The sequence below is a fragment of the Sphingobacterium bovisgrunnientis genome, assembly GCF_009829085.1.
Classification (GTDB): domain Bacteria; phylum Bacteroidota; class Bacteroidia; order Sphingobacteriales; family Sphingobacteriaceae; genus Sphingobacterium; species Sphingobacterium bovisgrunnientis.
The window spans coordinates 1-45,977 of sequence record NZ_WUQY01000032.1; the positions used below are offsets into that span (position 1 = coordinate 1).

Annotated in this window: 39 protein-coding genes; 19 read left to right on the forward strand and 20 right to left on the reverse strand. The window is 36.0% G+C overall.

Features of this window, described 5'->3' with window-relative positions; translation table 11 throughout:
* Positions 1-128: 128 nt before the first annotated feature.
* Both GOQ16_RS13840 and GOQ16_RS13845 read right to left on the reverse strand, forming a co-directional pair.
* Positions 129-917, reverse strand: a complete 789-nt coding sequence (locus tag GOQ16_RS13840) for a GLPGLI family protein (protein ID WP_160069827.1) — start codon at positions 915-917, stop codon at positions 129-131.
* Positions 918-930: 13 nt separating this feature from the next.
* Positions 931-3,651 (reverse strand): outer membrane beta-barrel protein, encoded by a 2,721-nt coding sequence (locus GOQ16_RS13845; RefSeq protein WP_160069828.1) that lies wholly within the window; start codon positions 3,649-3,651, stop codon positions 931-933.
* A gap of 239 nt (positions 3,652-3,890) precedes the next feature.
* On the opposite strand from GOQ16_RS13845, the gene GOQ16_RS13850 reads away from it, so the two are divergent.
* From GOQ16_RS13850 to trpA, 9 genes are all read left to right on the forward strand, one after another.
* Positions 3,891-5,261, forward strand: a complete 1,371-nt coding sequence (locus GOQ16_RS13850; RefSeq protein WP_160069829.1) for a dipeptidase — start codon at positions 3,891-3,893, stop codon at positions 5,259-5,261.
* Between the two features lie 98 nt (positions 5,262-5,359).
* Positions 5,360-6,103 (forward strand): lysophospholipid acyltransferase family protein, encoded by a 744-nt coding sequence (locus GOQ16_RS13855; protein WP_160069830.1) that lies wholly within the window; start codon positions 5,360-5,362, stop codon positions 6,101-6,103.
* A 111-nt stretch (positions 6,104-6,214) separates the two neighbouring features.
* Positions 6,215-6,436 carry a DUF2795 domain-containing protein gene (locus GOQ16_RS13860; protein WP_002996718.1) on the forward strand — a complete coding sequence of 74 codons (222 nt, stop codon included), beginning with the start codon at positions 6,215-6,217 and terminating at the stop codon, positions 6,434-6,436.
* 121 nt (positions 6,437-6,557) lie between these two features.
* Positions 6,558-7,499, forward strand: coding sequence for a hypothetical protein (locus tag GOQ16_RS13865; RefSeq protein WP_160069831.1), 942 nt, complete (start codon positions 6,558-6,560; stop codon positions 7,497-7,499).
* A gap of 55 nt (positions 7,500-7,554) precedes the next feature.
* Positions 7,555-8,013, forward strand: coding sequence for a hypothetical protein (locus GOQ16_RS13870; RefSeq protein WP_160069832.1), 459 nt, complete (start codon positions 7,555-7,557; stop codon positions 8,011-8,013).
* 238 nt (positions 8,014-8,251) lie between these two features.
* Entirely contained in the window at positions 8,252-9,238 is a 987-nt protein-coding gene (trpD, locus tag GOQ16_RS13875; protein ID WP_160069833.1) for an anthranilate phosphoribosyltransferase, read from the forward strand.
* Between the two features lie 37 nt (positions 9,239-9,275).
* Positions 9,276-9,896: a phosphoribosylanthranilate isomerase gene (locus GOQ16_RS13880; protein ID WP_160069834.1), complete on the forward strand. Its 621-nt coding sequence runs from the start codon at positions 9,276-9,278 to the stop codon at positions 9,894-9,896.
* A complete protein-coding gene (trpB, locus tag GOQ16_RS13885) occupies positions 9,893-11,077 on the forward strand; it encodes a tryptophan synthase subunit beta (protein WP_160069835.1) in 1,185 nt (394 codons plus the stop codon). Before GOQ16_RS13880 ends, trpB begins: the two co-directional genes overlap by 4 nt.
* Positions 11,078-11,148: 71 nt before the next feature.
* On the forward strand, positions 11,149-11,904 hold the full coding sequence (gene trpA, locus GOQ16_RS13890; RefSeq protein ID WP_160069836.1) for a tryptophan synthase subunit alpha: 756 nt from the start codon (positions 11,149-11,151) through the stop codon (positions 11,902-11,904).
* A gap of 30 nt (positions 11,905-11,934) precedes the next feature.
* Here trpA and GOQ16_RS13895 read toward each other — a convergent pair whose 3' ends face one another.
* On the reverse strand, positions 11,935-12,468 hold the full coding sequence (locus tag GOQ16_RS13895; protein ID WP_160069837.1) for an energy transducer TonB: 534 nt from the start codon (positions 12,466-12,468) through the stop codon (positions 11,935-11,937).
* A 184-nt stretch (positions 12,469-12,652) separates the two neighbouring features.
* Here GOQ16_RS13895 and GOQ16_RS13900 point away from each other — a divergent pair, with 184 nt between their 5' ends.
* A complete protein-coding gene (locus tag GOQ16_RS13900; protein WP_160069838.1) occupies positions 12,653-13,393 on the forward strand; it encodes an SDR family NAD(P)-dependent oxidoreductase in 741 nt (246 codons plus the stop codon).
* A gap of 88 nt (positions 13,394-13,481) precedes the next feature.
* Here GOQ16_RS13900 and GOQ16_RS13905 read toward each other — a convergent pair whose 3' ends face one another.
* Together GOQ16_RS13905 and GOQ16_RS13910 are read right to left on the reverse strand one after the other, a co-directional pair.
* A complete protein-coding gene (locus GOQ16_RS13905; protein ID WP_160069839.1) occupies positions 13,482-14,558 on the reverse strand; it encodes an endonuclease/exonuclease/phosphatase family protein in 1,077 nt (358 codons plus the stop codon).
* An 80-nt stretch (positions 14,559-14,638) separates the two neighbouring features.
* A complete protein-coding gene (locus GOQ16_RS13910; protein ID WP_160069840.1) occupies positions 14,639-15,139 on the reverse strand; it encodes a GNAT family N-acetyltransferase in 501 nt (166 codons plus the stop codon).
* A 156-nt stretch (positions 15,140-15,295) separates the two neighbouring features.
* Here GOQ16_RS13910 and asnS point away from each other — a divergent pair, with 156 nt between their 5' ends.
* Both asnS and GOQ16_RS13920 read left to right on the forward strand, forming a co-directional pair.
* On the forward strand, positions 15,296-16,741 hold the full coding sequence (gene asnS / locus GOQ16_RS13915; protein ID WP_160069841.1) for an asparagine--tRNA ligase: 1,446 nt from the start codon (positions 15,296-15,298) through the stop codon (positions 16,739-16,741).
* Positions 16,742-16,848: 107 nt separating this feature from the next.
* Complete coding sequence (locus GOQ16_RS13920; RefSeq protein ID WP_160069842.1) at positions 16,849-17,469, forward strand: L-threonylcarbamoyladenylate synthase; 621 nt, start codon at positions 16,849-16,851, stop codon at positions 17,467-17,469.
* 36 nt (positions 17,470-17,505) lie between these two features.
* Here GOQ16_RS13920 and GOQ16_RS13925 read toward each other — a convergent pair whose 3' ends face one another.
* The 7 genes from GOQ16_RS13925 to tilS form a co-directional block, all read right to left on the reverse strand.
* The gene (locus GOQ16_RS13925) at positions 17,506-18,627 is read right to left on the reverse strand and encodes a lipid II:glycine glycyltransferase FemX (RefSeq protein ID WP_160069843.1); all 1,122 of its coding nucleotides are present in this window, start codon (positions 18,625-18,627) and stop codon (positions 17,506-17,508) included.
* A gap of 146 nt (positions 18,628-18,773) precedes the next feature.
* Entirely contained in the window at positions 18,774-19,664 is an 891-nt protein-coding gene (locus tag GOQ16_RS13930; RefSeq protein WP_160069844.1) for an EamA family transporter, read from the reverse strand.
* Between the two features lie 21 nt (positions 19,665-19,685).
* A complete protein-coding gene (locus GOQ16_RS13935) occupies positions 19,686-20,003 on the reverse strand; it encodes a DciA family protein (RefSeq protein ID WP_160069845.1) in 318 nt (105 codons plus the stop codon).
* Positions 19,993-21,099 carry a DNA replication/repair protein RecF gene (recF, locus tag GOQ16_RS13940; RefSeq protein WP_160069846.1) on the reverse strand — a complete coding sequence of 369 codons (1,107 nt, stop codon included), beginning with the start codon at positions 21,097-21,099 and terminating at the stop codon, positions 19,993-19,995. The genes GOQ16_RS13935 and recF overlap by 11 nt, the downstream gene beginning before the upstream one ends.
* A gap of 93 nt (positions 21,100-21,192) precedes the next feature.
* Entirely contained in the window at positions 21,193-21,510 is a 318-nt protein-coding gene (locus tag GOQ16_RS13945) for a DUF4834 family protein (protein ID WP_149913172.1), read from the reverse strand.
* Between the two features lie 84 nt (positions 21,511-21,594).
* Entirely contained in the window at positions 21,595-22,074 is a 480-nt protein-coding gene (locus GOQ16_RS13950) for a hypothetical protein (RefSeq protein WP_149913173.1), read from the reverse strand.
* Complete coding sequence (tilS, locus tag GOQ16_RS13955) at positions 22,071-23,408, reverse strand: tRNA lysidine(34) synthetase TilS (protein WP_160069847.1); 1,338 nt, start codon at positions 23,406-23,408, stop codon at positions 22,071-22,073. The genes GOQ16_RS13950 and tilS overlap by 4 nt, the downstream gene beginning before the upstream one ends.
* A gap of 93 nt (positions 23,409-23,501) precedes the next feature.
* On the opposite strand from tilS, the gene GOQ16_RS13960 reads away from it, so the two are divergent.
* A complete protein-coding gene (locus tag GOQ16_RS13960) occupies positions 23,502-25,784 on the forward strand; it encodes an OstA-like protein (protein WP_240141049.1) in 2,283 nt (760 codons plus the stop codon).
* A gap of 110 nt (positions 25,785-25,894) precedes the next feature.
* Here GOQ16_RS13960 and GOQ16_RS13965 read toward each other — a convergent pair whose 3' ends face one another.
* Positions 25,895-26,470, reverse strand: coding sequence for a non-canonical purine NTP diphosphatase (locus tag GOQ16_RS13965; RefSeq protein ID WP_160069848.1), 576 nt, complete (start codon positions 26,468-26,470; stop codon positions 25,895-25,897).
* 111 nt (positions 26,471-26,581) lie between these two features.
* Between GOQ16_RS13965 and GOQ16_RS13970 the strand changes: the two genes are divergently transcribed.
* The gene (locus tag GOQ16_RS13970) at positions 26,582-27,073 is read left to right on the forward strand and encodes a hypothetical protein (protein ID WP_160069849.1); all 492 of its coding nucleotides are present in this window, start codon (positions 26,582-26,584) and stop codon (positions 27,071-27,073) included.
* 179 nt (positions 27,074-27,252) lie between these two features.
* On the opposite strand, the gene GOQ16_RS13975 is transcribed toward GOQ16_RS13970, so the two are convergent.
* Both GOQ16_RS13975 and GOQ16_RS13980 read right to left on the reverse strand, forming a co-directional pair.
* On the reverse strand, positions 27,253-27,786 hold the full coding sequence (locus tag GOQ16_RS13975) for a hypothetical protein (protein WP_160069850.1): 534 nt from the start codon (positions 27,784-27,786) through the stop codon (positions 27,253-27,255).
* A gap of 142 nt (positions 27,787-27,928) precedes the next feature.
* Positions 27,929-28,909 (reverse strand): deoxyhypusine synthase family protein, encoded by a 981-nt coding sequence (locus GOQ16_RS13980; protein ID WP_160069851.1) that lies wholly within the window; start codon positions 28,907-28,909, stop codon positions 27,929-27,931.
* A gap of 180 nt (positions 28,910-29,089) precedes the next feature.
* Here GOQ16_RS13980 and GOQ16_RS13985 point away from each other — a divergent pair, with 180 nt between their 5' ends.
* Positions 29,090-29,584, forward strand: coding sequence for a hypothetical protein (locus GOQ16_RS13985; RefSeq protein ID WP_160069852.1), 495 nt, complete (start codon positions 29,090-29,092; stop codon positions 29,582-29,584).
* Between the two features lie 161 nt (positions 29,585-29,745).
* On the forward strand, positions 29,746-30,120 hold the full coding sequence (locus GOQ16_RS13990; protein WP_160069853.1) for a hypothetical protein: 375 nt from the start codon (positions 29,746-29,748) through the stop codon (positions 30,118-30,120).
* Positions 30,121-30,288: 168 nt separating this feature from the next.
* Here the strand turns inward: GOQ16_RS13990 and GOQ16_RS13995 are convergent, their stop codons facing one another.
* Genes GOQ16_RS13995 through GOQ16_RS14005 form a run of 3 tightly spaced genes read right to left on the reverse strand, consistent with a single transcriptional unit; the run spans position 30,289 to position 35,843 of the window.
* Positions 30,289-31,257 (reverse strand): cadherin repeat domain-containing protein, encoded by a 969-nt coding sequence (locus tag GOQ16_RS13995; protein ID WP_160069854.1) that lies wholly within the window; start codon positions 31,255-31,257, stop codon positions 30,289-30,291.
* 11 nt (positions 31,258-31,268) lie between these two features.
* The gene (locus GOQ16_RS14000) at positions 31,269-32,825 is read right to left on the reverse strand and encodes a RagB/SusD family nutrient uptake outer membrane protein (RefSeq protein WP_160069855.1); all 1,557 of its coding nucleotides are present in this window, start codon (positions 32,823-32,825) and stop codon (positions 31,269-31,271) included.
* A gap of 12 nt (positions 32,826-32,837) precedes the next feature.
* A complete protein-coding gene (locus GOQ16_RS14005; protein ID WP_160069856.1) occupies positions 32,838-35,843 on the reverse strand; it encodes a SusC/RagA family TonB-linked outer membrane protein in 3,006 nt (1,001 codons plus the stop codon).
* Between the two features lie 233 nt (positions 35,844-36,076).
* Here GOQ16_RS14005 and GOQ16_RS14010 point away from each other — a divergent pair, with 233 nt between their 5' ends.
* A complete protein-coding gene (locus GOQ16_RS14010; RefSeq protein WP_160069857.1) occupies positions 36,077-37,378 on the forward strand; it encodes an MFS transporter in 1,302 nt (433 codons plus the stop codon).
* Here the strand turns inward: GOQ16_RS14010 and GOQ16_RS14015 are convergent.
* Together GOQ16_RS14015 and GOQ16_RS14020 are read right to left on the reverse strand one after the other, a co-directional pair.
* Positions 37,367-38,377, reverse strand: a complete 1,011-nt coding sequence (locus GOQ16_RS14015) for a LacI family DNA-binding transcriptional regulator (protein WP_160069858.1) — start codon at positions 38,375-38,377, stop codon at positions 37,367-37,369. The two genes, GOQ16_RS14010 and GOQ16_RS14015, sit on opposite strands and share 12 nt — an antisense overlap.
* Positions 38,378-38,428: 51 nt before the next feature.
* Positions 38,429-39,526, reverse strand: coding sequence for a mandelate racemase/muconate lactonizing enzyme family protein (locus tag GOQ16_RS14020; RefSeq protein WP_160069859.1), 1,098 nt, complete (start codon positions 39,524-39,526; stop codon positions 38,429-38,431).
* A gap of 205 nt (positions 39,527-39,731) precedes the next feature.
* Between GOQ16_RS14020 and gltB the strand changes: the two genes are divergently transcribed.
* A complete protein-coding gene (gene gltB, locus GOQ16_RS14025; protein WP_192922536.1) occupies positions 39,732-44,231 on the forward strand; it encodes a glutamate synthase large subunit in 4,500 nt (1,499 codons plus the stop codon).
* Positions 44,232-44,250: 19 nt separating this feature from the next.
* Positions 44,251-45,717 carry a glutamate synthase subunit beta gene (locus GOQ16_RS14030; RefSeq protein ID WP_160069860.1) on the forward strand — a complete coding sequence of 489 codons (1,467 nt, stop codon included), beginning with the start codon at positions 44,251-44,253 and terminating at the stop codon, positions 45,715-45,717.
* The last annotated feature ends 260 nt before the right edge of the window (positions 45,718-45,977 follow it).

Sequence of the window (45,977 nt, forward strand, 5' to 3'; positions counted from 1 at the left end):
TAAGTTATAAAAAAAATGCGATAAATCAAAAATCATCGCATTTTTTTTAAAATATCTAGTAAACAGCCAAAGTCAAGGAAAAGGCTCACCGAAAGTGAGCCTTTTTAATTATAAGGAATACTTTTATTTTACATTAATGCTAATCGAATTACATAATCAACAGTAGATTTATTTAAGTAATTACTAAAAGCATCTGACATCATTTTAGCAATATCTCCACGACTCATCGTTTTCACTTTCGTATTTTCAACAGCTTTCTTATCCAGAATAACATTATTCGTAATTTCAACTTTAGAAGCAAAGTATGATACGTGTTGACTCGGAACTACCAAACCTAAAATCAATCCTGGCAAACCATTAATTGATTCAGGTCCCCCATCTATTGGTATTTCATTTGCATAAAAGCCAATGACATATGTTGAATCTTCAGTTATTCCATTCGCACGTCTACAGTTGTATCCCGCAATTTCACGATACTCGTCAGTTATTGTCCATTTCACTTTCTTTAAAGTATCTTGAATTATAACTTTTTGTCCAATCAGATCATTATATCTTTTATACTCATTATTGGATAAATTTGAATAGGTCGTTGCTTCAAAATCTAAAGCTAACATCATGATTATTTGTTTCATCATAGGATCTAACTCCTGTTTTTGAGATTCAAATAGCGTTTCGTTACCCTTGAATTTAAGCGATTTTTTCAACACAATATTTTCAGGTACGCGCGGTAACATAGCGGTCATCTGATTTTTTTGTGCTTCATCCGCTTTTTCTATAAATTGTTTGCGAAGTATATTTTTGGTATACATAGTCTTATCATAAAACACCGTTCCTTCTTCAGCAAACATCGCATATTGCGCATGAGCAGAATAACCAGCTCCCAATAAAAATATGGTAAGTATATATAAGTATTTCATTTCTCTGTATTTATTATTTAACAAACATTTTCGTAAAATCCCAAGACAATTTCAACATATAATAGCGTTGTATTGTATCAAATCTTCTTTGCATAAAAATCGAATTGGACTGCATACGTGAGTAGCCTATATTCTGGTTTAATACGTCATTAATAACAAAATCTAATACTAAAGATTCGTTTTTCAAGAATTTCTTACTTACACCTGGATGAATCAAAAAGCGTTCTATTTTCTGATCAAATGCGGCTGTAGGAGCTTCATATGAGTAATCATAATTTGTGTAAACTTTGAAAGTTTTTGAAAGGAAATATTCTAAACTTCCTCCAGATGTGAATACAAAACCATTGTTGTCCTGTTCTGGACTCAGATTAGACCTCATTTCGCGATATTGAGGCGTAAATCTTGTCGTGAAATTAAATCCTGTTTTTGTTTGTCTTTGGATTTCATACGCCAAAGAATAGCTTTGTGTGTTTACTTCATTTGCATTTCCATCAACAAAATTGTGGCTTCGTGATATAGAAAATACTGGCGAAATTGAGTTATCTAATACCAGATCCTTATGTAATCGGAAATGATAACCAGCATACGCACTCAAATCCATATTATTCTTTCCATTCATGTTGTCCCAACGGTAATAATTCACACCATTATCTGTAGTGATATTTTGGACGATAGGATCTTTTGTACTATTAAATGTACCTCCAATATATTTGAACTGATTGGACAAAATATTGAAACTATGGTAAAAACCTTCAATTCTATTAGAAAATGATGGATTCAAATTCTCATTACCAATATATTGGTTCAATTGATCCGAGTTATTCAAGATTGGTTGAATCTGATTCAATGCTGGCAACTGATTTTTTCCATTGTATGAAAGACGCAGATTCTTAGAGGTAGATATTTTAAAGTTCGTAACTAGACTAGGGTTATAAGTAAAGAAATTTCTTTCTAGTGATTTATTCGAATAGTTATTTACCTGCTTCAATTGATCGTCATTAAAGTTATTCGTCAAATTAGCCGTTAACTTCTCTGTATTATAAATTAATGCAAGTCTATAATTGTTGCTAAATCTATTATAATCGTAATTACTACTGAATTCTTCGTCCAAATCATCATATTTATTAGTAGCTGACTGATTAAATGATTCTAACAAAGATTCATTTGCTACTCGCGTAATGTCATAACCTACAGAAAGATTGAAAGCTTTGGACAATGGTTCCGAATAAGTTACACCGCCTTTAAAAGATGATAAACGTTGATCTGTTGTTTTGTATTGATCTGTTAATGTTGTATCCTTTGATGTACTAATATTATTTACTAATATAGAATTCAAAAAACCTAGACCTGTAGTCTCTTCATTACTAGCTCCAATATTCAATGACAATGACCTACCAGCTTTCATAAATTTCTTTGTATACAAAGCTGAAATACCCATATTATCGATTTTGTGATCTTTTTCTTCATCACTTGAGTTACTTGACATTGGATTCATATTACTAGCAGAATTTTGAGATTCTATAGTTTCATTACTCCATAACATTTTTTTAGATGCATTTGCAGTAATTAAAAGTTGATTTAATGAATCAATCTTAGTGTCTAATCTAAAATTAACACGATGTTGATCATTGTCAGAATCTACAACTTTATTCTGCGTACTATTTATGATACCAGACATAATAGTCTCTTCATTACCATCAGCCTGAAGTTTACCATATTTGTAGCTCAAATTCAATTGGTACTTATCTTTTTTCCAACGGTCATTGAAATTTACACCAGAATTAATAACGCGAGGAATACCAATAACACCTTGTCCAGAAAATGGATCGTTCACCACCATGACACCTCCTTCATACGATGCATCCATATCGATGCCATATTTTTGCGCATCTTGCCAATTCATCGATGTAGTTCCATTATTACCAAAAAGTCCGTAAGCAGATAATTTTTTAGACCCTTTGAACATGTTCAACATCAATTGGCCCATATAATAATCATCAGTTCCAACCCCTCCTAATGCTTTACCGAACATACCGTTCTTTGCATCATCTTTCAATTGCACATTGATCGTTTGCTCACGTACGCCATCGTCTACGCCTGTCCGCTCAGCTTGATCTGATTTCTTTTCAAAAACCTGAACTTTGTCCACCATATCTGAACGAAGATTGCGCGTTACCAAAGTTGGATCATCACCAAAGAATTCCTCTCCATCAACTAATACCTTTTTCACTGTCTTACCTTGTGCTGTAATATTTCCCGATGCGTCCACTGTTATACCTGGCAGAACTTTTAAAAGGTCTTCTACTTTAGCATTCTTTTCTACGGTAAATTGCGAAGCATCATATTCGGTGGTATCACCTTTAATTGTAATAGCTGCTCTTCTCTTAACAACAACTTCTTCGATCAGGTGTGCTACACTAGATAATAGAATCTCTCCTAAATCAGTCTTATTATCTGAAGCTTTTACTTCTTGGATAAAATCTGCATATTTAGGATAAGATATCATCACAAGATGATCGCCATTAGCAGGTTTGTTAAATTCGAAATAGCCATTTTCGTTTGCTCGTGTGTAGTCAACCAAAAGTGAATCTTTTGATTGGACCAACATAATTGAAGCATTTTTCAGTTTCAGTTTGTCTGTAATATCCAATACTTGACCTGTTATTTTGTTTTGTGCTTGGCTACTGACCACAAAACCAAAAAAAGTCAACAGCAATAGGAAAATTCCCTTCATAAGTATTTAGTTAAAAATTTTTTAAAATAAAATAAATTGGTGTTTTTGCATATTTAGGTACAAAGAAAATATTCTTAATTGATTTATTCGTATGAAATATTGTTAATTATTTATTATCATCGGTGAAACCCTACCTTTAGTCGGTAAAATAGCTATATGTATTTTATGATTATTTAGTTTCCATCACAACAAAAGGTTATTAAACAAATAATCCCTATTTTTGTAAAAACATTTTTCAAATGCAAAACATCAAGGAATATGTAGAAGCGAACAAAGATCGTTTCTTAGAAGAATTATTTGAATTATTGCGCTTTCCATCAGTAAGTGCTGATCCACAATATAAAGAAGGCGTATTAAATACAGCTAAATTTGTAGCTCAAAAATTAAAAGATGCAGGTGCAGATAATGTAGAAATCTGTCCTACAGCAGGCTATCCTATCGTTTATGGAGAGAAGATTTTCGATGCTTCTTTACCTACAGTATTGGTATATGGTCACTATGATGTGCAACCTGCTGATCCATTAGAATTGTGGGACACACCTCCATTCGAACCTACTGTACGTGATGGGAAAATTTATGCACGTGGTGCTGCCGATGACAAAGGTCAATTCTACATGCATGTAAAAGCTTTCGAATACATGGTTCGTGAGAACCAATTGGCATGTAATGTGAAATTCATGATTGAAGGTGAAGAAGAAGTTGGTTCAGAAAATTTGGGAATTTTTGTAGCGGCAAACAAAGAACGTTTGAAAGCTGATGTAATTGTAATCTCAGATACATCAATGATCAGCTTAGAAACTCCTTCATTGGAAACTGGTCTTCGTGGTCTTTCTTATGTAGAAGTAGAAGTGACTGGTCCAAATCGCGACCTACACTCTGGTGTGTACGGTGGAGCTGTTGCAAATCCAGCTACTATTCTTGCTAAAATGATTGCTTCTCTCCACGATGAAAACAACCACATTACTATTCCTAATTTCTACGACGATGTCTTAGAGTTAACTCCTGAAGAAAGAAAAGCGTTAAACGAAGCTCCTTTTGATATCGAAGAATACAAAACAGATTTAGGTGTTGCAGATGTATGGGGTGAAGAAGGTTATTCTTCTATCGAACGTACAGGTACACGTCCTACATTAGAGGTAAACGGTATTTGGGGTGGGTATATTGGTGAAGGTGCTAAGACGGTTTTACCTTCTAAAGCATACGCGAAGATCTCTATGCGTTTGGTTCCTAATCAAAATTCGGAGCGTATTACGAAATTGTTCAAAGATCATTTTGAAGCTATCGCACCAAAATCTGTAAAAGTTGAAGTAAAACCGCATCATGGTGGTGAACCAGTTGTAACTCCAACAGATAGTATCGCATACAAAGCCGCGGAGAAAGCTCTTGAAGTAGCGTTCAACAAAAAACCTATTCCTACACGTGGTGGTGGATCTATTCCAATCGTAGCTTTATTCGAAAAAGAATTAGGTATCAAAACTGTATTAATGGGATTTGGATTAGACAGTGATAACTTACACTCTCCAAACGAGAAATATGGTATCGAAAACTATTTAAAAGGTATCGAAACTATTCCTTTATTTCACAAATACTACGCTGAATTAAGCAAATAATTCAGTTTTAAAATATAATATTTAATAGGTCTAGCATTTCTAGACCTATTATTTTTTGATATATTCGTTGCTGTGAATCAAAACTTACTCATGATTTTATGCGGAGGATATTAAGAAAAACACATACCTTTCTTTACTTAGGAGCTGTAATACTGTTTTTTATTCCTTTCTATCCATTTCTATACTTTTTCACGCGAAAGCCCAACAAATATTTCAATCAAATCGTATTCTGCCGAAAATGGATTAGCCTATTATCGACAGCTATTGTAGGTATCCGGTTCCAAGTCGCGTACGAAGAAGAAATAGACTGGAGCAAACCTTATATCATTTGCCCAAATCATACCTCCATATTAGATATCACCGCACTTACTTTCCTTTGCCCACAGCCCTTTTCTTTTATGGGAAAAATTGAGCTGCTAGATAATCCAGTGACTGCGATGTTTTTCAAAAGCATCGATATCACGGTAGATCGCAAAAGTAAAATTTCGGCGTTCAAAGCATTCAAAAAAGCAGATGAAAGATTGAAAGAAGGAAAATCCATTGTCATATTCCCCGAAGGGAAAATTGATGATGAATATCCGCCACAACTGCATGAATTCAAATCGGGCTCCTTCCGATTGGCAATTGATAATAAAATTCAAATTTTGCCTGTAGTCATAAAAGATGCTTGGCGTATATTGTGGGATGGAGGAATGACTTACGGTTCTAGACCAGGAGTTGTACACATCAAACCCCTTAAACCCATTGACACAGAAAAACTTACAGAAGCACAATTAGACGAATTACAACATTACGTATACGATAAAATGAAGCGCGATTGGCTAGAATCTAATCCGCTTTAAAACGTAAAAAAAAGAGACTTTCCACATTAATGTAATTTCGCTGCTATTTAACTTGCTTTTATTAAATATTATATTATTTTTGCGAAAAGTGAAATTTAAAATTGTAAGACTATGTATTGGACTCTAGAATTAGCATCACACTTAGAAGATGCACCATGGCCTGCAACAAAAGATGAATTAATCGACTATGCAATTCGTTCTGGTGCTCCTGTAGAAGTAATAGAAAATCTTCAAGCTTTGGAAGATGATGGCGAGCCTTACGAAAACATCGAAGAGATTTGGCCGGATTACCCAACAAAAGATGATTTCTTTTTTAATGAAGACGAGTATTAATTTAGAATAAAAATCGCACTATTAATTAGTGCGATTTTTATTTTTTAACCAAAACGCTCTCGGATTAATAATTTTGTTAAACGATTTTCGATTACCTTTGTCTTTATTAGAAACAACAGGTATGCAAAAATCTTTAGGCATTTGCTTATTCATTATTCTGATTGCAAAGATTACTTTCGCTCAAAATTTCCCTATTAGTGGTAAGTCTAATAATTCTGCACTCAGCATCCAACCTAAAATAGGCTACTCAATATCCAAAACATCATTTAATATTTCAGGAAATGAATCCGGCAAGAACCCGAATGTGCTTTCCGAACTTATTTGGGATCCAACCAACGCTTTGGAATATGGCATAGAAATGAAATTATCCCATAAAAAGTTTGTTATAAACGGTGAAATCCTTTTAAATAAAACCTTGAGTGGTAACGTAACAGACTTTGATTACGATGGAGATAACCGTACACAACCCTACACACAATTATATCTTAGCAATCACAAGGGCACAGGTCATTCCATAAAAGTTCAGCCTGGGATTGACTGGAGTACGCAAGAAAACTTGTCCTTTGTCACCTACTTAAGTTTTGATCATTCTAGTCGTAGTTTCTATTTATTAAACGATAAGAGTTGGAGAAGCAATGATAGAAACTATCTACCTGGACTCAATTCGTATTACAAATATAAATTCCCGAATTATGGAGCAGGTATAGCTATGGATTATGGGTTTAACGAAAATTGGTCAACACAAATAGCCGTTGAAAGTTATCTTTCCAAATATTACGCATATGGTAACTGGAATTTGATTGAAGACTTCGAAAAACCTATTAGTTATGAACACAAAGGAAATGGCAAAAAGATATTCACAACTGTAGGACTATCTTATGCATTATCACCAGATACTCGTATAGGGCTTCAATATAATTTGGGGCATTTTAACGTACAAAATGGTAAAGATTACCTTTATCATAAGGTCGATGGTGTACTTAGAACGCGATTGAATGATGTCAATGAAACAAAACACTCATTTCTATTGAATTTATGCTATAGCCTACCATTGAGTAATTAAATAAAACTTATTAATCTTTTCTCATCTTTCACAGTCGAATCCTAAAAATTAAACTATGCGCATACTTTTATCCATTCTATTTTCTATACAAAGCATTTTTCTTTTTGGGCAGAATCAAGATTCTATTCCTAAAAAAGAGCATGATTTGCACATCCTAAAAAACTTTATTAACGATTTGGCAAATGATGAAATTAGAGCAGATGTGATATTGAGTAAATATGTCATTATCGAAAATGCAAATGACGAATTATATGATTATTTGGAAGTAAGTTTAGATGAATTGCGTATCAATCTCTTAAGTAAGAAAATTGAGGATATTCAATATATTCCTTTTGCGCAAATGCCGCGCAAAGATATCCGTGATATTGATTTGGAAGAATTAGACAGTAATCGAGTATACTTTTTGCATTACAGAAATCGTCAAGTAGTGGCTCTTTACTTAGCACAAGATAAAATCGCATCATTTACATTGGTTTCTAAAGGAAATAACAAAGCACATTTTGTGTTATATTAATTTTTTCTAAAAATCCTTGACATTGTTGAAAAGATAATATAGATTTGCTTTCAACAAAAGCAAAAATGAATCAATTTGTATCAAATAAAGCATGGTGGCACAACAATTAACGTTGTGGCAATCCCCTATTGCATAAATTTGTATACAATCAAAATATAATAGGCTTGCCAATAAGGTGAGCCTTTTTATTTGGCAATAACCTAAACTTATAAAAAACAACTATTCAGACCGAATCAATATGAAAGAAATATTAAGGCATTTATTTGAATACAAATCTTTCTCACGTAAGGAAGCATATGAAATCCTAACGAATATTGCGACTGGAAAATACGACACACACCAAATTGCCGCATTTATGACGGCATATGGCATGCGAAGCATACGTGTAGAAGAACTGGGTGGTTTTCGCGATGCGATGTACGACCTGTGTCTTAAAATGGATTTTCAAGGTTATGATTTGATCGATATGTGCGGTACAGGTGGCGATGGCAAAAACACTTTTAATATTTCAACTTTAGCTTCTTTTGTTGTGGCTGGGGCAGGTTATAAAGTCGCCAAGCATGGTAATGTTGGGGTATCATCGGGTTGTGGATCTTCAAATGTGATGGAATATTTGGGTTATCAATTTACCAATGACAAAGACATGTTGCAAAAACAATTGGATGAAGCGAATATCTGCTTTCTACATGCGCCTCTTTTCCATCCTGCGATGAAAACGGTAGCACCAATTCGTCGTGCTTTAGGAATTAAAACGTTCTTTAATATGTTGGGACCATTAACGAATCCAGCAAATCCAAAATTCCAATCTGTTGGGGTTTTTTCTTTAGAATTAGCGCGTCTATATGGTTATTTGTACCAAAACACAGACAAACAATACAGCATTATCCATGCGTTGGATGGGTACGATGAAATTTCGTTGACAGGTGATTTCAAACTAATCAACAATCAAGGCGAAAGCTATTATTCGGTAGAGGAAATTGGTTTTGAAGCTGTGAGAGCAGAAGATTTAGCTGGTGGTGATAATGTTGAAGAGGCGGCAGGGATATTTAGAACTATAATCGAAGGTAAAGGAAATACAGTGCAAAATAATGTAGTGCTGACAAATGCAGCTTTTGCGATTAAAACTTTCCATCCGGAAAAATCCTTTGGAGATTGTTACTACGAAGCCGAAGAATCTTTGTTAGGATTAAAAGCTTTGGATAGCTTGAAGAAATTGACAAAATAGTTCATTCTTCGACAAGCTCAGCATGACAGTTAAAAACATGAATAAAGAATTAAAAATAAAGGTTTGTGGGATGCGAGATGCGGAGAATATCCATCAACTTGTGACCTTGCCTATTGATTATATTGGCTTTATATTTTATGCTAAGTCTGCAAGATTTGTTTCGGGAAAACCTGAGGTTAGTATCCCCTCTTCTATCAAAAAAGTTGGTGTATTTGTCAATTCTTCCAAGGAAGAAATAACAGCAAAAATTAAAGAATTTGACTTGCAAGTTGTACAATTACACGGGGATGAATCACCTGAATTCTGTCAAGAAATTAAAGATTTAGGTGTTGAATCTTTTAAGGCTTTTGGGATTGATAACGAATTTGATTGGGCAACAATCGCAACTTACGAAGGAAAGGTAGATTATTTCCTTTTTGATACCAAAAGCAAACAATACGGCGGTACTGGTCAAACATTTAATTGGGAGAAATTGAAGGGTTATCCGTATAAAACGCCTTATTGGTTAAGTGGTGGCATTTCGTTAGATAATATAGAAGAAGCAGCCAATTTTGAAGACAATAGACTGTACGGTTTGGATTTAAATTCAAAATTTGAAATCGAACCTGCATTAAAAAACATACATTCGTTAATACAAGCAATCTCTATTATAAAATGAGTAAATATCAAGTAGATAGCAAAGGATATTACGGTCCATTTGGTGGTGCTTACATCCCCGAAATGCTGTATCCCAATGTGGAAGAATTGCAAAATCAATATTTGCAAATCATGGATGACCCTTCTTTCAAAGAAGAGTTTGAGCAATTACTAAAAGACTATGTTGGCAGACCTTCGCCATTGTATCACGCGAAGCGTTTATCCGAACTTTATGGAGCAAATATCTTCTTGAAAAGAGAAGATTTGAACCATACTGGCGCACACAAAATCAACAATACCATTGGACAGATTTTGTTGGCACAACGATTAGGTAAAAAACGTATTATCGCTGAAACTGGAGCTGGACAACACGGTGTAGCAACAGCGACAGTTTGTGCTTTGAAAGGTTTAGAATGTGTGGTGTACATGGGTGAAATCGACATTCAGCGCCAAGCACCAAACGTTGCGCGTATGAAGATGATGGGTGCGAAGGTAGTTCCTGCGACTTCGGGTAGTAAAACATTGAAAGATGCAACAAACGAAGCATTACGTGATTGGATCAATAATCCTGTAGATACGCATTATATCATTGGTTCAGTAGTGGGACCGCATCCGTATCCCGATATGGTTGCTCGTTTTCAATCTATTATCTCATTCGAAACAAGAAAACAACTCTTAGAAAAGACTGGAAAAGAAACTCCTGATATCGTGATGGCTTGTGTAGGTGGTGGTTCAAATGCAGCGGGTATGTTTTATCATTTCTTGGATGAAGAAGGCGTAAAAATCGTTGCTGTTGAAGCTGCTGGTCATGGTGTGGATTCTGGTGAATCTGCAGCAACAACTGCCTTGGGTAAAGAAGGTGTTTTGCATGGAAGCCGTCAGATTTTGATGCAAACAGAAGATGGTCAAGTTATCGAGCCATATTCCATTTCAGCAGGTTTGGATTATCCAGGAATTGGCCCTCAACATGCTTGGTTATTCAAATCCGGTCGTGGTGAATATGTTTCGGCTACTGATGATGAAGCGATGCAAGCTGGATTACGTCTAACGAAGTTGGAGGGTATTATTCCTGCTATTGAAAGTTCGCACGCTTTAGCGCATTTGGAAAAAATGAATTTCAACGGGGATGAAACGGTTGTCATTTGTCTTTCAGGTCGTGGAGACAAGGATTTAGATAATTATATGAAGTATTTCAATTTATAATATTGCCATAGGCAATAGGCTATAAGCCATACGCTTACTGCTTAAAGCCTAAAGCATAATGCTTAAAAAAAATGCAACTAAATAAACATTCAAACGGATTACTGTCTATATATTTTACAGCGGGCTACCCTACGTTGGATAGTACCGTACAGATTGCCAAAGCTTTAGAAGAAGCGGGTACAGATTTCTTAGAAATCGGCTTTCCATATTCTGACCCAGTAGCGGACGGTCCCACCATTCAACATGCTTCGGAAGAAGCCTTGAAAAATGGCATGTCGCTAAAAGTTCTTTTCGAGCAATTGAAAGATTTACGCAAACATGTCAACATTCCCGTCTATTTGATGGGATATGTTAATCCTGTATTGCAATACGGTGTTGAGAATTTCTGCAAAGCGTGTAAGGAGGTTGGTGTCAACGGAACAATTATCCCAGACTTGCCGATGTACGAATATGAAGAATTATACCAAACCGTTTTCGAAGAAAATGATATAAGCAATATCTTCTTAGTAACTCCACAAACATCGGAACAACGTATTCGCAAAATCGATGATTTGTCTACTAACTTCATCTATTTACTTTCGTCGAATGCGACAACAGGGAAAAATCTAGAAGTAAAAGATCAAGCTGAAGCGTATTTCAAACGTATAAAAGATATGGATTTGAAAAATCCATTTATTATTGGTTTTGGTATTTCAAATCAAGAAACTTTCCAAAAAGCCACCACTTATGCTAATGGCGCAATAGTCGGAACTGCTTTTGTTAAACTTTTAGCAGAAGAAAATTACTTAGAAAAAATCCCTGATTTTATTAAAAGTATTAAAGGCTAATCAAATAAAGTCCGATATCATTATCGGACTTTATTTGTTTGTATCAACTTTCATTCTTTCTATATCAAGACGGATAGGCAAAGCATATTTCGTTCTGACAGGAATACCACTAAATATACCAGGCTTCCACTTCTCGCCTTTTTTCAACAACTCTATTCCAGCTTCTCCTGTACCAAATCCTTTATCAAATTCAACTACAAAATCGGTTAATGTTCCATTTTTTTCCACGACAAATGAAATCATAACGTTACCCTTTACTCTATAATCGTACGCTTTCTGCGGTAAATTATAATTTTGTATAATCCATTCTCGAAAAACCTTCATACCTCCTGGGGGTTCGGGATTTATTTCTACCTGTGTAAATAAAGAATCTCTTTTAAACTCAATTCCACTACCTCTCATACATCCACAGTTTAATTTAAACTTCTCAACACTGTCTTTCTTTAAGGAAGATTTTACTGTTGATGTTAAAACTTGCTTAGGCTTTGAAGTACAACTAGTAAAACATAAAATTGCCACAAAAACAGTAAAATAAATGGCGCACTTCAGATTCATCTTGCTCATAAGCTTATTTATTAAAAGCATAGAATTTTAATTTTGGTCTAGCATTACTTAGTAATATGATGATATATTCGTTAATATTCCATAAAGTTTTAATTTGTTATAAGTCATTATTTTAAGAAATCAACATCATACTTTGCAAACATTAAAACACCTAACTTGTCTTCATCATTAAAATCAGATAATTATGAAACAATTAGAGAATAAAGTAGCAATTGTAACAGGTGGAGCTTCAGGTATAGGAAAGGCTATTGTTGAGCTTTTCGTCAAAGAAGGAGCTAAAGTCTTAATAGCAGATTTGAATGAAGATTCAGGTACTAAGTTAGCTAATTCATTAGGTGAAGCTACTGTATTTGTAAAAGCAGATTCTTCTTCGCCAGAAGACAATAAAAAATTAGTTGATATTGCTGTAGAAAAATTTGGAGCTTTACATATTGCGGTTAATAATGCAGGTATTGGCGGTGATGCAGCTACAGTTGGGGATTATGGCCTTGAAAGTTGGAAAAAAGTCATTGATATTAACTTGAATGGTGTTTTCTACGGTATGCACTATCAACTTCCAGAAATCGAAAAAGTAGGAGGAAGTATTATCAATATGGCTTCTATTTTAGGACAGGTAGGCTTTGCATACTCTTCAGCTTATGTAGCCGCAAAACATGGTGTAGTCGGACTGACAAAAACTGCAGGTTGGGAATACGGTACGCGTGGTGTTCGTATCAATGCAATTGGCCCAGGTTTTATTTCTACTCCACTTGTGGATGATAATTTAAATAAAGAAACATTAACTTTCCTCGAAACACAACATGCTATGCAACGTTTGGGTAAATCTGAAGAAGTTGCCGAATTAGCGCTTTGGTTAGCTTCAGACAAATCTTCGTTTGTAACTGGATCCTACTATCCTGTTGATGGTGGATATTTAGCTAAATAGAGCATTTATAAATTAATTACAGCTTCTCTAATTTTGGTCATAAGTTTTGTATTCCCATCGACTAATATTAGAGAAGCTGTAATTTTAATTAAGGATCACTCCTATTTTCGCTTTCCTCCTCTTTCCCCTCTTCGATTAACTCCTCGACTTCTTCCTTTTCTTCGATATCCAAAGTTTTTACATCGTCTTCTTGTTCGTCATTGTTTTTATCTATGTAAAATGAACAACACATCGGAAAATGGTCTGAACCAATTGACGGTAAAATCTTTAAGTCATCAATAAAAACATCCGGACTATGGTACAATAAATCCAAAGGAATACGGAAAAACCAATAATTCGCATGAAAAGTAGCTAGGTAGCCGCGACCGTATCTTGCGTCAATTAAGCCACTTGCTTTTTTGAATAAAATAGAAACTCGCGACCAAGCAACTGTATTAAAATCCCCAGTGATTACAACAGGTAGTGAATGTTTCTTCGCACGCTTAGCTACACTTAATAAATCACCATCCCGTTCTTTGGAAGTTTCTTCTTCGGTCGGACTTGGTGGTGGTGGATGTACACCAAAGAAAATAAACCGATAACCATCCTCTGTTTCTAACTCAGCTTCTATACTTGGCAAATCATCTGAAACAAAATAATGTACTTTGATATCATGCACTTTCAGCTTAGTATAAAAATGCATTCCATATGTATTTTCTAAGGCGATTTCCCTAAAGTTGGTGTATTCATCTTTTAATTCTTGAAATGCATTTTCCCAATCTTTATTACTTTCCATTGTTAAAAAAGCATCGGGTTGCTCTTTTCGAATCAAATCGACTAATCGGTGATATTCAGTGTTAAATTGATAGACATTTACAGAAATTATCTTTACATTTTTTGAGTGCTCCGCTGATACTTCGTACTTATTACTACGCCAAAATTTAGTAAATCGTATAAAAATATAGCAATTGTATGCCATACATATTAGCAACGCGAATAGAATTAAAATGGGATAAGAAACATCCTTCCACCAAATTATAGTTGCTATCAAAGTGAGTAACTGTAAAAACAACAATTGTGGACGTACAAAATCAGGAACACGAAATACCCAATGCTGATTTCGAATAAATGGTAAAATACTAAGAATGACTATTATTGATGTAACAACCCAAATTGTAGAATTCATATAGGAAACTTAAAAATGTATTACTTGCTGATTTGATACATGTATCTTATTCTCCGAAACTATCTTTCACTATGCAAAGATTAATCCAAACATTTTTCAAAAGCCATACGCGCTGAATCTCTAATTATCACGTCACCACAATATTGATAACCTAATTTCTCTAAAATTCGCAACATAGCCAAATTGTCAAAATTGGTATCCACTTTAATACTAAAGATGTTTCTTGATTTTGCAAAAGTCTCGATATGTTGGAATAGTTGAGTCGCAATGCCCATACCTTTTGCACGTGCCGCAGCCGCAACCCGATGAACGACCACATAATCTCGCTCCGTAAGCCATTTTCCAGTAATAGTTGCGTAATCTGGATCATCTTCAAAAATCACTGCTCCGTATGCCAATATCCCTTTGTCATCCGCTAACACATAAGCCAATTCCTTAGCAATATCATAACGAATGGTATGAGGATTAGGGTATCCATCTTGCCATTGCTTACTACCATCTTGTTTTCGTCGCTCTATAGCGTATTGAAGAATTGTCCAAATTTCGTCCACTTCAGATTCTAATGCTTTCCTAAATTTCATGGTAGATTTTTCTCAATTAATTTTTTCCGTTTTCTCCTGCTTTGAAGTTAATTAAAAGTTATTTTAAAACAACGAAAAATAACCTTTTATAACACGTATTAATAGCGTATTTTTGTATCTCTAAAAATAGCATTATAAAATTCCTAATATATAAAAATGGAACATACACGAATTAAAGAATTATTAAAATCCGAAGAATTTGGAAAAGAGGTTATCGTAAAAGGCTGGGTTAGAACTTTTCGAAATAATCAATTTATAGCGATTAACGATGGTTCTTCAATTAATAATATCCAAGCTGTAGTAGATTTTGAAAACACTTCAGAAGATATCTTAAAAAGAATCACTACAGGTGCAGCAGTTCGTGTAAAAGGTAATTTGGTAGAGTCACAAGGTAAAGGTCAACGTGTAGAAGTACAAGCAACGGAGGTATCGATTATTGGAGATTCAGATCCAGAGAAATATCCATTACAACCAAAAAAACACAGTTTGGAGTTCTTACGCGAGATTGCACATTTGCGCGTACGTACAGGAACTTTCAACGCGATTTTCAAAGTGCGTAATGCTTTGTCATTTGCTATTCATAAATTTTTCCAAGAAAGAGATTTCTTATACTTCCACTCGCCTATTATTACGGGTTCGGATGCCGAAGGTGCTGGTGAAATGTTTAGAGTAACGACTTTAGACCCTATCAATCCACCGTTGACAGAAGATGGTAAAGTAGATTTCAAAGAAGATTTCTTTGGCAAATCAACAAACTTGACAGTTTCTGGTCAATTAGAAGGTGAATTAGCCGCTTTAGCATTTGGAAATATCTATACATTCGGACCTACTTTCCGTGCTGAAAACTCAAACACAACGCGTCACTTAGCAGAGTTCTGGATGATTGAACCAGAAATGGCATTCTATGAATTGGACGATAACATGGACTTGGCAGAAGACTTGTTGAAATATGTCATCAAATACGCTTTAGAAACTTGTCCAGAAGAAATCGAATTCTTGAAAAACCGTTTGTTGGATGAAGAGAAATCAAAACCACAAGCTGAACGTTCGGAATTGAATTTAGTAGAAAAATTAAATTTTGTATTAGAAAATAACTTTGAGCGTTTGACCTATACAGAAGCTATCGATATTTTGAAAGCTTCAAAACCGAACCAAAAGAAACAATTCAAATATCTAATCGAAGGTTGGGGAGCTGATTTACAATCCGAGCACGAAAGATATTTAGTGGAAAAACACTTCAAAAAACCTGTAATATTGACTGATTATCCACGTGAAATTAAGTCATTCTACATGAAACAAAATGAAGTAGATGCACAAGGTCGCCACACGGTACGCGCGATGGACATCTTGTTCCCAGGTATCGGAGAAATGGTCGGCGGTTCTCAACGTGAGGAGAACTTAGATAAATTATTGGCTCGTATGGCTGAGGTTGGAATCGAGCCAGAAGAAATCGAATGGTTCTTAGACACACGCCGTTTTGGTTCGGTACCACATTCTGGTTTTGGTGTTGGATTTGAGCGTTTGGTGTTATTTACAACAGGTATGACGAATATCAGAGACGTGATTCCTTTCCCACGTACCCCGAAAAACGCTGAGTTTTAAAAAAGAACATTATACAGAGAGAGTTGTTATTATAGCAACTCTTTTTTTATAACAGTAAAATAGGATTTTTACTTTTTAATTTTAACTTTTTTACTTTAGTACAGTACATGCTTATAAAAATATATAACGACAATCCAAATCCAAAGGCTATTGATCAGGCTGTAGATATCTTGAAAAAAGGTGGTGTGATTATTTATCCTACCGATACAGTATACGGAATTGGTTGTGATATTACGAATCAAAAAGCCATTGAAAAGGTTTGCCAAATCAGAGGTTTGAAACCTGATAAGGCAAATTTATCTTTTATATGCTACGATTTAACGGATATTTCACAATATACCAAACCTTTTGACACGACAGTATTCCGTGTGTTGAAAAAAGCCTTGCCTGGACCTTTTACTTTTATTTTCAATGCAAGTGGGCAGGTGCCGAAACTACTGAGTTCGAAAAAGAAAACGGTAGGAATTCGTGTGCCAGATAATGCTATCGTACGTGAAATAGTAAAGCAATTGGGCAATCCAATTGTAACTGCTTCCATTCGTGATGAAGACGATATTATTGAATATTCTACCGATCCAGAATTGATTTACGAAAAATACCAAGAATCTGTTGATTTAGTAATTGATGGTGGCTATGGAGACAATGTCGCTTCTACTGTAGTGGATGTCACAAACGGTGACTTTGAGGTTATCCGCGAAGGCAAAGGCGATTTAGAACAATATTTATAAAGGGAAATGGCTTGCAAATTTGCAAGCCATTTCCCTTTATATGTGGTAACTCTGATTTTGAAATTCCATAGCGGAATAATATTCATATTTCCGCTTATCTAATGGGTAATCCCAACAACCCATTCGGTGAAATACTTGTCCACCAAAACCAGATTTGAATCGATACAGTCCATACATAGGATGTGCGGGATCCGCATCTGGTGAAATGCCAAAAAAATCATATTCTGTACAACCTTTCTCTCTTGCCAATTGCATTGCGCGCCATTGCAACGCATATGTTCCCATATAATTTCGATTTTCTGTAGAAGAAGCTCCGTATAAATAAGTTGCGCGATTAGCTGAAACAACTAAAAACATAGCTGCTAAAGGCTCATCATCCACATAAGCAACCAACATATACACATCAGCAGGTGATTCTGAATTATTCGCTCGCGCTGAAAGTACAATTCTAAAATAATTAATATCATGCAAAAAGAAATTGTTTCGCTTTGCTGTCTGTCTATACAGTTCGTACCAAATTTGTAGACTTTCCAAACCCAACGATTCTATCCGAACACCTTTACGTTTTGCCAAATTGATATTATAACGTGTTTTAGGTTTCATATTACCTAACAACAAATCATCGCTTTCACGCAAATTCATGAAGATCGTATTTGAAGGAAGAATATCGGTATTTGCTTTTCTCAAATTTCCAAATTCGGTATTGAAATTCACACGCATTTCTTGCACCCTTCTGGACGGAAGTCCAATCCAATTGCCGTGCAAATCATAGCAATCATCTTCATTTGCCCATTGAGACTGCCACGACAAATCATAGCGAATCAAAATACAGTTTGCCGGTAAATAATGACGAAGCGCTTCTGAAAGTTGTTCTAAAAAATAGCCTTGTTGTTCCTCTGATGGCTCAGTTTCAGGACCATAAGGCACATAAGCGATACAATTATCCTTATCCAAATATTGGAGCATAATCAAAAAATCACCTACCACAAACGTTTCTTCAGACGGTTTACAAAACAAATCCTCTGCCGTTGTTCTGAAATTATAGGCTAAAGAATCTATTCCTTGCAGTTTTTTGACCGCTGACCAATAAGCCGTTTGTTGAATAATACCTGTTTTGTAAAGATGACTATTGTCTTTTTGCTCCAAATCTGAAATCATGATAATACACTTATTTTCAATATTTTATTAAAATCACAAATGGCACAAACATAGGGAATATAACCACACAAAAACAGACCTGATTGTCATAATCGAGCAACAAGAGACTATTAGAACGGTTCTAAATAACTTCAGTGTTTTCTATTCTAAGAAACTTTTCTCTTTCCTTGGAGATAAGAAACATTAAAGACAATTACTGCCAAAAAGATTATCCCATAGGCTAGACCTTGTAATAATGTTATGTTTTCGTCGAAATAAAAAATGGCTAACAAAAAAGCGATGATTGGATTTATATAAAGCAATACGCCCACTAAGGACGAATCTAATCCTTTCAAAGCATACATATTAAGAAACAAAGGAATTATCGTAAAGAAGACAGCTATAATGAGAATATATTGAAAAAACTGGTCTGAATGAGTAACAGCTTCTCCTGAATTCATCCCTAGCGGAATTAAAAACAAGGAACTAATCAGAATATGAAGCGTCAAGGTAAAAAATTTATCCAACTTTTTGCTTGCCTTCTGTACAACTAAATAAATTGCATACGACAGTGCGATGATAACACTATAAACCATATCCATGAAATGACCATACGACAGCATCACACAACTCAAAACACTGAGTGCAACAGCTGTACATTGTCCTGCATTAAGCTTTTCTTTTAAGAATATACTGGCTAATACAGTGGTGAGAATTGGGCAAATCAAATAGGCTAATGAAGTCGCATTAACACTTACGGCATTCATTACATAGATGTATAAGTACCAATTAAGGGCTAACATAATAGCACTAAAAATAGTAGCTGAAATGATTTTTAAACTATCGTTTGGGGCTAAAGAAATGATTAGACAAATATTTTCCTTCGTGACACGATAACGAAAAATTAAACTAATTAATGCGATAATAACCGCTGCAAAAGCCACACGATAAGTCAAAATATCGAGTGCGGCATAGTCGCTGAGTGGTCGTAATACTAAACTAAAAGCTCCCCAAACTACAAATGAAGAAAGTGCAGCAGCGTAATATTTGAGTTGCATGAAATTAAAATAGATTTTTTTCTAAAGAATAACGAACTCTTCTACAATTACATGCCCCACATGTTCATTTACCCGACCAATGATTTGCCTACGATGGATAGCCAATTCGTGTTTTACAACGGCAGACTCCACTTTGACATACAATTTTCTGTCTTTAATATAGATGTGTTGAGTTCTCCTAGCGATGTATGGACCAATAATATCCTCCCAAAAAGTGACTACAGATGACTCCTCATACTTGCGACGCAACCTGTATACCTCCAACCATTTCTCCACCGCCTGCTTCATACTGATATCATCACGCGTAGGTATTTCGTCCACTTTTTTCTTATATAACATGCGCTTGTCCCCCTTCGATATCAAATATACGGATAGGTTGTTGGATTTCGTCGAATATCTTACGAATTCTAGCAGCGTCGGTATCCGTGATAAAGATTTGTCCAAATTCATCGTCCGAAACCATCTGCATAAGCTTCTTTGTGCGACTTTCGTCCAATTTATCGAAGATATCATCCAATAACAGCAAAGGCTTAAACTTATTTTGCTCTTGCAAATACGTGTATTGTGCGAGCTTTAAAGCTATAAGAAATGATTTCTGTTGTCCTTGCGAACCAAATTTCTTCAACGCCATTTCACCGTGAATGGTAAACAGTAAATCGTCCTTATGTATACCCTGAGTAGTTCGCTCCAGAATACGGTCCTTGTCTAAAGAATACTCCAATAAATGCATAAAATCCATTCCATGCAATTGCGATTCATACTGCAAAGTAACCTCTTCCGCATTTTCCGAAAGATATTGATAATGGCGCTGAAAAGAAGGTGTAAATTTCTCCATAAACACCTTCCGTTTATGGTAAATTACTTCCCCCACTTCAACCAATTGCATATTCAGCACTTCCAACAACCCGACATCAAACACTCCCTTTTCTTTGATATTTTTCAACAACGTATTGCGCTGTAATAAGATTTTATTGTATGCAATTAATGTATCTAAATAGCGATTGTCGGTTTGTGAAATAACATTATCAATGAATTTACGACGTTCTTCCGATCCTTCGAGAATAATCAAAGTATCATTTGGCGAAATCATCACCAACGGAAACTGGCCGATATGATCCGCTAATCGTGGATAATCCTTTTTATTGCGTTTGAATTGCTTTTTCTGATTTTTCTTAAGGCTACAGGAAATTACATCCGGTCTCTCTTTTCGTTCAAACTCTCCCTGCACCATGAAATATTCCTCACCTTTTTTGATATGTTGCGAATCAATTGGATTGAAATAAGATTTGCAAAGTGAAAGATAATGTATGGCGTCCAGCAAATTCGTTTTCCCAGCGCCATTTGCCCCTGTGAAAGCATTCACTTCAGGCAGAAAAGACATATTAGAATCTGTATAGTTCTTAAAATTCAAAACGGAAAGTTGCTTCAACCACATGATACAAAGTAAAAACTAAAAAAGTACAAGTCAAAAAAATAGGTTGATTAGTTTTAGACACTAACCAACCTATTTCCAAATTGAATATGAAATCTACTTTACTTCTTCAAAATCTATAAACTCTCCTGCATTAGGAGCTACTTTTCTCTTTTCTTCTTTTTGTGGCACATAATCAACTTTCAATTCACCTTTTGATGATGTATTTGATTGATTTGTATCTTGGTACGTCGACTGTGGACCAAATGGATTACCAGATGTGTACGTATATGTAAAACCTCCTTGCCCCTGTTGTGCTTTTTTCATCATACGTTCCGCCAGTTTTTTCATTGCGTATGGTAATAATAGACGCATCGAAAACTTGAAAACGTAATATGCTATTATAACAAATAATATAAAATATAATGCTGTCATCTGTTTAATCTATTTATTCAAATATATCAAAATCGTCAAAAAACAAAGTCAATATAATGTCAGACTGCCGTCTCTTAACACTATTTAAGATTTGGATTTGAGGATCGCGTTATACAATTCCTCTTGGCGATGCGTCCCGATAATATAGGTCAACCCGTCTTTATCAGTCAACCATACGGAGTCTTTACCACCAGAATAAAATCGAATTTTGCCGTTTTTGTGCAAATTGTATACAGGATTGTTGAAAATATACGTACTGTAAGGCTTCTTTTCTACTGTGACAATCGATGATAAATCAATCTTGACTAAACGTGTAGACCACAGACCACTTAGCACCACATTACCATTGTACACATCCGTCTTGTAATGTACTAAATACATCATAACGATTGACACCACTATAATACAACTGCCCACGATAAAAAACAATTGCCGGGACGGCAAATGATCCATGTTAAGATAATACACGATAAAACAAAATAAAGCCAAAGTCATGCGGACACTAATCCAAGTCATGTCTCTACCTAAAAATTGCCTTTCAACAAAATGCTTTTCTTGACTCATAACCCTTCTAAATTGCAAACTAATTTAAGGACTTTTTGTGTATTATCCCTAATCTTAAATCTTTCGTCCAAATGATAATTGACTACCCAGATAATCCGACCGTCTCCATTTACCAAGATTGGAATTCCTTTTTTATCTACTATGTTAATCTTCTTTTGGATGAAATAATCACTCAACTTCTTCTTTCCTTGCATACCAAGTGGTTGAAAAACATCGCCTTCTTGCCAAGAACGAATAGTCAATGGAAGTACAATTTCATTAAATTCTATTTGCGCAACGCTTTTCTCTCTTTCTACTAATATTAATTCCGATACCTCGAAAGAAAATTGAAACTTATTCCAAACTATCCTTTCTCCGAATCCATCAAATTCAACAGCATCTTGTTCTACTGTTTTTTTTGAAAGAATAACCGCTTCCCTATCCGTAATTAAAATATAATTTTCGGATTGGAATTGCCGTCCTGATTCTTTATCCAAACTATCTAGCAAATCTTGCAAAACATTCTTTTTAAAACCATATGGTTCTAATACAAAATACAATTCATTTAAGGAAAGCTTAGCAAGTTCTGATTTCAGCATTTGCCAAGAATCCGAGTTTCGAGGCAACAAAATATCATTTCGCAAACGATTCATAAACGAAGTCAACACATCTTGACTGTCACGAAATCGCTGGATATTGTCATCCATAATGGAAATAAAATCAGGATTCAACTTTTCCAATTCTGGAATAATGTCTAATCTAATCCTATTTCGTGCATATTTATTTGAAAAATTTGATGAATCATCGCGAAAAGGAATAGCGTATTTTGTGACCAATTCTGTGATATCTTTGCTTTGCAAAAAAAGAATGGGACGAACTACTTTTGAATCGTCACGCTTTGGCAAAATACCTTGAAGACCTTGCAATCCAGTTCCACGTGACAAGTTGAATAAAACCGTTTCTACAGAATCATTCATGTGTTGTGCTACAGCTATTACCTTGCAATTTCTTTCTTCTCTTAATTCTTCAAACCATGCGTAACGTAATTCGCGCGCAGCTACTTGAATGGAAACTTTATTTTCTTCCGAATAACGTAGCGTATCAATTTTTTTCACATGCAGTGGAATTGAATTTTTAGCTGCAAACTCTCGAACTAGTGCCTCATCGCCATCCGATTCTTCGCCTCTAAGTTGAAAATTGCAATGCGCAATCTCTATGGCGTATTGGCTTTGCAAAAGCAACAACACTAACAACATAGAATCTCGCCCACCACTCACCGCAACAAGAATTTTATCCGACTTGCTAAACAGCTTATAATCTTCTACATAACGTTCAAAACGCTCATGAATATTCATGTATCAAAAGTATGTATTAAAAATTGATTTTATTTAACACGAAAAATGATTGTCTTAACATTTTTTTGCTATTTAATTCTCTATTTTTGCCTCGTGAAGAAGTATTTAGTCTTATTCTTATTTTTTGTTTCCGTTCAACTTTTGTTCGGACAAATTCCTGTGCAAGTAAGTGATGCCAGTAGAATGAATTTAGTATCATCAAGTTCAGGTCGTATCAACGCAAAGACAGGACACATGACATTTTACAATCCTGTATATGAGCACAAGGGGAATACTTTAGCTGCTGACAGTGGGTATATATATGAAAATGAAATTAAGCAGCAATTCTTCGAAGCTTTTGGCAATGTAGTTATTACTCAGCCCTCAGGAACGGTTATTTATTCGGATTACTTACATTACGATGCAACGACACAACAGGCTAAGTTGACTGGAAATGTGAAAATGATTGATAAAAATTCAATTCTAACCACGAATTATTTGACCTACAATATGCGTTCAAAAATTGGAACTTATACAGGTGGCGGTCGAATTATCTCTCAAACTGACACTATCACTTCCAAAAACGCATACTATTTTGAAAACACGGGTGACGCATATTTCCGTCATCAAGTCATTGTCCGAAATCCATCTGTAAAAGTGTATACCGATACAATGCGATATAATGGTGCATCCAAAAATACTTTTTTCTTTGGACCTACTAATATTAAAGGCAATAAACAAGAAAATCTATATACTGAAAAAGGTGTCTACAATACATCTACTGGAGTTGCCAACTTTAATAAAAACAATTTATACACAGAAGGAAGTCGTTTCTTAAAAGGAGACAGTCTACACTACGCGCGTGAAACAGGCGTTGGTAAAGCGTTCCGCAATGTTGTTTTTGTAGATACTTTAGATAAATTTTACGCTTATGGTGGTAAAGGGGAATATAGGCAAGACGAAGAGTCAATCGTCATGACCGAAAAGCCATATATTATTACTGTCGTAAAAAACGAATCAGACACTACAACATCAGACTCCAGTAAAATTGATAAGCCATTATTGGAGGTAAAAGCCCTTGATTCAAGAGAAAAAAAAGAAGTAAAACAAAATAATAAAGATAAAAAGCGAACAGAGGCTAAAACTGATAGCCCAAAAGATGCTGAGGTAAATTATCTAGCTAAAAATTCCGTAGCCCAAAAGCCAGAAGCAAAAATGGACTCAGTGTACATGACGGCAGATACTTTGTTTTCACGTATGATACTTGCTAAAGATTATATTCCTTTGGATCTTAAGCTTGATCGTAGTGGAGGACAGATGCTAGAAGAATCTGAAGAAGACTATGGTGATGATGAAAATGGAGAAGGTGATTTTACTGATTTACAAAATACAGACTCTCCCACTGGATTACCAAAGCTGGAGAATACAGCGAATCAAACACTTAGCAAGCCAAATGAGTTAAAAAACAAGAAACAAGTAGCACCTAAAAAGACACAACAACTAATAAATAATACTGGCGAAGGTCGTGAACAGATTGAGAAAACGTTGAAAGCGGATTCTATTCTTCGCCAGAAAGCTATTATACCGCAAGCAGGGCATGCTGATAGTGCTATTAATCAAGCTTTAAAAATTGCACAACAGCCCGATGTAAAATTACAAACAACAGATTCTACCAAACAAGAAATATCAGACACCGCACGTACACGTATTGTAAAAGCATATTATAATGTTCGTTTATTTAAATCCGATTTGCAAGCAGTAGCGGATTCCGTGTATTATGGTATGCAGGATTCTATGTTTAGATTCATGGGAAGACCGATGATTTGGGCACAAGATTCACAAATTTCTGCAGATACGATATTTATGCAAATTGTGAATCAGACCATGGACAATGCTTTATTGAAAGAGAATGCATTTATGGTTAATGCGTTAGCTGATTCTACAAAATTCAATCAGTTAAAAGGTCGCAAAATCACAGCCTTCTTTGCTAAAAATAATATTGAAAGATTATTTGTTGATGGTAACGCGGAGAATTTAGTTTTTTCAGAAAATGAAAAGACAAAAATAATAACGGAAATGTTCCATGACCGAGGTGGACGTATTAAAGTTAAAATGGAAGATCGAAAAATTATTGATTATACAACAATTAAGAAAGTAGATCAAAAAGTTTATCCTTTTGCGTTGGTAACCCAAGAAAATGAAATTTTACCTGGCTTTTCATGGCGACCACAAGACCGTCCAAAATCCAAAGAGGATCTTCTAAATCGTAAACGTGAAGTTCCTAAAGAAACTGACGAAAAAGAAGATTCGGAAGGAAATAAAGAGACCGAAATAAAAGGCAAACCAATAGAAAATAAAGCTGAAGACACAAAACATGCTGAAGAAGCAGAACAATAAAAATCAAAAAGCTCATCAAATGATGAGCTTTTTGATTTTTATTGTTCCTATTTATTTCGTCATATTGACCGACAGGAAGTATAATTTTTATACTTTTAAATGGTTGGTTTTTAATAATTCTTTAAAAATTTCGCCAATTTACCAACAGCAATAGCGCGGTGACTAATTGCATTCTTCTCATCAGCAGACATTTCAGCGAAAGTCTTATCATATCCATTTGGAATGAAAATAGGGTCATAACCGAAGCCTTTTTCTCCTCTTCTTTCTTTGATTATTTGACCTTCGATTGCACCTTCAAAAAAATGCTGTTGTTCATTTAGATATAATGATATCACTGTTTTGAAACGTGCTGTACGGTTAGGATTATCAGCTAATTTTTCCAATACCAAATCAATATTTTTCTCCATATCACGAGAACCTGAATAACGTGCCGAATATACTCCTGGCTCACCATTTAACGCATCAATCTCTAATCCTGAATCATCACCAAAGCAGTACAAACCATACTTATTTACCAAATAATCAGTTTTCTGTTGCGCGTTTTCCTCAAATGTAACTCCTGTTTCGGGAATATCATCTTGACAATCGATATCACTTAAAGATTTCAACACAAACTTATTTCCTACCATTGCTTGTACTTCGTCAAGCTTATGTGCATTATTTGTCGCAAATACTAGTTCTAACATACCGTAAAAGTAAAAAGTAAAAAGGTAGAAGTCAAAATAAAGCTCCTTTATTCAACTCCTTGTTAAAATTAAAAATTATTATCTTTAACAAATCACTTAAATTGATGACATATGAAATACTGCTATTTTATATTCTTATTTATAATCTTCTCTTGTAGTCCAAATAAACTAATATTCAAAGAAAATTTTTCTAATAATAAAAATCAATGGGATATTTTAGACAACAAAGATTTTAAAGTATTAGTTGACAGTGGGGTTTATCAAATTACTAAAAAAATTAAAAACTTTGATAGTAGAGGTTGTTTATGGCTAACTAAAGAAATGAAGAAATTCTCTAGCAGTGATAATTTTTCAATTTCTTTTGATATAAGGGTTCTAAATCAAAAAGATGATGCGAAATTCTTTGACTTTATGTGGGGTAATATAAATTTGAAGTCAAATCTTAAAAAAGAAATTCAGTTTTATCAAATACAGATTTCAGAAGACCAAATTAAACTTAATCAATTTGGTTATCAAGACGAAAGAAAGCAAAACGGTTGGACCTCTGTAGCAAGAGGCATTGATGGACTTTATAAAAACTACTTTTTTAAACAAATGGCATAATATTCAAATCCTTCAATTAAATTCGGAATTAATAATTTATAGAGACCAAATTGAAATATTTAGATCTAAAATAAAACCAACTGAAGGAAATATGATAGGTATTCAAAATTGCATAAAGAGTGAAATTCAAGTAGATAATTTGATAATCACAAAACTAAAAGTTAATAATATTGAAAAGACTAATCCACAATAAAAGTTTTAAATTCTCCCCAGAAAAGTTTCTTTTTATTAACATCTGCAAACATTTCTTCGAATGAAAAGGTATTGAATACCGTAGCGATTCGACCTTTCATATACGAGTTGTGTGCTATTTCTGGAAGTTTTAAGGATGTGGGTTCAACGCCTAGCAAGGTGATTTTCTTCGGCCTGAAGAATTCCATAATACGTTTAAAGTCATTTGGATTTTGAGGATTTGCCAAATTGACTACAGCAACATTTTCAGGAGTCAGCTGCAATGCTGCGATAGTTTTGATAAAAGCTTCTTCCGCCGCTGGCGAAAAGTATGGATATGACGGATAACGCAAAATAAATAATACGCCGGTAGTCTTATTGCCTTTATACACAAACTCTTCTCCTGAGGAATCCCAATTAACAGCAGAATTCTCGTCTAGAGATTGTGACTGAACATCCTCCATAGCAAATCCTGTCGAAAACAAGGTTTCGTTCATCAAAGCCTGTAGTGCTATAGGATTATCTGTAAGAAGGTTGCTCATTGTCTTTAGATTAACAGATATTGGATGTGAGATTTTAGATATAGATATTAGATTGAATATACATCTCTGTTGAACTTCTAGAGTAAAGATATGAGACACAAGAAAAAATCTCATATCTCATATCTAAATACTAATATCTAAACTATTGTCCTAAAATATATGCGAATACCAATGGAGCTACAATAGTTGCATCCGACTCGATCATAAATTTAGGCGTATCAATATCTAATTTACCCCAAGTGATTTTCTCATTAGGCACAGCACCTGAATAAGAACCGTATGAAGTCGTAGAGTCAGAAATCTGACAGAAGTACGACCAGAAAGGAACATCCGTCCATTCTAAATCTTGGTACATCATCGGTACAACACAGATTGGGAAGTCACCAGAGATACCACCAGCAATTTGGAAGAATCCAACACCTTTACCGCCTGAGTTTTCGCGATACCATTCTGTCAAGTAAATCATGTACTCGATACCTGATTTTAAGGTAGAAGCCTTCAAATTACCTTTGATTACATTTGAAGCGAAGATATTACCTGTAGTAGAATCTTCCCATCCTGGACACACGATTGGCAAGTTTTTCTCTGCTGCAGCAACAATCCATGAATCTTTAGGATCGATTTCATAGTATTGCTCCAATACACCAGAATTTACAACTTGGTACAAAAATTCGTGTGGTAAGTAACGCTCACCTTTTGCTTCAGCAGCATGCCAAACATCTTCTAAATGTGCTTGAAGACGACGGAAAGCTTCTTCTTCTGGAATACATGTATCCGTTACACGGTTGAAGTGCGTATCTAATAATTCTCGCTCTTGCTCTGGCGTCAAATCTCTCCAGTTTGGAATACGTTTGTAGTGCGAGTGCGCTACCAAATTCATCACATCCTCTTCTAAGTTTGCACCAGTACACGAGATAATATGTACTTTATCTTGACGGATCATTTCCGCTAAAGAAACACCTAATTCAGCTGTAGACATTGCACCACCTAATGAAATCAACATTTTACCACCTTCTAGTAAATGTTGCTCATATCCTTTTGCTGCATCTACTAACGCAGCGGCATTAAAGTGACGGTAATTGTGCTCAATAAATTGACTAATTGGACCTTTTTGTGTACTCATCTTTATCTATTTTTAATAAGTAGCACAAAGGTACTGAATTAAATTTATTAAAGTATTTTGAACTGAGTAATCCCTGATAGCTGCTTCTTTTTTTAACAAATGTTAAAATTAGCCTTTATCTTTAATTTTAGATTTTGTAGCAATTTATTTAATTCACACGTCCTATAGCAAAACCATTTTATGAGAAGATTAGTTTTAATACCGCTTTTATTAAGTAACATTTTTTTATTTCAATCTTGTGAAAATGTTTTCTGTTGTGATTTGCCTCCTGATTGTTGTGATATACCTAAAGAAGTGGCTATTAGTGTGATCGACCGCCATGGTAACGACTTATTGGATCAAAGTAAAGTTGATGGCTTTAAAATAGATGATTTAAGAGTATTTCATTTTTATAATAATCAAAATCATTACATAGTTAATTCCAATAATCCGAATCGACTAGCCTTAAATCCAAAGGAGAAATTAACTACATATAATGTTAATCTTTCCGAAAAAATAGAAAACCAAAAATCTACGACAATTATCAAATGGAGCAGCGATCAATTGGACACAATAGATGCTTTCTTTCAGAGTGAAAAGATATTATCGAAACTTATAATCAATGCAAAAGATACCATAAGCATTGATACATTAAAAATGAAGTATAATAACTTATCTATTGCACTGATTAAATAATCTATTCTCAATACCACACATTTGTTAAAAAATATTAAAAACAAACTTAATTAATCAGTCAATATTTACAAATTACTTTGCACAGATAAAATATTTTAGAGAGTATCAGAAATTAAATTTATTTTTGGGGCAAAATATAAATCTAACCAAAGACATAAGATATGAGTAATTCTAAATTAATTGATAAAATTCAAATTGGACAAGTAGAATTTGAAGCTTATATTATCAATGATGAGAATAATCTAGAGGCTTTTGCTATTTATTTTCAACAGAAAAAAGAGCCTTTAATATTATTTCAACAAATATCAAGTGATCTTAAAGTAGAAATTAAAATAAATCAAGAATTAGTAAATGAGCTGCAGCAGTTAAAAGCAAAAGATTTAAAGCAGCGAAAAGAACATTACAAAATTTTTCAGGAATTTGCGCTTAACGCAGAACAGAAGGCAAAAGAAATTGCTTTCCAAGATGCAAAACTAACTTATATTTCAGACATACAAGTTATCAAATGCATAGAGCAAGCTTATTTAGCTGATTAATTACTTTCTTCTCAAGAGTTTAGAAAAGAAAATATAGAAGAACACTAAAAATAGTATTAGTACGAGTATAATTATTATTTCTTGCGTTCCTACGCCCCAAGACATTGTATTCATAGGACTAAGGTATAAAAAAATGGGTGATTTCAACAATCACCCATTTTTAGTTTATTATTTTTTCTCAATTTTTGCGGTGTACGCTCCCGGAGTAAGATCTAATGTTAAATCATACAAACCAGCTGAAGCAATATTTATATCATCGCCTCCTTGCGTAATTTCACTCTCCGTACCGCCAAAATTTATATCCCAACCCTTGTTAGCTCTGAATTTAATTAAGCCAGGTACTAAATTCACGGTTACTTTCCAGATATATGTTCCTTTGCTACCTACAAATTCCATATTTGTGTCGTTGTCCCAACTTCCGGGTGTAGCATTTCCGACCACTCCCATGTTTAGCTTTAATGCAGTATAAGTTAATGCATCAGAGTCCATACGAAGGCGATAGAATCCATTTTCAGGTACAGTAATATTATCAGCCTCTTCATCTTGCAATAATGTACCAGTGGTAGTTCCTATTCCGAATGCACCTGCCCAATCCACATTTGTAGGCAAAAACTTAAATCCTCCATCAGCAGTCAAGTATTCAAAAGTCTCAAACGTGGTTTTACTACCTTCACCATACAATGTCATTGCAACAGCATTAGTAGGTTCCCAACCTGCTCCTGTAGACCCACCTACGACAAACATTTGTGGATTACTTTCTTCGAAAGTTATTGGATGCGTTTTAGTCACTGTCTGCCCACCCGATTGATAGGTAATTTTTAGGTTCGCTTCTCCAATATAGCTTTCATCTAAAGGAATATTAAATTCCTTTTCCATAATATTTTGATTAGGCTCTACCATAACCTGTTCAGTAAGCAATGCTGTAGCATCCTTCTCAATGCTAAATTCGAAAGTACTCACATTCAGCGCGATGAAACCTACTTTAAGCTTCTTACCTATCTGGATAGTTGTTACTGTACTTTCATTAATCGAAACAATTTGATCGTCAATGCTATGTTCTACCTTTTTACAGGCGTTAATACCTAAGAAAAGTAGACCACATAAACCAATTGTTAAAAACTTATATATTGTTTTCATAACATTCATAATTAGTAACCTGGATTAGGTGTTAGATTTGTGTTATTTGCCAACGCTGTCGCTGGTATTGGGAATAGGCGCTTAAAGGTCTCTGTTGTGTTTGCTGGCTTAAACAACATAGCATCTTCCCACTTACCAAAACGAATCATATCTGTACGACGCGTTACTTCAAATGTAAACTCCAACCCACGTTCTTTATAGATCGCATCAAAATTCAATGTTCCAGCAGTAAAATGTTTTTCAGGATTTACAGGAAAAGCTCTTTTGCGGACTTGATTAGCTGCCTCTAAAGCTTGTGCGGCAGTGCCATTTGTTGCACCACGCAAGATAGCTTCTGCTTTCATTAATAACACATCAGCTAGTCTAAATACGACTACGTCATTTCCTGCATCACTGCCAATATGGTTTTTGTCTGGTTGGTATTTTACACAACGTGCACCAGCCAAACGACCACCATCGTCTGCTCCACCAATATCAAAATCAGAACCCGGCAATAAATTATATCCTTCGGGATTGATAAAAACATTCACCCCATTATTAATCAAAGGTTGACCTGTGGCATTGTACTGTTGACCGTATAACCATTGTTGCTTACGATTATCTAAATCTTCAAATAAATTGAAATAAGCGGGCTGCGCGCTCCATCCGTTCCATGGATTACCATTCAACTCAAATGTTTGACGATGCGCATAATGTAATACTTTGTTGAATAATGCATTGCCCTTTGCTCTTGATGCATCAAATGGGATTGAAAAGATTGGTTCTGGACTGTCCGCGCCATTGTCTGCTTTAAATTGAGCTAAAAAATCATTTTCTAAGGAATATTTTTCTGACGCAATTACCGCATTCGCATTTTCCACGACTTTGTTCCATTGTGCTGTACCTGTATATACTTGCGCATTGAGATAGGTTTTTGCCAATAATGCGTGTGCAAACCATTTTGTAGGTCTTCCATATGTTGCTAAAGATTTTTCTTCACTCAATAACGGTAGATTTTCTTCCAATTCGGAAACAACAAATTCAAATATCTGCGCACGAGGCGTCGTACTTGGCAACTCTGTACCTGTATCAAAAGATGTTACCAATGGAATATTTCCATACGCATCCATCATCAAATAATAGTACCAAGCGCGCATAGTTTTAATTTCTGCTAATGTTTGGTTCTTTTGTTCTGAATCCTCGGATTTTTCCAACACACTCAATACCCGATTACATGTACCGATAGCATTGAAGCCCCAATTCCATGCATTACGAACGACTTCATGCGACGGCGACCACGTATGAAAATGCATATCGCGCCATTTACCACCATCAAACCAGTCACCTCCCCGTGTAGGAATGATCACTTCGTCCGATCCTGCGGTCTGTAAATCAAAATAATCCCCAAAATATCCCCTAGCCGAGGTATATACAGGTCCCGTAACCGCAACAAACTGCTCGGGCGTTTTTGGAAAAGTATCTTCTGTGTATGCTGAATAAACTTTATCATCGAATTTGGTACACGAAGCGCCAAAAAAAGTAAGTCCAGCCAACAGAAATATATGTAGTTTATTATTTTTCGCTTTCATATTATTTACGTATTAAAATGTAAAATTGACACCAAAAATGAACGAACGAGTTTTTGGATAATAACTTCTATTATCAATACCTGGAGATAATCCGCCTAGGCTCAACTCTGGATCTACGCCCGTGTAATCAGTCAATGTAAATAAGTTTTGTGCAGTCAAATACAATCGCGCTTGCTTGAAATATTTAGCTTGACTTGTGTTGAATCGGTAACCTAAAGTCATATTATCTAGACGCAAAAATGAACCATCTTCTAAGAATCTACTCGACGCGATCAATGGTGTTTCGAAAATCCCTTCTTCTAACGCGTCTTTTGAAATGTTAGTCACATTCGCCTGTTGCAATCTTGATAAATCTGCACGTGTAGCATTGAAGATCTGATTACCGTATACGCCTCTTAAGAAAATATTTAAATCCCAACTTTTGTATCTGAAATTATTATTCCAGCCATAGGTAAATTTAGGAAGCGCATATCCCATAATTTGGTAATCGTCTGGAGCAGAAATTTGATCTTGCGTTACCAATTCGCCTGAAGGTTTTTGATAAATTGTACGTTTCGCAACTTCGTCGTAACCTACATACTTAGCCACATAGAAAGTTCCTAAAGGTTGACCTGGCAATACAATTGATGCAGTTTGCCCAGTCCATCCTTCCAAACCTATACCACCTTCATAACGTTGTGACACACCGATATTCTCAATGTTAGAAGAAAGTGAACCAACTTCGTTTACATTTCTTGCAAAATTCACAGTAGTGGAATAGCGGAAATTTTCATTGGAATATACATTAGCGTTCAACACCACTTCTATTCCTTTATTACTCATACTTGCACCATTTGCCAATAATCTGTTGAATTGATAAGGAGGAGAAGGTACATCGTATTCATACAATAGGTCTTTGGTTTCTTTATTGTAATACTCAATTGTACCACCAATACGACCTCTCCACAATTCGAAATCCAAACCTACATTAAACATGGATGTGCTTTCCCATTTCAAATCTGGGTTTTCATTTTGACTTACACCATATGCATTTACCCATTTACCATTGTAGAAAAATTGTCCATCACGTGGTCCAAACAAAATAATACTACGGTAAGGATCAATATTTTGGTTACCCGATGCACCATAACCTGCTCTTATTTTCAATTCAGAAAATAATTGTTGGTCTTGCATGAAATCTTCACGTGTTAATCGCCAGGCCGCAGAAATGGATGGAAATGTTGCCCATCTGTTATTCACCCCAAATTTGGATGAACCATCACGACGAATAGAAGCACTTAACAAGTATTTCTCATCGTAATTGTAGCCCAAACGACCGTATCCAGAAATTAATAATGATTCTTTGATGTGTGGAAAATCACTGTATGGATTGTACCCTTCGGGCAAAGAACCCAAATTCAAATTATTATCCAACAAATCATCTGACATGAAGCCTACAGATGTACCGCGAAGACCATCATCATTCTTAGTTTTTTGGTAAGAATAACCTGCCATCGCCTCAAATGTGTGTAAATCTGAAGTGAAAGAATAATTCAAATAAGATTCTAAAATTTTGTCAATATGTTTTAACGCTGTACGATCTGCAAATCCTCTTCCTAAAGCGAAAGAATCAAAATCAGTACGCGCCATATAATAATTCTTGTCCCAATGCGTACGTTGGTAAGACAAAACATTCGACCAAACTAAGCCATCAACAAGCTTCAAATCTGCTTTGAAGTTTCCAAGCAACGTGTTATTACTTCTGTTTTCATCACGAAGATTCAACATCGAAACTGGATTCATATAGCCTGTACGACCTACGACTTGAAAATAGCCCCCATATTGTGCATATCCTGGATCATCGGTCATAATCGGCGAAGTCGGCACAAAACGCGCTGCGCCATTAAAAATACCATAATCGATATGCGTAGATGTATTGATGCTATTCGCTAAATTAAATGATAATTTCAGTCGATCTTCAAAAGCGTTTTGATCAACGCCTACACGCGCAACAATTTTTTCTACACCACTACGCTTCACAATACCTTGATTGTTGAAGTAATTCACAGAAGCATTGTATCGTGTGCCTTCACTTCCACCTGTCAGCGATAAATTATGGTTGTGCGATACACCATTTCTGGTGATAGCATCTTGCCAATCCGTTTCGTAGCCTGTTTCAGTCGGCGCTACTGCAAGACCATTTGCTTCGACAAAAGCCTTATGCTCTGCAGCACTTAATACATTCACACGATTAGAAACTGATTCTGATGCAGCATACCCGCTGTATGAAAGTACAGGTGCACCTGCTTTACCTCTTTTGGTCGTCACAAAAATTACTCCATTGGCTGCGCGCGAACCGTAAATTGCTGTCGAAGATGCATCTTTCATCACGTCCATCGATACAATATCATCTGGCGCAATCAATTCAATATTAGCGCCTACAATTCCATCAATGACATATAATGGCGAAGAACTCGCTGTCAAAGAAGAAGGTCCACGCAATTGCATCGTCGCCCCGGCAGTTGGATCACCACCAGATCTGTTCACCGTAAGACCCGCTACCTTACCTGCCAACAATTGGTCTGGAGAACTCACTACCCCTCTATTGAATTCTTCTGGCGTAACACTGGAAATTGAACCCGTCACTTGCTTACGTCTAGCTGTACCGTATCCTATGACTACGACCTCTTCCAATTCATCAGAAGCTGATATTAAGACAATATCCAACTTATTTGCTCCTGCGACTACATTGATACTGGTTTCTGATTTCTCATATCCAATCATATTCACGACAACTATTTGACTCCCTTGCGGTACATTAGTCAACAAATAATCACCATTCGCATCTGTTGAAGTTGCGGTAGCTGAATTTTTAATACTTACAGTTGCCCCTACTACTGCTCCTCCATTCCCATCCGTGATTTTACCAGCAATGGAATTCGCCTGTAGATTCGACGAAGCATAACCAGAAAATGAGAACAGGTTGAGAAGCAAAAACAAATAGAAAAGCAACGAATTACGAAATGTAAAGTTTTGCATAATTTGAGTTTTTGGTTTATAAAATAGATGTATTCAGGTAAACATTCTATAATGAATAGAACAGTTACATAATAGCTTTTGTTTTTCTTTTGGTTACCACAATCTTTGGGAACGTTCCCAAACACTTGACATAAAGATAGAAATTAAATTTATTTAAACCAAAAATTTATTCAACATAAGTATTTCGAAATTTTCAAAATAAGTTTCTATATTACTAGCTCCAAACCCATTTTATGCAAGAAAAAACGACCAAGTCCACGCTACAAATCACTTCATTATGTATTGGCTTTCTAGGGATACAAATTGGTTTTGCATTACAAGCGGGAAATGTAACGCGTATACTCCAAAACTATGGAGCAGATCTCACACAAGTTTCACTTTTTTGGCTTATAGCTCCGCTTTCAGGAGCAATTATTCAACCCCTAATCGGTTATTGGAGTGATAGAAATGTGAATTCGGGTAGCACTAGAGTTCCCTATCTACTGACAGGTGGAATTTTGTGTGCTTTATCATTGTTTGCCTTACCAAATTCAGACGTTCTTCTCGCACTATGGTCTCCCCTTTTGATAGGCGCATTGCTGATTATTATCATAGACTTATCTTTTAATGTCAGCATGCATCCGCTTCGCGCAGCTATCACAGACTACCTTCCCACATTTCAGCAGCCCAAGGGATTTGCGATTCAAACTTTTTTAATAAGTATAGGAGCCATTATAGGATCAACATTGCCTTATATATTACACGAATTTCTATCCTTTAGCACCACTTCAGAATCACAACAGATTGCCGATAATGTAAAATGGTCTTTCTATATTGGTGCATCTCTATTGTTGATCACCGTGTTAATCACAGCAAAAGCAATTACATCTAATAGCATAAAGCCCATATCCACATCTCAACTTAAATCAAGCAAGACTTTTTATCTGCCGCAGATTCCTAAAAAAATGTGGCAATTGGGATTAATACAATTCTTTAGCTGGGCTGGATTCTTTTTAGTTTGGATCTATATGACACCAGCCATTGCCCAACATATTTATGCGGAGTTTGATTATTCATCCCAATCAAAATTGTATGCCGAAGCTGCTAATTATACAGGAATTTTATTCGGATGCTACCATTTGGCTGCAAGTCTATTCTCTCTACTTTTGCCCTATTTATATAAGAAAACGAATGTTATCACTACGCACATGATCGCATTGTTTATTGGAGGAGTCGGGTTGTTGGTTGTATTTAACAGTAAAGCTGTTGATCAACTGTATATCCCAATGGTTTGTATTGGAATAGCTTGGGCAAGTATTTTAGCTTCACCATTTGCTTTATTAAGTCGACTGATTCCGCAGCAAAAAATTGGATTGTACTTCGGAATATTTAACTTATTCATTACAGTACCACAAATATTAGTCGGCTTAAGCAGTGGTATTCTTATACAAGATTACTTTCAGGGAAGGGCAATATTTGCGATTATAATTGCGGGAATATCATTATTAATAGCTGGATCCACTGCGTTTATATTTAGTAAGTCTCTAAAATTGTGACGATTTGCGAATGCGCAATTCTGACTTCAAAACTATCGTATTGGTACCCAATTCTTGCTGTTCGCCTTTTAATTTATTTAGCAATAATTTGGCTGCTTCTTGTCCTATTTGCTCTGCCGGCTGCGTCACTGTAGAAAGCGGAGGCGACAGAAGCTCCGCAATCTGAAGACTGGAGAATGCGACCACTTTCAGATCTCTTGGAATATTTAAATCCAAATCGTTACACACAAAATAGGTAGAAAAAGCCAGACGTTCGACTGAAGCAAATACCGCATCGGGTTTATGATTTAGCAGAACTTCTTTGATGATATTAAAATTTTCATCGTAAGAATTCGAACAGTCAACTATTAGCTCTTCTTGAATCGCGATATCGTATTTCTTAAGGGCGTCTTTATACCCCAAAGCTCTTTCTTTGCCAATAGAATGATCTTTGTCAACCACAAGATACGCTATGGAAGTACAGCCCCCTAATAGCAAATGTTCCGTCGCATTAAAGCTACTCTGGTAATCGTCTGTGACAATTTTCGTAATATCCACATCGTCATATACACGATCAAAAAAAACAATAGGCATTTTTACCAAGTCTATATTATGCAGATAACTGTGGTTATCTCGTTCACCGACAACCGACATTAGCACACCATCCACTTTACCATTCGAAATACTGGTTATAAATTCGCGCTCTTTGTTAATATCATCGTCCGTAGCATAAATCAAAATATGATAGCCTTCACGCTTTGCAATCTCTTCGGCACCTTTGATTATTTGCGTAAAATAGTTGTTTTCTAATTCGGGAACCACAACTGCAATAGTTTTACTCTTTTGCTCACGCAAATTACTAGCATAATGGTTTGGGCGGTAATTAACTTCATTGGCATACGCCAAAATTCGATTACGAGTATTTGGATTTATATCACTTTTCTCTTGAAAAGCACGAGAAACAGTTGACTTTGATAAGTTTAAAGCTTTAGCTATGGATATAATATCTACTTTACTCATAATTTTAGGTTTCTGATATTTTGGAAAACAAAGTAAACAAAAAATGGATGATTAAATCACCCATTTATCGCATTTATCTAAAAACTCCTGCTTGATATCCGCTCCGATTCCTATATCATCCGAAATATGTATCTCGTAACCATTATATTGAACGCCTCCAATTACGGGATCTTCAAGATGACCGACCATGCACGTATCCAAATCATAGAATTTAACATTCGGTGATGCATATGCAAAATGCACTTTTGCTGCCAATGCCAAACGAGATTCTAGCATTCCACCAATCATACACGGAATATTGTATTCGGCAGCTACTGCCTGAATTTTCAAGGCTTCGTTTATACCTGAAGATTTTGAGAACTTAATATTGATATAATCACAAGCATCTGCTTTGCAAAGACGTTCGGTATCATGATGCGAATAAACAGACTCATCTGCCATAATCGGTACAATAGTTTGCGTACGCAATTCAGGCAAAAGATGATCATTGTACGTTCGCATCGGTTGCTCGCAAAATTGAATTTTATAAGCCTCTAAACCTTGAAGAGCTTCGATAGCTCCTTCATAAGACCAGCCTTGATTTGCATCTATACGAATTGGAATATCAAAACCTACAGCTTGACGAATCGCTCTGATACGCGCAATATCATCTTGCGGCTTCTTACCCAATTTCACCTTTAAAGCGAAAGCACCACCATCTTTTAATTTCAATGCTTTTTGCGCCAATTCTTCAGGCGAGGCTATACCTAAGGTAATATCTGTTACAATATCTTTCTTCTTTCCACCTAAATATTGATACAATGGTAAGCATGCTGCTTTCGCCGCTAGGTCATACAATGCCATATCAAATGCTGACTTTATTGTTGCATTGCCAGCAATATATAAATGCAATTCAGCTAAACGCTCTTCCAAAGCCAAGGCATCTTTGCCTTTCCAAATTTTTGCAAAGTCTTGTGCTATTGCCAAACAGGTATTTTGTGTCTCTCCTACAATCATAGGAAATGCCGAACATTCTCCTACGCCATAATGCGCTGTGTCTGTAATTAGCTTAATAAAGGTGTTCTGCGCATAATCCATTGTACCTGTAGCGATAACAAATGGTTCCATAGGAATACTAAGGCGGTAGACTTGAATTTCTGTAATAATCATAACTGTTTGTATAGAAGGACAAAAAAACGAATGAAATTCCATATTACCAATCAAACTACGAAATAAATACAAATTGAGTCTAAAAAAAGCTACAGGATTAAAAATAAATCAAATTATATTAAACTTTATTGAAAATATTTCAATTATTTTGGTTGAAAATTTTTATATTAGCAAACTCTAATTAGGTAACATAATTTATATAAGAATGCAGCAAGAAGGACTTTACAACCCAGAATTTGAACACGACGCTTGTGGTGTTGGTTTTGTAGCACATATAAAAGGTAAAAAATCGCATAACCAAGTGCGTGACGCCTTGATTATGCTAGAAAACATGGAACATCGCGGGGCTTGCGGATGTGATCCTGAAAGTGGTGATGGTGCAGGAATAATGATTCAAGTACCACATGAATTTTTGTGGGAAGAATGCATTGATCTAGGCATACAACTTCAAGAGCCTGGATACTATGGTGTGGGTATGGTATTTTTACCAAAAGAAAAAACGCTAAACGACCTATGTCGTCAAGTTATAAAAGAAGCAGCCGCAGATAGAAAAATGGATTTCTTAGGTTTTCGAGCTGTTCCAGTAAACAAAGAAGGAATTGGACCTACAGCTCTAAGCGCAGAACCTGAAATCGTTCAGTTCTTCGTGTCAAGACCTGAAGGAGTGACAAACACAGAAGATTTCGAAAGAAAATTATACGTTCTCCGAAGACTTATAATCCAAAAAATCAAATCAACCCAAGAATACCCTCTTCCGCTCTACATCGCTTCGCTTTCTTGCAAAACAATTATTTACAAAGGTCAATTGACAACTTATCAAGTTGGCACATATTATAAAGACTTAAAAGATTCACGTGTCGTATCTGCTTTCGGTTTGGTACACTCGCGTTTCTCTACAAATACATTTCCATCATGGTCATTGGCACAGCCTTTCCGTATGATGGCGCACAATGGTGAGATCAACACCTTGACGGGTAACTTAAACTGGTTCTACGCAGCAGTACGCTCTCTTTCTTCTCCGTATTTTACAAAAGAAGAAATGGAAATTTTGTTGCCAGTGGTGGACAAAGGTCAATCCGATTCAGCTTGTCTGGATAATGTAGTTGAAATTCTATTGCACAGTGGACGCAGCTTGCCACACGTGATGTTGATGTTAGTTCCTGAAGCATGGGACGGCAATACACAAATGGATCCATTAAAAAGAGCATTCTACGAATACCACGCGACATTGATGGAGCCATGGGATGGTCCAGCAGCATTGTGTTTCACAGATGGTAAAATTATCGGTGCTACTTTAGATAGAAACGGGTTACGTCCTTTACGTTTTGCAGTAACTTCTGATGATCGCGTAATTGTAGCTTCCGAAGCTGGTGCATTGCCAATTGATGAATCTATTATCATCAAAAAAGGTCGTCAACAGCCGGGCAAAATCTTCGTGGTAGACATGGAAGCTGGAATAATCCGTACAGACGAAGAAGTTAAAGGCGAATTAGTTCGTCAACAACCTTACGGTGAATGGATCAACAATTATAAAATTAAACTAGAAGAATTAGCGGAGCCGCGTGTTACGTTTACATACCTGTCAAAAGAATCTGTTTTCAAATACCAACAGGCATTTGGTTATTCGAGAGAGGACATTGAGACAATATTAACACCAATGGCAACTACTGGTTACGAGCCCATCGGTTCTATGGGTACGGATGTTCCTTTAGCTGTATTGTCGGATCAACCGCAACACATTTCTAGCTATTTCAAACAATTTTTTGCACAAGTAACGAACCCACCAATCGACCCAATTCGTGAGCGTTTGGTAATGAGTTTGGCTACTTTTATAGGTAATTCAGGCAATATTCTTGTCGAAGACAAAAAATCTTGTCATTGCGTGACGTTGGAGCATCCAATCTTAACTTCAAGCGAATTAGAGAAATTACGCTCTATAGATACAGGAGTTTTCCAAGCGAAAACATTACAATCATACTTCCGTGCAGATGGCAAGCCAGGTTCATTAGAAGCAGGTATCGAAAGATTATGTCGTTATGCAGATGATGCGGTACGTGATGGATTCGAAGTCATTATCTTATCAGACCGTGCTATTGATTCTCAACACGCAGCTATCCCTTCAATTCTGGCGGTATCAGCAGTACACCACCACTTGATCAAAACAGGTAACCGTGGTGCGGTAGGTTTGGTCGTAGAAGCGGGTGACGCTTGGGAAGTACACCATTTCGCATGTTTGTTGGCTTTCGGAGCGACAGCAATCAACCCATATTTAGCATTAGCTAGTATCCGTACGTTAAAAGCAGAAGGTCAACTTGAAACAGAGTTAGAATGGGAAGTATTACGCAAAAACTACGTAAAAGCAGTTTGTAATGGCTTGTTGAAAATATTCTCTAAAATGGGTATTTCAACATTGCAATCGTACCATGGTGCTCAAATATTTGAGGTATTAGGTATCGATAAATCTGTAGTGGACAAATATTTCTGTGGCGCAGTATCACGCATTGGCGGATTGGCTTTGGATGATATCGCACGCGAAGCACTAACTAAGCACTGGCGTTCGTTTGAAGCACCACGCAATGTGAAACCATTATTGCCAGAAGGTGGTATTTACCAATGGAAACGTCGCGGCGAAGGTCACTTGTGGAATCCACAAACTGTTCACTTGTTACAACAAGCTTGTCGTAACAATGACTACGAATCATTTAAAAAATATTCTGCATTAATCAATAACCAAAAAGAAGCAATGTTTACGCTTCGCGGATTATTGGATTTTGCAAAACATAGAAACTCAATTTCTATTGACGAGGTAGAACCAGCAAGCGAAATTTTGAAACGCTTTGCTACTGGAGCGATGTCTTTCGGTTCTATTTCACATGAAGCACACAGCACATTAGCTATTGCAATGAACCGCATCGGTGGTAAATCCAATACTGGTGAAGGTGGTGAGGATGAAATCCGTTACCAAAAGTTACCAAATGGAGACTCAATGCGTTCGGCAATCAAACAAGTAGCTTCTGCACGTTTTGGTGTTACATCAAACTACTTGACTCAAGCCGATGAGATCCAAATCAAAATGGCGCAAGGTGCTAAACCAGGGGAAGGTGGTCAATTACCAGGACACAAAGTTGACGATTGGATCGCTAAAACACGTCACTCTACGCCAGGTGTAGGTCTTATATCTCCGCCTCCACACCACGATATTTACTCAATCGAGGATTTAGCACAATTGATTTTCGATTTGAAAAATGCCAATCGCGATGCACGTATCAATGTGAAATTGGTATCGAAAGCAGGTGTAGGCACAATTGCTGCTGGTGTTGCGAAAGCGCACTCTGATGTAATCTTGATTGCAGGATACGACGGCGGTACTGGAGCTTCTCCTATCAGCTCAATCAAACACGCAGGTCTTCCTTGGGAACTTGGTTTGGCTGAAGCGCACCAAACATTAGTGCAAAATAAACTACGTAGTCGAGTTGTATTACAAGCAGACGGTCAAATGAAAACTGGTCGGGACTTAATCATCGCAACTTTATTGGGTGCTGAAGAATGGGGTGTGGCTACAGCGGCATTAATTGCTGGCGGATGTATTATGATGCGCAAATGTCATTTGAATACGTGTCCAGTAGGTGTTGCCACGCAAGATCCTGAATTGCGTAAACTTTTCTCTGGAAAACCAGAAGATATCGTGAATTTGTTTCATTTCTTGGCAGAAGAAATGCGTGAGATTATGGCTCAATTAGGATTCCGTACTATCAATGAAATGGTAGGTCGCGCACAATTCTTGAAAAAACGCGAAGATGTAGGGCATTGGAAAGCTGCCAAAGTAGATTTCTCAGGAATCTTACACGTAGCACGCAACGAAGTTGGTCAATCTCTTTATAATACCGAAGAACAAGATCATGGCATGAGCATGATCCTAGATTGGGGATTGTTAAAACAAGCTAAAGATGCTTTAGATATTAAAACTCCAGTATTCGGAACATTTATCGTAAAAAATACGGATCGTACAATCGGAACTTTACTTTCAAACGAAATATCAAAAATTTATGGTTCGGAAGGTTTGCCTGACAATACAATCAACTTCAAATTTGAAGGTTCTGCTGGTCAATCATTCGGAGCATTTAATACAAAAGGTATTTCATTCGAATTAGAAGGTGAAGCGAACGATTACGTAGGTAAAGGTTTATCAGGTGCACAATTAGCAATTTATCCTGCTAAAGAAAGCACGTTAACACCTCACGAAAACATTATTATTGGTAACGTAGCCTTATATGGCGCGACTTCAGGTCACTTGTTTATCAATGGTATGGCTGGCGAGCGTTTTGCAGTTCGTAACTCGGGAGCTACGGCAGTTGTTGAAGGAATAGGAGACCACGGATGTGAATATATGACTGGTGGCCGTGCTTTAATCTTAGGTGGCACAGGTAGAAACTTCGCAGCAGGTATGAGTGGTGGTATAGCCTGGATTTATGACATCAATGGTAATTTCAAAGAAAATTGCAACCAAGAAATGGTGGATCTTGACCCACTTGAAACTGAAGATGAAACTGAAATCATCGCGCTATTAAAACGTCATGTGAATTTGACAAAAAGCGCGAGAGCATCATATATCTTAGAGAATTGGACTACCGAAAAGAACAGATTCATCAAGGTATTCCCTCGTGAATATAAAAATGTGTTATTGAAAAAAATGGTTGTAGCTTAATTAAAGAGGAAATAAAATCATGGGAAAAGCAACTGGATTTTTAGAATTCGATAGGGTACTTCCTCAAAAAGAGGCTGTAGAAAATAGAAAACAAAATTACCAAGAATTTGTACACACTTATTCTGACGAGCAATTGAACAATCAAGCTGCACGTTGTATGAACTGTGGTATTCCATTCTGTCACTCAGGATGTCCTCTTGGAAATGTCATTCCTGAATTTAACGATGCTGTGTATGACGGCAAATGGGAAGAAGCATACAATATATTATCATCAACTAATAACTTTCCAGAGTTTACAGGCCGTATTTGTCCTGCGCCATGCGAGTCCGCATGCGTATTGGGTATCAACAAAAATCCTGTAGCCATTGAGGAAATCGAAAAACATATCATTGAGATTGCGTACAAAAAAGGCTATGTACAACCTAATAAGTCTGCAATAAAAACTGGTAAAAAAGTTGCTGTTGTTGGTGGCGGTCCTGCTGGACTTGCTGCTGCAGCACAGTTAAACAAAGCAGGTCACGATGTTGTTGTGTACGAACGTGATGACAAAGTTGGCGGATTATTGCGCTATGGAATTCCTGATTTCAAATTAGATAAATCGGTTATCGACAGACGCGTGGACGTAATGAAAGAATCGGGAATTGAATTCCGTACAAATGCAGAAGTTGGTAAAAACGTACCAGCATCTGAATTGGATCAATATGATGCTGTAGTATTGTCTGGAGGTTCTACAATTCCTCGTAATTTGAATATCCCTGGACGCGAACTAAAAGGCGTTTACTATGCAATGGAGTTCTTGAAACAACAAAACCAACGTGTAGGTAAATCTCCTATCGAAACAGAAGAAATCTTAGCTACTGGCAAAAATGTATTGGTAATCGGTGGCGGTGATACTGGATCTGACTGCGTAGGTACTTCAAACAGACACGGTGCTAAATCCGTGACACAGTTTGAATTGATGCCGCAACCACCACAATCTCGTTCAGCTGCTATGCCTTGGCCGACTTATCCGATGTTGTTAAAAACAACGACTTCGCACGAAGAAGGATGTCAAAGACATTGGAGTATCAGCACCAAAGAATTCTTAGGAGACGGAAACGGTAATCTTCGCGCTGCTTTAGTTGTTGATTTGGAATGGGAAACTGACGCTTTAGGCAGACCTACGAAATTCAAAGAAGTTGAAGGTTCTCAACGTGAAATTCCTTGCGAATTGGTAACATTAGCGATGGGATTCTTACACCCACAATATGATGGACTTTTACAACAATTAGGCATCGCATTGGATGAAAGAGGAAACGTTAAAGCTGTAGAAGGTTCTTACCAAACTAGTGCAAGCAAATATTTCGCTGCTGGCGATATGCGTCGCGGTCAATCATTAGTAGTATGGGCGATTTCAGAAGGTCGCGAATGTGCGCGGAAAGTGGATGAATTCTTAATGGGTTCGACGGTATTAGAAAGTAAAGAAGCTGTCTATACATATGCATAGAAACTAATCATCATCTATATTTTTTTAATATTCCCTTTTATTACATTCGTAAAAAAGGGAATTATTTTTTTAAAGTATTTTTCAATAAAAATTATTCAGAATCAAGTTTTATACCCCATTAAACATTAAACCCGTACTTTATTTTAAAAATTAAAAAACACTTCTAAATCTTACATTAATAATCATTGTTGTCCGGTAAAACGGATATTTAATTTTATTTGTTAATTCTAATTCGTTTTATGGCTATTTTCTTACTTATT

What these genes read in the sequence shown, in the direction of transcription:
- GOQ16_RS13840 (WP_160069827.1), bottom strand. Translation starts at nt 917, where the DNA reads ATGAAATACTTATATATACTTACCATATTTTTATTGGGAGCTGGTTAT.
- GOQ16_RS13845 (WP_160069828.1), bottom strand. Translation starts at nt 3,651, where the DNA reads ATGAAGGGAATTTTCCTATTGCTGTTGACTTTTTTTGGTTTTGTGGTC.
- GOQ16_RS13850 (WP_160069829.1), top strand. Translation starts at nt 3,891, where the DNA reads ATGCAAAACATCAAGGAATATGTAGAAGCGAACAAAGATCGTTTCTTA.
- GOQ16_RS13855 (WP_160069830.1), top strand. Translation starts at nt 5,360, where the DNA reads ATGCGGAGGATATTAAGAAAAACACATACCTTTCTTTACTTAGGAGCT.
- GOQ16_RS13860 (WP_002996718.1), top strand. Translation starts at nt 6,215, where the DNA reads ATGTATTGGACTCTAGAATTAGCATCACACTTAGAAGATGCACCATGG.
- GOQ16_RS13865 (WP_160069831.1), top strand. Translation starts at nt 6,558, where the DNA reads ATGCAAAAATCTTTAGGCATTTGCTTATTCATTATTCTGATTGCAAAG.
- GOQ16_RS13870 (WP_160069832.1), top strand. Translation starts at nt 7,555, where the DNA reads ATGCGCATACTTTTATCCATTCTATTTTCTATACAAAGCATTTTTCTT.
- trpD (WP_160069833.1), top strand. Translation starts at nt 8,252, where the DNA reads ATGAAAGAAATATTAAGGCATTTATTTGAATACAAATCTTTCTCACGT.
- GOQ16_RS13880 (WP_160069834.1), top strand. Translation starts at nt 9,276, where the DNA reads ATGAATAAAGAATTAAAAATAAAGGTTTGTGGGATGCGAGATGCGGAG.
- trpB (WP_160069835.1), top strand. Translation starts at nt 9,893, where the DNA reads ATGAGTAAATATCAAGTAGATAGCAAAGGATATTACGGTCCATTTGGT.
- trpA (WP_160069836.1), top strand. Translation starts at nt 11,149, where the DNA reads ATGCAACTAAATAAACATTCAAACGGATTACTGTCTATATATTTTACA.
- GOQ16_RS13895 (WP_160069837.1), bottom strand. Translation starts at nt 12,468, where the DNA reads ATGAGCAAGATGAATCTGAAGTGCGCCATTTATTTTACTGTTTTTGTG.
- GOQ16_RS13900 (WP_160069838.1), top strand. Translation starts at nt 12,653, where the DNA reads ATGAAACAATTAGAGAATAAAGTAGCAATTGTAACAGGTGGAGCTTCA.
- GOQ16_RS13905 (WP_160069839.1), bottom strand. Translation starts at nt 14,558, where the DNA reads ATGAATTCTACAATTTGGGTTGTTACATCAATAATAGTCATTCTTAGT.
- GOQ16_RS13910 (WP_160069840.1), bottom strand. Translation starts at nt 15,139, where the DNA reads ATGAAATTTAGGAAAGCATTAGAATCTGAAGTGGACGAAATTTGGACA.
- asnS (WP_160069841.1), top strand. Translation starts at nt 15,296, where the DNA reads ATGGAACATACACGAATTAAAGAATTATTAAAATCCGAAGAATTTGGA.
- GOQ16_RS13920 (WP_160069842.1), top strand. Translation starts at nt 16,849, where the DNA reads ATGCTTATAAAAATATATAACGACAATCCAAATCCAAAGGCTATTGAT.
- GOQ16_RS13925 (WP_160069843.1), bottom strand. Translation starts at nt 18,627, where the DNA reads ATGATTTCAGATTTGGAGCAAAAAGACAATAGTCATCTTTACAAAACA.
- GOQ16_RS13930 (WP_160069844.1), bottom strand. Translation starts at nt 19,664, where the DNA reads ATGCAACTCAAATATTACGCTGCTGCACTTTCTTCATTTGTAGTTTGG.
- GOQ16_RS13935 (WP_160069845.1), bottom strand. Translation starts at nt 20,003, where the DNA reads ATGTTATATAAGAAAAAAGTGGACGAAATACCTACGCGTGATGATATC.
- recF (WP_160069846.1), bottom strand. Translation starts at nt 21,099, where the DNA reads ATGTGGTTGAAGCAACTTTCCGTTTTGAATTTTAAGAACTATACAGAT.
- GOQ16_RS13945 (WP_149913172.1), bottom strand. Translation starts at nt 21,510, where the DNA reads ATGACAGCATTATATTTTATATTATTTGTTATAATAGCATATTACGTT.
- GOQ16_RS13950 (WP_149913173.1), bottom strand. Translation starts at nt 22,074, where the DNA reads ATGAGTCAAGAAAAGCATTTTGTTGAAAGGCAATTTTTAGGTAGAGAC.
- tilS (WP_160069847.1), bottom strand. Translation starts at nt 23,408, where the DNA reads ATGAATATTCATGAGCGTTTTGAACGTTATGTAGAAGATTATAAGCTG.
- GOQ16_RS13965 (WP_160069848.1), bottom strand. Translation starts at nt 26,470, where the DNA reads ATGTTAGAACTAGTATTTGCGACAAATAATGCACATAAGCTTGACGAA.
- GOQ16_RS13970 (WP_160069849.1), top strand. Translation starts at nt 26,582, where the DNA reads ATGAAATACTGCTATTTTATATTCTTATTTATAATCTTCTCTTGTAGT.
- GOQ16_RS13975 (WP_160069850.1), bottom strand. Translation starts at nt 27,786, where the DNA reads ATGAGCAACCTTCTTACAGATAATCCTATAGCACTACAGGCTTTGATG.
- GOQ16_RS13980 (WP_160069851.1), bottom strand. Translation starts at nt 28,909, where the DNA reads ATGAGTACACAAAAAGGTCCAATTAGTCAATTTATTGAGCACAATTAC.
- GOQ16_RS13985 (WP_160069852.1), top strand. Translation starts at nt 29,090, where the DNA reads ATGAGAAGATTAGTTTTAATACCGCTTTTATTAAGTAACATTTTTTTA.
- GOQ16_RS13990 (WP_160069853.1), top strand. Translation starts at nt 29,746, where the DNA reads ATGAGTAATTCTAAATTAATTGATAAAATTCAAATTGGACAAGTAGAA.
- GOQ16_RS13995 (WP_160069854.1), bottom strand. Translation starts at nt 31,257, where the DNA reads ATGAAAACAATATATAAGTTTTTAACAATTGGTTTATGTGGTCTACTT.
- GOQ16_RS14000 (WP_160069855.1), bottom strand. Translation starts at nt 32,825, where the DNA reads ATGAAAGCGAAAAATAATAAACTACATATATTTCTGTTGGCTGGACTT.
- GOQ16_RS14005 (WP_160069856.1), bottom strand. Translation starts at nt 35,843, where the DNA reads ATGCAAAACTTTACATTTCGTAATTCGTTGCTTTTCTATTTGTTTTTG.
- GOQ16_RS14010 (WP_160069857.1), top strand. Translation starts at nt 36,077, where the DNA reads ATGCAAGAAAAAACGACCAAGTCCACGCTACAAATCACTTCATTATGT.
- GOQ16_RS14015 (WP_160069858.1), bottom strand. Translation starts at nt 38,377, where the DNA reads ATGAGTAAAGTAGATATTATATCCATAGCTAAAGCTTTAAACTTATCA.
- GOQ16_RS14020 (WP_160069859.1), bottom strand. Translation starts at nt 39,526, where the DNA reads ATGATTATTACAGAAATTCAAGTCTACCGCCTTAGTATTCCTATGGAA.
- gltB (WP_192922536.1), top strand. Translation starts at nt 39,732, where the DNA reads ATGCAGCAAGAAGGACTTTACAACCCAGAATTTGAACACGACGCTTGT.
- GOQ16_RS14030 (WP_160069860.1), top strand. Translation starts at nt 44,251, where the DNA reads ATGGGAAAAGCAACTGGATTTTTAGAATTCGATAGGGTACTTCCTCAA.